The 57,671-nt window shown below is 46.0% G+C and carries 54 protein-coding genes and 3 pseudogenes (1 of these 57 running past the window's edge); 31 read left to right on the top strand and 26 right to left on the bottom strand.

The window, feature by feature from the left end; all coding sequences use genetic code 11:
* Positions 1–2,340 carry the 5' portion of a cyanophycin synthetase gene (gene cphA, locus QUB04_RS22720; RefSeq protein ID WP_333287821.1) on the bottom strand. It extends 381 nt beyond the left edge of the window, so 2,340 of the gene's 2,721 nt are visible here — the first part of the coding sequence; its start codon is at positions 2,338–2,340; its stop codon lies off the left edge, out of view.
* Between the two features lie 338 nt (positions 2,341–2,678).
* Positions 2,679–3,572 (bottom strand): cyanophycinase, encoded by an 894-nt coding sequence (locus QUB04_RS22715; RefSeq protein WP_333147213.1) that lies wholly within the window; start codon positions 3,570–3,572, stop codon positions 2,679–2,681.
* 332 nt (positions 3,573–3,904) lie between these two features.
* On the opposite strand from QUB04_RS22715, the gene trmD reads away from it, so the two are divergent.
* The 6 genes from trmD to larB all read left to right on the top strand — a co-directional run bounded on the left by trmD (position 3,905) and on the right by larB (position 9,612).
* A complete protein-coding gene (gene trmD, locus QUB04_RS22710) occupies positions 3,905–4,600 on the top strand; it encodes a tRNA (guanosine(37)-N1)-methyltransferase TrmD (protein WP_333287819.1) in 696 nt (231 codons plus the stop codon).
* 650 nt (positions 4,601–5,250) lie between these two features.
* Entirely contained in the window at positions 5,251–5,730 is a 480-nt protein-coding gene (gene ispF, locus QUB04_RS22705) for a 2-C-methyl-D-erythritol 2,4-cyclodiphosphate synthase (RefSeq protein ID WP_333147227.1), read from the top strand.
* Between the two features lie 67 nt (positions 5,731–5,797).
* The gene (locus QUB04_RS22700) at positions 5,798–6,346 is read left to right on the top strand and encodes a hypothetical protein (RefSeq protein WP_333287817.1); all 549 of its coding nucleotides are present in this window, start codon (positions 5,798–5,800) and stop codon (positions 6,344–6,346) included.
* A complete protein-coding gene (locus QUB04_RS22695) occupies positions 6,324–6,899 on the top strand; it encodes a PIN domain-containing protein (RefSeq protein ID WP_333287815.1) in 576 nt (191 codons plus the stop codon). Before QUB04_RS22700 ends, QUB04_RS22695 begins: the two co-directional genes overlap by 23 nt.
* A 40-nt stretch (positions 6,900–6,939) precedes the next feature.
* Entirely contained in the window at positions 6,940–8,700 is a 1,761-nt protein-coding gene (locus tag QUB04_RS22690) for an ABC transporter substrate-binding protein (RefSeq protein WP_333287813.1), read from the top strand.
* A 108-nt stretch (positions 8,701–8,808) separates the two neighbouring features.
* A complete protein-coding gene (larB, locus tag QUB04_RS22685) occupies positions 8,809–9,612 on the top strand; it encodes a nickel pincer cofactor biosynthesis protein LarB (protein WP_333287811.1) in 804 nt (267 codons plus the stop codon).
* 445 nt (positions 9,613–10,057) lie between these two features.
* Here larB and QUB04_RS22680 read toward each other — a convergent pair whose 3' ends face one another.
* Positions 10,058–10,669 carry a hypothetical protein gene (locus tag QUB04_RS22680; protein WP_333147547.1) on the bottom strand — a complete coding sequence of 204 codons (612 nt, stop codon included), beginning with the start codon at positions 10,667–10,669 and terminating at the stop codon, positions 10,058–10,060.
* A gap of 327 nt (positions 10,670–10,996) precedes the next feature.
* On the opposite strand from QUB04_RS22680, the gene QUB04_RS22675 reads away from it, so the two are divergent.
* From QUB04_RS22675 to QUB04_RS22665, 3 genes are all read left to right on the top strand, one after another.
* The gene (locus tag QUB04_RS22675; protein ID WP_190659021.1) at positions 10,997–11,209 is read left to right on the top strand and encodes a high light inducible protein; all 213 of its coding nucleotides are present in this window, start codon (positions 10,997–10,999) and stop codon (positions 11,207–11,209) included.
* Between the two features lie 143 nt (positions 11,210–11,352).
* Complete coding sequence (gene psbP, locus QUB04_RS22670) at positions 11,353–11,892, top strand: photosystem II reaction center PsbP (RefSeq protein ID WP_333071361.1); 540 nt, start codon at positions 11,353–11,355, stop codon at positions 11,890–11,892.
* Between the two features lie 132 nt (positions 11,893–12,024).
* The gene (locus QUB04_RS22665; RefSeq protein WP_333287808.1) at positions 12,025–12,675 is read left to right on the top strand and encodes a nucleoside triphosphate pyrophosphatase; all 651 of its coding nucleotides are present in this window, start codon (positions 12,025–12,027) and stop codon (positions 12,673–12,675) included.
* 152 nt (positions 12,676–12,827) lie between these two features.
* Here the strand turns inward: QUB04_RS22665 and QUB04_RS22660 are convergent, their stop codons facing one another.
* A complete protein-coding gene (locus QUB04_RS22660; RefSeq protein WP_333287806.1) occupies positions 12,828–13,742 on the bottom strand; it encodes a calcium-binding protein in 915 nt (304 codons plus the stop codon).
* A 302-nt stretch (positions 13,743–14,044) separates the two neighbouring features.
* Between QUB04_RS22660 and eno the strand changes: the two genes are divergently transcribed.
* Together eno and QUB04_RS22650 are read left to right on the top strand one after the other, a co-directional pair.
* Positions 14,045–15,325 (top strand): phosphopyruvate hydratase, encoded by a 1,281-nt coding sequence (eno, locus tag QUB04_RS22655; RefSeq protein ID WP_445301086.1) that lies wholly within the window; start codon positions 14,045–14,047, stop codon positions 15,323–15,325.
* 3 nt (positions 15,326–15,328) lie between these two features.
* Positions 15,329–15,487 (top strand): hypothetical protein, encoded by a 159-nt coding sequence (locus QUB04_RS22650; protein ID WP_333287805.1) that lies wholly within the window; start codon positions 15,329–15,331, stop codon positions 15,485–15,487.
* Between the two features lie 68 nt (positions 15,488–15,555).
* Here QUB04_RS22650 and argC read toward each other — a convergent pair whose 3' ends face one another.
* Positions 15,556–16,614 carry an N-acetyl-gamma-glutamyl-phosphate reductase gene (gene argC, locus QUB04_RS22645; protein WP_333287803.1) on the bottom strand — a complete coding sequence of 353 codons (1,059 nt, stop codon included), beginning with the start codon at positions 16,612–16,614 and terminating at the stop codon, positions 15,556–15,558.
* A gap of 390 nt (positions 16,615–17,004) precedes the next feature.
* On the opposite strand from argC, the gene QUB04_RS22640 reads away from it, so the two are divergent.
* Positions 17,005–18,018, top strand: a complete 1,014-nt coding sequence (locus tag QUB04_RS22640) for a TOBE-like domain-containing protein (RefSeq protein ID WP_333287801.1) — start codon at positions 17,005–17,007, stop codon at positions 18,016–18,018.
* A gap of 120 nt (positions 18,019–18,138) precedes the next feature.
* On the opposite strand, the gene QUB04_RS22635 is transcribed toward QUB04_RS22640, so the two are convergent.
* From QUB04_RS22635 to QUB04_RS22615, 5 genes are all read right to left on the bottom strand, one after another.
* The gene (locus QUB04_RS22635; RefSeq protein ID WP_333287799.1) at positions 18,139–18,480 is read right to left on the bottom strand and encodes a low temperature-induced protein; all 342 of its coding nucleotides are present in this window, start codon (positions 18,478–18,480) and stop codon (positions 18,139–18,141) included.
* Between the two features lie 448 nt (positions 18,481–18,928).
* A complete protein-coding gene (gene hisF, locus QUB04_RS22630; RefSeq protein WP_333144026.1) occupies positions 18,929–19,720 on the bottom strand; it encodes an imidazole glycerol phosphate synthase subunit HisF in 792 nt (263 codons plus the stop codon).
* Positions 19,721–20,448: 728 nt separating this feature from the next.
* Positions 20,449–21,681: a response regulator gene (locus QUB04_RS22625; protein WP_333144025.1), complete on the bottom strand. Its 1,233-nt coding sequence runs from the start codon at positions 21,679–21,681 to the stop codon at positions 20,449–20,451.
* A 48-nt stretch (positions 21,682–21,729) separates the two neighbouring features.
* Positions 21,730–24,546, bottom strand: coding sequence for an ATP-binding protein (locus tag QUB04_RS22620; protein ID WP_333287797.1), 2,817 nt, complete (start codon positions 24,544–24,546; stop codon positions 21,730–21,732).
* A 203-nt stretch (positions 24,547–24,749) separates the two neighbouring features.
* Complete coding sequence (locus tag QUB04_RS22615; RefSeq protein WP_333287795.1) at positions 24,750–27,737, bottom strand: amino acid adenylation domain-containing protein; 2,988 nt, start codon at positions 27,735–27,737, stop codon at positions 24,750–24,752.
* 946 nt (positions 27,738–28,683) lie between these two features.
* Between QUB04_RS22615 and QUB04_RS22610 the strand changes: the two genes are divergently transcribed.
* The 3 genes from QUB04_RS22610 (at position 28,684) to nadB (ending at position 32,306) form a co-directional block, all read left to right on the top strand.
* Positions 28,684–29,640 carry an adenylate/guanylate cyclase domain-containing protein gene (locus QUB04_RS22610; protein ID WP_333287793.1) on the top strand — a complete coding sequence of 319 codons (957 nt, stop codon included), beginning with the start codon at positions 28,684–28,686 and terminating at the stop codon, positions 29,638–29,640.
* Positions 29,641–29,895: 255 nt separating this feature from the next.
* Positions 29,896–30,330, top strand: a complete 435-nt coding sequence (psbU, locus tag QUB04_RS22605; protein ID WP_333144020.1) for a photosystem II complex extrinsic protein PsbU — start codon at positions 29,896–29,898, stop codon at positions 30,328–30,330.
* Between the two features lie 323 nt (positions 30,331–30,653).
* Complete coding sequence (nadB, locus tag QUB04_RS22600; RefSeq protein ID WP_333287791.1) at positions 30,654–32,306, top strand: L-aspartate oxidase; 1,653 nt, start codon at positions 30,654–30,656, stop codon at positions 32,304–32,306.
* Positions 32,307–32,327: 21 nt separating this feature from the next.
* Here the strand turns inward: nadB and QUB04_RS22595 are convergent, their stop codons facing one another.
* The 6 genes from QUB04_RS22595 to btpA form a co-directional block, all read right to left on the bottom strand.
* Positions 32,328–32,582 carry a hypothetical protein gene (locus QUB04_RS22595; RefSeq protein ID WP_333287790.1) on the bottom strand — a complete coding sequence of 85 codons (255 nt, stop codon included), beginning with the start codon at positions 32,580–32,582 and terminating at the stop codon, positions 32,328–32,330.
* A gap of 275 nt (positions 32,583–32,857) precedes the next feature.
* Entirely contained in the window at positions 32,858–33,013 is a 156-nt protein-coding gene (locus QUB04_RS22590) for a hypothetical protein (protein ID WP_333287788.1), read from the bottom strand.
* 541 nt (positions 33,014–33,554) lie between these two features.
* Complete coding sequence (locus QUB04_RS22585) at positions 33,555–33,746, bottom strand: hypothetical protein (protein ID WP_333287786.1); 192 nt, start codon at positions 33,744–33,746, stop codon at positions 33,555–33,557.
* A gap of 152 nt (positions 33,747–33,898) precedes the next feature.
* Positions 33,899–36,034 (bottom strand): CHASE2 domain-containing protein, encoded by a 2,136-nt coding sequence (locus QUB04_RS22580; RefSeq protein WP_445301085.1) that lies wholly within the window; start codon positions 36,032–36,034, stop codon positions 33,899–33,901.
* Positions 36,035–36,573: 539 nt separating this feature from the next.
* A complete protein-coding gene (locus QUB04_RS22575; protein ID WP_333287782.1) occupies positions 36,574–37,497 on the bottom strand; it encodes a vitamin K epoxide reductase family protein in 924 nt (307 codons plus the stop codon).
* A gap of 212 nt (positions 37,498–37,709) precedes the next feature.
* Positions 37,710–38,597 (bottom strand): photosystem I biogenesis protein BtpA, encoded by an 888-nt coding sequence (btpA, locus tag QUB04_RS22570; protein WP_333104508.1) that lies wholly within the window; start codon positions 38,595–38,597, stop codon positions 37,710–37,712.
* A 217-nt stretch (positions 38,598–38,814) separates the two neighbouring features.
* Here btpA and QUB04_RS22565 point away from each other — a divergent pair.
* Positions 38,815–38,958: pseudogene (locus tag QUB04_RS22565) on the top strand (helix-turn-helix domain-containing protein); the annotation flags it as partial.
* A gap of 4 nt (positions 38,959–38,962) precedes the next feature.
* On the opposite strand, the gene QUB04_RS22560 reads toward QUB04_RS22565, so the two are convergent.
* Complete coding sequence (locus tag QUB04_RS22560; protein ID WP_333287780.1) at positions 38,963–40,177, bottom strand: transposase; 1,215 nt, start codon at positions 40,175–40,177, stop codon at positions 38,963–38,965.
* Between the two features lie 114 nt (positions 40,178–40,291).
* Between QUB04_RS22560 and QUB04_RS22555 the strand changes: the two are divergent.
* Both QUB04_RS22555 and QUB04_RS22550 read left to right on the top strand, forming a co-directional pair.
* Positions 40,292–40,399: pseudogene (locus tag QUB04_RS22555) on the top strand (zinc ribbon domain-containing protein); the annotation flags it as partial.
* A 189-nt stretch (positions 40,400–40,588) separates the two neighbouring features.
* Positions 40,589–41,575: a GDSL-type esterase/lipase family protein gene (locus tag QUB04_RS22550; RefSeq protein WP_333287777.1), complete on the top strand. Its 987-nt coding sequence runs from the start codon at positions 40,589–40,591 to the stop codon at positions 41,573–41,575.
* 67 nt (positions 41,576–41,642) lie between these two features.
* On the opposite strand, the gene QUB04_RS22545 is transcribed toward QUB04_RS22550, so the two are convergent.
* Together QUB04_RS22545 and QUB04_RS22540 are read right to left on the bottom strand one after the other, a co-directional pair.
* On the bottom strand, positions 41,643–41,780 hold the full coding sequence (locus tag QUB04_RS22545) for a hypothetical protein (protein ID WP_333287775.1): 138 nt from the start codon (positions 41,778–41,780) through the stop codon (positions 41,643–41,645).
* 76 nt (positions 41,781–41,856) lie between these two features.
* Positions 41,857–42,909 (bottom strand): Gfo/Idh/MocA family oxidoreductase, encoded by a 1,053-nt coding sequence (locus QUB04_RS22540; RefSeq protein ID WP_333287774.1) that lies wholly within the window; start codon positions 42,907–42,909, stop codon positions 41,857–41,859.
* 211 nt (positions 42,910–43,120) lie between these two features.
* Between QUB04_RS22540 and QUB04_RS22535 the strand changes: the two genes are divergently transcribed.
* Positions 43,121–43,345, top strand: a complete 225-nt coding sequence (locus tag QUB04_RS22535) for a hypothetical protein (RefSeq protein WP_333287772.1) — start codon at positions 43,121–43,123, stop codon at positions 43,343–43,345.
* 69 nt (positions 43,346–43,414) lie between these two features.
* A complete protein-coding gene (locus QUB04_RS22530) occupies positions 43,415–44,065 on the top strand; it encodes a PEP-CTERM sorting domain-containing protein (protein ID WP_333287770.1) in 651 nt (216 codons plus the stop codon).
* A gap of 36 nt (positions 44,066–44,101) precedes the next feature.
* Here the strand turns inward: QUB04_RS22530 and QUB04_RS22525 are convergent, their stop codons facing one another.
* From QUB04_RS22525 to QUB04_RS22510, 4 genes are all read right to left on the bottom strand, one after another.
* The gene (locus QUB04_RS22525) at positions 44,102–45,439 is read right to left on the bottom strand and encodes a PrsW family glutamic-type intramembrane protease (RefSeq protein WP_333287768.1); all 1,338 of its coding nucleotides are present in this window, start codon (positions 45,437–45,439) and stop codon (positions 44,102–44,104) included.
* A gap of 177 nt (positions 45,440–45,616) precedes the next feature.
* Complete coding sequence (locus QUB04_RS22520) at positions 45,617–45,817, bottom strand: hypothetical protein (RefSeq protein ID WP_199292547.1); 201 nt, start codon at positions 45,815–45,817, stop codon at positions 45,617–45,619.
* Positions 45,817–46,377 (bottom strand): peptide deformylase, encoded by a 561-nt coding sequence (def, locus tag QUB04_RS22515; protein ID WP_333164427.1) that lies wholly within the window; start codon positions 46,375–46,377, stop codon positions 45,817–45,819. The genes QUB04_RS22520 and def overlap by 1 nt, the downstream gene beginning before the upstream one ends.
* Before the next feature lie 96 nt (positions 46,378–46,473).
* Positions 46,474–47,700, bottom strand: a complete 1,227-nt coding sequence (locus QUB04_RS22510) for an RNA-guided endonuclease TnpB family protein (RefSeq protein WP_333287766.1) — start codon at positions 47,698–47,700, stop codon at positions 46,474–46,476.
* 175 nt (positions 47,701–47,875) lie between these two features.
* Here QUB04_RS22510 and QUB04_RS22505 point away from each other — a divergent pair, with 175 nt between their 5' ends.
* Positions 47,876–48,388, top strand: a complete 513-nt coding sequence (locus QUB04_RS22505) for a DUF1648 domain-containing protein (protein ID WP_333287764.1) — start codon at positions 47,876–47,878, stop codon at positions 48,386–48,388.
* A gap of 377 nt (positions 48,389–48,765) precedes the next feature.
* Here the strand turns inward: QUB04_RS22505 and QUB04_RS22500 are convergent.
* Together QUB04_RS22500 and QUB04_RS22495 are read right to left on the bottom strand one after the other, a co-directional pair.
* Positions 48,766–49,221 (bottom strand): annotated as a pseudogene (locus QUB04_RS22500) (aspartyl protease).
* A gap of 64 nt (positions 49,222–49,285) precedes the next feature.
* Positions 49,286–49,741, bottom strand: a complete 456-nt coding sequence (locus QUB04_RS22495; RefSeq protein ID WP_333287762.1) for an aspartyl protease — start codon at positions 49,739–49,741, stop codon at positions 49,286–49,288.
* Between the two features lie 120 nt (positions 49,742–49,861).
* Between QUB04_RS22495 and QUB04_RS22490 the strand changes: the two genes are divergently transcribed.
* A complete protein-coding gene (locus tag QUB04_RS22490) occupies positions 49,862–51,154 on the top strand; it encodes a pentapeptide repeat-containing protein (protein ID WP_333287760.1) in 1,293 nt (430 codons plus the stop codon).
* Positions 51,155–51,251: 97 nt separating this feature from the next.
* Positions 51,252–52,397, top strand: coding sequence for a mannosyltransferase family protein (locus tag QUB04_RS22485; RefSeq protein WP_333287758.1), 1,146 nt, complete (start codon positions 51,252–51,254; stop codon positions 52,395–52,397).
* Positions 52,398–52,434: 37 nt separating this feature from the next.
* Here the strand turns inward: QUB04_RS22485 and QUB04_RS22480 are convergent, their stop codons facing one another.
* Positions 52,435–53,058 carry a TenA family protein gene (locus tag QUB04_RS22480; RefSeq protein ID WP_333287755.1) on the bottom strand — a complete coding sequence of 208 codons (624 nt, stop codon included), beginning with the start codon at positions 53,056–53,058 and terminating at the stop codon, positions 52,435–52,437.
* A gap of 145 nt (positions 53,059–53,203) precedes the next feature.
* Here QUB04_RS22480 and QUB04_RS22475 point away from each other — a divergent pair, with 145 nt between their 5' ends.
* The 8 genes from QUB04_RS22475 to QUB04_RS22440 all read left to right on the top strand — a co-directional run bounded on the left by QUB04_RS22475 (position 53,204) and on the right by QUB04_RS22440 (position 57,555).
* The gene (locus tag QUB04_RS22475; protein ID WP_333287753.1) at positions 53,204–53,344 is read left to right on the top strand and encodes a hypothetical protein; all 141 of its coding nucleotides are present in this window, start codon (positions 53,204–53,206) and stop codon (positions 53,342–53,344) included.
* Positions 53,341–54,306: a glycosyltransferase family 2 protein gene (locus QUB04_RS22470; RefSeq protein ID WP_333287751.1), complete on the top strand. Its 966-nt coding sequence runs from the start codon at positions 53,341–53,343 to the stop codon at positions 54,304–54,306. Before QUB04_RS22475 ends, QUB04_RS22470 begins: the two co-directional genes overlap by 4 nt.
* A 102-nt stretch (positions 54,307–54,408) precedes the next feature.
* On the top strand, positions 54,409–54,789 hold the full coding sequence (locus QUB04_RS22465) for a potassium channel family protein (protein ID WP_333287833.1): 381 nt from the start codon (positions 54,409–54,411) through the stop codon (positions 54,787–54,789).
* 475 nt (positions 54,790–55,264) lie between these two features.
* Entirely contained in the window at positions 55,265–55,537 is a 273-nt protein-coding gene (locus tag QUB04_RS22460) for a hypothetical protein (RefSeq protein WP_333287750.1), read from the top strand.
* 85 nt (positions 55,538–55,622) lie between these two features.
* Positions 55,623–55,835 carry a hypothetical protein gene (locus tag QUB04_RS22455; protein WP_333287748.1) on the top strand — a complete coding sequence of 71 codons (213 nt, stop codon included), beginning with the start codon at positions 55,623–55,625 and terminating at the stop codon, positions 55,833–55,835.
* A 15-nt stretch (positions 55,836–55,850) separates the two neighbouring features.
* Positions 55,851–56,111: a hypothetical protein gene (locus QUB04_RS22450; protein ID WP_333287746.1), complete on the top strand. Its 261-nt coding sequence runs from the start codon at positions 55,851–55,853 to the stop codon at positions 56,109–56,111.
* A gap of 148 nt (positions 56,112–56,259) precedes the next feature.
* Positions 56,260–56,679, top strand: a complete 420-nt coding sequence (locus QUB04_RS22445; RefSeq protein ID WP_333287744.1) for an AI-2E family transporter — start codon at positions 56,260–56,262, stop codon at positions 56,677–56,679.
* Between the two features lie 66 nt (positions 56,680–56,745).
* Positions 56,746–57,555: a glucose 1-dehydrogenase gene (locus tag QUB04_RS22440; RefSeq protein ID WP_333287742.1), complete on the top strand. Its 810-nt coding sequence runs from the start codon at positions 56,746–56,748 to the stop codon at positions 57,553–57,555.
* Positions 57,556–57,671: the final 116 nt, after the last annotated feature.

Raw genomic sequence — 57,671 nt, 5'->3', positions numbered from 1 at the left:
TTCATCTCGCCGGTCTCCGGGCGCGCCGACTACCCCGATCCGCAGTCCCGGCCAATTCAGCACGAAACTGCCCAAAGCTTTGTAGCTGTGGGGGTTGTGGGCGTAGTCGAGTAAAGCGTGGTAGCTGCCCAAATTAAACAAGTTCATCCTTCCGGGAGTTTGACCCACCGATGCTTGGAAGCTTGACAAAGCAGCGCGAATATCTTCTATTTTCAATCCTTGGGCAAAAGCCGCCAAACAAGCTGCTAAAGCATTGGCAATCATAAACGGCGCGCGCCCGCCCATCGTCAGCGGCACGTTCACAGCCTGCTCGATTCTCAGCGTCCAATCGCCTTTCAATATCGACAAATACCCATTTTCGTAAATCGCTGCCAGCCCGCCCGCAGCGGTATGTTTGGCAACCAGTTCGTTGTCCGGGTTCATGGAAAAATATGCAATTTGAGCCTTGACACGCTGCGCCATTTGTGATACCAGCGGGTCGTCTGCATTCAAAACAGCATAGCCTTTGGGCATTACGGACTCGACGAGGACACTCTTGAGTTTGGCAAGTTGTTCCACGGTGTCGATGTCGCCAATTCCCAAGTGATCTGCCGCGACGTTCAAGACGACGCCGACATCGCACTGATCGAAGCCGAGGCCCGATCGCAAAATTCCGCCTCTAGCCGTTTCCAACACGGCCACTTCCACCGTCGGGTCAGACAAAATCAATTGAGCACTCTGCGGCCCGGTATTGTCTCCGGTTTCTACCAAATAATCGCCGATGTAAGTGCCGTCGGTAGTCGTGTAGCCGGTAATCTGACCGGTCTGCTTGACAATGTGGGCTAGCAGGCGAGTGGTTGTCGTTTTGCCGTTGGTTCCCGTTACCGCTAAAATCGGCACCCGGCTGGGTTGAGGCGAGGGGAAAAGCATATCGAAGACGGCGCCGGCGACGTTGCGGGGTAAACCTTGACTGGGGGCGACGTGCATTCTGAAACCCGGTGCTGCGTTGACTTCGACGATGACGCCGTTGACATCGCGCAGGGGTTGGGAAATGTCGGGAGTTACTACGTCAATGCCGGCGATGTCCAAACCGATAATTTTGGCGACTCTGGAAAACAGCCAGACGTTTTCTGGGTGGATTTCGTCGGTGCGATCGACTGCAATTCCACCGGTACTCAAGTTTGCTGTCGCGCGCAAAAATACTCTTTCCCCGACCGGCACTACGGAGTCCATCGCGTATCCTTGTTTTTGCAGCAAATCCAGGGACAATTTGTCGATCGTGATCCGGGTGAGCACATTGTCGTGTCCGTCTCCTCGCTGCGGGTCGCGGTTTACTTCTTCAATAAGCTGTTCGACTGTAGACTTGCCGTTACCCACGACGTTAGCTGGGACTCGTTCTGCGACTGCTATGACTTGCCCGTTGACTACCAATACTCTGTGGTCACGGCCGACGTAATAGCGCTCGACAATGACGCTTTTTGTTTTTGATGCGGCGCTGGCTAAGTCGTAGGCTTCTTCTGCTGCTTCCCAGGAATTGATGTCGATCGTAATGCCGCGGCCGTGGTTGCCGTCTAGGGGTTTGAGGACGATCGGATAACCGCCGACATCTTCGATCGCCCCGCGCAGTTCATCCAAATAATGAATCACCGTTCCTCTGGGAACCGGTACACCGGCGCTGGCGAGGATATTTTTGGTACCTTCCTTGTCACAGGCAAGTTCTACTCCCAAAACTCCCGTCCGGTTGCTCAGAGTTGCCTGAATCCGCTTTTGGTGAACCCCGTAGCCGAGTTGAATCATAAACCGGGCGTTCAAAGGTATCCAAGGAATGCCGCGCGCTTCTGCTTCCTTGATCAGTGTTTCCGTGCTCGGCCCGAGTGCCGCCGACGCACCAAACTCTCTCAGGTCTCTCAAATCTTGGACTAATTCTGCTGCTGGATAAGTGCCTGTCTCGGCAATACTTTGGCACATCCGCACGCCCGCCCGGGCTGCATAGCGACCTGCTTGTTCGTTTTGATACTCGATTACTACTTGGTAAATGCCTGGGGTCGCAGTCTCGCGGGTGCGACCGAACCCGACCGGCATTCCTGCCATTTCCTGAAGTTCTAGGGCGACGTGTTCGATTACGTGTCCCATCATTGTGCCTTCTCTGACCCGTTGCAGGAATCCTCCCTGATGGCCTGGGGAACAGTGATGGTCGTTCAAACTCGGAAGTGCGGCGATCAACCCTTCATAGAAGCCAGGAATTTCCGCTGTGGTTTTATCTGCCCACTCCTCTAAATCCAGACGCATCAGGACGAGTTTCTGGCGTCGGATGCTCCAGTAGTTGGGGCCGCGTAAGGTCTGGATTTTAAGTATTTTCATGGCAGTTTGAGGGGTATGGGGCGCGAAATCTTATAGATAATTGGAGCATTTATTCAATTTCGATCTAGATTGCTCGATAAACTGTTCGCAGCGAACAGTTTGGGAGTGAATTTCCAGTTATGGGCTACCCAATTGAAAATTTCTGCTCCTGCGATCGGCTAAAAACAAGTACAGGTACATGGCTAGCAAAAACTCAAAGCCCGAAGCTAGAATTTTCTGTGGTTCGGCCTGCTGGGGTCAGACCGTGGCTGCTTCGGAATCTATTCTATTGTGGTATCCATGATTCGGCCGGAATGCCGCCTAATTTCTGCCGAATCAATGACAAGAGATGTTCTACGTTAGTTGGCTGTGCGGCATTCGGGGGGCCAGCCAGACTCGGAACAAGCTCCTGATGGCATTGGTTTGCCTAGGGGCATATTGTAGCAATCTCCGTGACACAGGACGTGCAAGCGCATATTGAACAGACTTAAGGGTTCTGTCGCTCCTACCATAGACTCATTGGTATAAAAATTTTCCCTAGAATCAACAATAGTCACAGTGCCTTTACCGAGAATTTTCATAGTATCGTCTCCCTCAAACAAGGCACAGGTGTCTTCGTCAATACCAATAGCGAGGCGATCGGGATGGCAAGCCACAGCCGACAGCAAGCGAGCCATGCGGTTGCGGTTGTGAAAATGCTGATCTACGATGATCTCAGGAATAATGTTAAGTCCGTTTGCCATGTCTACTAAAGAGCGGTTCGGTGACGCGCCACTTCCACCGCCTGCAATCATGTGATATCCCATCACCGCAGCACCGGCGCTGGTGCCAGCGAGGGTAATCTTGCCTTCGAGAGTTTCTTTGCGAATTTTCTCCATCAGCGGGGTGTCCGCCAGCAGTCCACAAAGCCGCAGTTGGTCGCCGCCTGTGATGAATACGCCCGTACAGTCTTCTAAGTAATCTTTCCAGACGGGGTTTTCGGCTTGTTCGCGTTCGCGGATGTCCACTACTTTGACTGCGCTAACGCCCATTTCGTCAAATATTGTGCGGTAGCGGTTGCTAATTCCTTCGGGATCTCGCGAAGCGCAGGGAACGATCGCCAGCCGAGCGTTTGCACCCCCAGCACGGCAAAAAAAGGTGTTCAGAATCTCTCGCCCGTGAACTTTGTCTTCGGCTCCCCCGATGACCATAATCGAGGTTTTTGTGCGCTGGGGAATATTGTGTTCAAGGGCTTGAGATGTCAACTGCTGCATGGTGTGTCTTCCTCTGTTGGATGTGAAATTCAATTTTGCCGTGGCTGTGCGTAGAATAGGGCTTTTTAAGAATAAATATTTGTTGGTGCGAGCGAGGTGCGATCGCCGATCGCGCTATCCCGCAGTTGTTTGGGGGCGAGTTTACTTGCAGTCGCTGTCATGAAAAACCGATTATTTTTGTACAAAACCGGCCCGCCGACACAGGAAGAGAATTTAACTTGCCAAAATTTTCAGAAATTATAAGAAATTATAAAGAATAAAGCAATTACTGAAAACTGAACTCCCTCTAAAGGTCAAACTAGAGGTGATGTATCAATGAAATTCCAATAATTGTGCGATTTGACGTTGTTACCCTATTTCCAGAATTTTTCCGGGCTCCCCTAGAGTCGGGACTGATGGGCAAAGCCTTAGCTAAAAAGATTGCTGAGGTGAATTTTGTCAATCCCCGCGATTTTACCACAGACAAACACCAGCGAGTCGATGATGAGCCTTACGGGGGCGGAGTGGGGATGCTGATGAAACCGGAACCGATTTTTGCTGCGGTGGAGTCGCTGCCGGTTTTGCCGAGGCGGGAGGTGATTTTGCTGACTCCCCAGGGGGAACCGATGCAGCAGGCGATGTTTCGGGAGTTGGCGGCCGATCGCGATCAGTTGGTGTTGATTTGCGGCCATTATGAAGGTGTGGACGATCGAGTGCTGCATTTGGTCACTCGCGAGGTGTCTTTGGGGGATTTTGTGCTCACGGGGGGCGAAATTCCGGCTTTGGCTTTGATTAATGGGGTTTTGCGATTGCTGCGGGGAACTGTGGCGAAGGAAGATTCGCTAAAGTTTGAGAGTTTTGAGGACGGACTTTTGGATTATCCGCAGTACACTCGACCGGCGGATTTTCGGGGATTGAAGGTGCCCGATGTGTTGCTGTCTGGTAATCACGCGGAAATTGCTCGCTGGCGCAGGGAACAGCAAATTGAAAGAACGCGCCAAAGGCGATCGGATTTGTACGATCGGTGGTTGCAGGAGAGGGAAGAATAGGAGAAAGGGCGATCGCAGGAGTGGTCAATCGATTTTAGATTTTAGATTTTCGATTTTCGATTGACTTGCGCGAGATAAATGCGGGGGCTTGAGGATTTTAGATTTTCGATTTTGGATTGATTCCACGGATAAATCACGTGGCGGGTACCACATGAAGAAATTCGTGGTCAGAAACCGGGTTTTTTGCGGTAATACTTCCTGGTAGTCCACAGATTCGGTAAAAAACCCGGTTTCTTTGGTCTTGATGCGTAAATCCCGTATATAGCAATCCTAAATCATTTGCATAATTATTGTAGGGGCAATCCCCCCGTGGTTGCCCGATAGATAAGGGGTAGGCACGGGGGCACTACCCCTACAAATTTATCTGAATCATTTAGGATTGCTATATTTAAGAGCCTAATAAATTTTGGATTCGCGTTTGTAAGTCTTTGAGTTCAGGAGAGCGATCGAGAAGTCCCATAATTTTCTAGCCTTTCCAGCATTAACCCTTCTCTCCCCCCTCCAGCAGCTTTAGGATTGCCATAGCTGCTAAGGAAATCAGCAAAAAAAAATATTTAACACTCGGCTCGGCATTAAAAAATAAATTCACTTATCTCCCTAAAAATATGAAATAATTGTCTTCTACTATACTTACCAAACCTTCCTTTTACATGAACATCCGCATCGGCAATGGCTACGACATTCACTGCTTAGTTCCCGATCGCCCTCTCATCCTAGGCGGTGTCAATATTCCTCACGAATTAGGATTACTCGGCCACAGCGACGCCGACGTACTTACTCACGCTATCATGGATGCTATGCTCGGAGCTCTCAGCTTAGGAGATATCGGTCTTTATTTCCCGCCAACTGACCCGAAATGGAAGGGTGCGGATAGTCTCGTATTGCTGGCACAAGTCAATCAGTTAATATTAGATAAAGGCTGGGAAATCGGCAATATTGATTCGGTGGTAGTGGCAGAACGTCCAAAGCTGAAACCGCATATTGAGCAAATGCGCGATCGGCTTTCTGCTGTCCTACAATTAAAACCTGACCAAATCGGCATCAAAGCTACTACCAACGAAAAGTTAGGCCCGGTGGGGAGAGAAGAAGGAATTGCAGCCTATGCTGTAGTTTTGTTGGGCAAAAAATAGAACTCTAGAATCTCTAATTGACTGTAAAGTTAATCTCAAATCCAACATCGCTAGGAAGCCTGAAATCATGGACACTGACACTTGGGAGTTACAATTACCCGTAGACGCGGATGTGATCGCGTTGGATAAGGACGATAACATAGTCGTGCTAATCGAGGTTAAAATTATTCAAGCTCAAGAAACAGCCGCGAAACAGAAAATTATCGCTCGCGCGATCGATTGGCTGAAAGCTGTGTTAGCTAAGCTATCTGAAAAAAACGCGATCGTTCCCTATGCTATGTTTGTTGACGCGGAACAAATTTTGATTTTTAAATGGGACGGAAAAAATTTATCGGAGCCTGTTTGCACTCTCAATACTGGTGAAATATGTCGCTATTATCTCCCTACATTTGGCAGTAAATGGATATTTGAAGATACCATTGAGACGCTCATCCAATCGTGGCTGCATGACTTAGATTATCATTGGAAATCAGAAATTCCGCCAGCATCGGAACAAATAGCAGCCATCGGTTTGCTGCCGTTACTAGCAGGTGGAACAACAAAATCAGGAGTGGAATTAGGTGGCAATCGTATATATCGAGACCAACTTTTTGATGAGTATTGCTACAGGGCGTGAGGCTGAAGCAATTATGTTGCTGCGGGATTTGTCCTCATCAGTTCAGTTGGTCATACCCAGCATTTGTTACATGGAGGCTTTGTCAGCTTTAGAGGATGAGTTGAAGCGACAAAACTCTTTTGGGCAACAGCTAAGCCGCCAAATTAGCGAAACAAAGCGAGATGTGACATCCGAACACGCCGCATCTCTATCTTTTCACTTAGAAGAGTCATTCATTTTCTCTCGCTATCGAGTAGGTGAAATTAAATCGCGCTTGCGAGAAGCGATAAGTCTGATGTCGCGAAATGCAGAAATGATTGTATTAAATACAGAGAGGATCGAAGCAAGCTTAAACGAAACTTTGATAGAAAAAGATCCAACCGACAATTTAATTTTACACTGTATCCTGAGTCATGCCCGCTTGCACCCCACAGAAACCAAAGCATTTCTAAGTGGCAACATCAAAGAATTTCGCCAACTTCCCGAAGTTCAAGATGCTTTGCAACAGGCTGGAGTGGAAAAGTATTTTTCGCGCACTGAAGACTTTCTTGGTTGGTTACAATCTCAGTCATAGTTGCACGCAGATGGTAAACTAAAAAATTATGAAAATTTCTATGATGCTACATTCAAGACTGCGCTGGCTGGCGATTTTACTGGCGGCAATTGCCACTATAACTCTGTCTGCGTGCACTCCAGCCCGATCGAACTTAGTAAACAGACTCATCGTTCCCACCCCCAGCGGCCCGGCCACCTTCAACTCCCCGTTAAATCAGTCGGCCTACGACATTTTTGGCTATATTTACGATGGACTAATTAACCAAAATGGGTTAACATCAGATTTAGAACCCGGTTTAGCCCAGTCCTGGGAAGTTTCTAAAGATGGCAAAAAGATTGTCTTCACCCTGCGAGAGGGTTTGAAATGGTCGGACGGCGAACCGATGACTACTGATGACATTATCTTCAGCTATGAAAAGATTTATTTCAATGACAAAATTCCTAGCGGTTTGAAAGATAATCTGAGGGTTGGCATGAGTCGCGAATTCCCAAAAGTTAAAAAAATTGACAGTCGCCGCGTTGAATTTTCCGTTGCAGAACCCTTTGCTCCATTTATTAGATATGCTGGGGGAATCCCAATTTTACCAGCTCATATTTTACAGGAAGCTGTCGAAAATACAGATGCCGACGGCAACCCTAAATACCTGACTACTTGGGGCACGGATACTGATCCTAAAAAAATTGTCGGCAACGGTCAATACCGAATGCTGAGTTATACTCCTAATCAGCGCGTTGTTTTGGAACGAAATCCGTATTTTTGGCGTAAAGATGCAGAGGGAAATCCTCAACCTTACATCCAGCAAATTGTTTGGCAAATTATCGAAAATACTGATAATCAACTGCTGAATTTTCGCTCTGGCGATTTGGATACTCTGAACGTGGAGCCGGAAGTGTTTCCGCTGCTGAAACGGGAGGAAAATCGCGGCAAATATACGGTCTTCAACGGCGGCCCGGATACTGGCAGCGTCTTTGTGTGTTTCAATCTGAATAAGGGGCGCAATGCTCAAAATCAGCCGTTTGTAGACCCAATTAAGTCTCGGTGGTTCGCGACTAAGGAATTTCGGCAGGCGATCGCCTACGGCATCAACCGATCCGCCATGACTAACAATATTTATCGCGGACTTGGCGCGCCGTTACATTCCCCAATTCCGGCGCAAAGCCCGTTCTACCTGTCCCCAGAACAGGGATTGAAAACTTACAGTTACGATCGGGAAAAAGCGAAAGAGTTACTGTTAAGTGCTGGTTTCAAGTATAATAGTAACGGCGAATTGTTGGATGCTGAAGGCAACAAGGTGCGATTTACTTTGTTGATGGCCGCAGGTAAAAAAGTTCGGGAACAAATGGCAACGCAAATTAAGCAAGACTTGGGCAAACTGGGGATGCAAATTGATACGCAGTTCCTGAGTTTTAACACTTATGTGGAAAAGCTGCGATTGACGCGGAATTGGGATACTTACCTCGGCGGTTTTACGGGAGGTACTGAACCGCACAGCGGCTACAATATTTGGTCTGTTAACGGCACGCTGCACAGTTTCAACCAGGGCCCGCAAGCCGGAGAACCGCCGATTAAGGGTTGGGAAGTGTACGACTGGGAGCAGAAAATCGATGACCTTTACGTCAAAGCTTCCCAGGAGCTTGATGAGGCGAAGCGCAAGGAAATTTATGGGGAGACGCAGCGGATTATAGCCGAAGAAGTGCCGTTTATCTATATGGTGAATCCGCTGACTTTTGAGGCGGTGCGCGATCGCGTTTCGGGAATTCGCTACAGTGCCCTCGGCGGTGCTTTCTGGAATTTGTACGAACTGAAAATTGCCCAATAGTCAGCAGTCAGCAGTCATTAGTCATTAGTCATTAGTCATTAGTCATTAGTCAGCAGTCATTAGTCATTAGTCATTAGTCATTAGTTAGCAGTCATTAGTTATTAGTTTATGGAACCTAAAATTTTACAGAAGTTACTCGAATCTGTCGCTGCCGGCGATGTTAGTCCGATCGCAGCTTTGGATAAATTAAAGCATTTTGACTTTGAACAAGTCGGCGATTTTGCCAAAATTGACCACCACCGCACTTTAAGAACGGGTTTTCCTGAAGTAATTTGGGGCCCAGGGAAAACGCCTGACCAAATTGTTGAAATTATCGAGGCGATGCGCGGGCGAAATTCTGCCGTGATGGCGACGCGAATCGAACCGGAAGTTTTCGAGCAATTGCAACAAAAAATACCCGATTTGTGCTACTACCAAAAGGCTCGAATTTGTGCAATTTCTCCTAATTCCCCAACTCCGCAGCATCCGGGTACTGTGACTATTATCAGTGCGGGAACGGCGGATTTGCCTGTAGCGGAAGAGGCGGCAATTACTGCGGAACTTTGCGGTTTTCAGGTGCGACGTTTGTGGGATGTCGGAGTTGCCGGCATTCACCGCTTGCTGAGCAACCGGCACGTGATTGCTGATGCTGATGTGTTGATTGCGGTTGCGGGTATGGAAGGTGCTTTGGCGAGTGTGGTTGCGGGGCTGGCAGATTGTCCGGTGATTGCTGTGCCGACGAGTGTAGGTTACGGCGCGAGTTTTGGCGGGATTGCTCCTCTTTTAACTATGCTCAATTCTTGTGCGGCTGGTGTGGGTGTGGTGAATATTGATAATGGATTTGGGGCGGCGATTTTGGCTTGTCAAATTCTCAGAAGTGCTGGCAGAGTGGGGAAAATGAAAGAGGAGGAGAATGGGAGAGAGGGGGGATAGTTCCAAGCCCCCTCTATCAGATAAGACTAAGGCCAACTGTCACAGGACGATCGATTTTTAGGGTGCATCTTGCACCATTCTCAAGAACAGGCAAGATGCCTGTTCCACAAAGAGTGAGTTTTCTTGTGGGGAGTAGGGGTTGGGCAGGAGAGCCCGCGCAAGATGCCTGTTCCACAAAGAGTGAGTTTTCTTGTGGGGAGTAGGGGTTGGGCAGGAGAGCCCGCCCGTAAAAAACCTAATTGAAAATGGTGCAACATCTCAGGTGCGTCAGACTCCGTTATTGAAATATTCTTGAAGATTTCGGGTAGTAGAGCACCTTACTATATATGCCACTGGCGTCCAGGACTGCCAGACTCGGCGGTTGAAACCATGTCTAAACTTGCCTCTCGTCCCAGCAGAGGGCGACTAAAAAATACAGGAGGTATTATTAAAGCCGGGTTTGATATTACTTGCTGCCCAGCCAAATGGGATAAGCAGAAGAATCCTCAGCTTTTAACTTTTGCGCCTGATAACTCTTGCTAGTCCAAGTAGCAACTGTTTGCAGGCTTTCTGTCAAAGAACTTTCGCTGCCAAACGTTTCAAATCCCAAAGTCCACCACGCGCTGCCGTTAATGTTCAACTGAGTAAGTTCCACGGTGCAGCCTTCAGGAATTGGGGCTTCTACTGGCACTGACCTTACCGCACCCGACTCCGAAACTTGATAAAGACGCTGCGCTCGCTTTTTCTTGACTGCCACCCACTTTCCTGTCGCTATAATATCCGCCGGTATCGGCGCCATCGTGTCCGCACAAACCCACTTCAGCCACTTTTCGGCTTTGCCTTCCCAGCGGTTGCCGAACTGCATCATCCCCAACTCTCCCTGACGCCACTTTACCTCCAAGGTTTTCCCGCGTAGCTTCACTCCCAAGTAGTCGCAGCTTGGTACTAGCAAATATATGTCTTCCCGCTCTTCAGGAGGCGAAAGATACCCGCCGAGACTCTCGCTTCCAAACCATTGATTGATTGATTTTGGCAGTGCACCGCTATAAAACCACCGCATTTCCAGACTGGCCCGCATAAATTTTTCCTCCGTTCCACAATTTTCGTCAAACCCAGACTGGATTTGCCATACACCATCGACTTTTGTGCCTCTCCACTCTATCCTCCCCCCTCTGGGGCCCAGAGTCTACCCACAGTCATACCATTGTTAGATTTTAGATTTTAGATTTTAGATTTGGGAAAGACTTACTATATAAGGGTTTAGAGCTTGCCTACAGTTGCATTTTTTTTATAAACTGGTGTCAGATCGGGGTATTTAAAAAAAATTTCTCACAATCCTTTACATATCTTCACAAGTCTGTTACATTTAGTTACAGTACACTAAAAACCATTTAGGAAAAAAAACATGAGTAACAGAGGCTTAATGCTGGACGACCAAGGCAAAATGAACAATTTTGCGATCGAGCCGCAAGTATACGTCGATGACGAACCCCGCACCGGCTTTACCCCCTACGCCGAACGCTTAAACGGCCGCCTTGCCATGATTGGCTTTGTTTCTCTCTTGGCTTTAGAAGTTTCGACCAAGCACGGGCTGATTAGCTGGCTGACTCACCTGTAATGATTTTGTTAACAATTAAACTATACGGCTATGGATCGCTGGCGTTACATAAACAGCGATTCATAGCTTAACTATTTTTAGGGCCAAGGTTTGGTGAGACAATTAAAATTAAATATTTTTGTTTTACTCTACCCGTAAAAAGAATGCTCAAACGAATTGCGGCAATACTTCTGGTGGTTCTAAGCCTCACCTTGACCGGTTGTGTGTCTAAAGTCACCGGGCTCAAAAGCTACGTTGATACTGGCGACGGCTATCAATTTCTCTATCCTAACGGCTGGCTGCCGATCGCGGTTTCTAACGGGCCCGATGTGGTGCTCCGCGATTTGATTCAGCAAACCGAGAACGTCAGCGTGGTAATCAGTCCAGTCGCGAAGGACAAAACTCTGGCGGATTTGGGAACGCCGACGGATGTGGGATACAAGCTCAGCAAAAGTGCGATCGCCCCGGCTGATTCGGGCCGCGAAGCTGAATTAGTCAATGCAGAAGCTCGTGAATCGCGATCGAAAAACTATTACATTTTAGAATACGCCGTTAAGTTGCCAAACCAAGAACGCCACAACTTAGCGAGTGTAGCAGTCAGCCGCGGCAAACTTTTTACGCTTAACGTTTCCACTACCGAAGAACGCTGGCCCAAGGTAAAAGAAGCTTTTGAGAAAGTTGTTAAATCTTTCTCTGTTTATTAGGGCATGGGGCATGGGGCATGGGGCATGGGTTAGTTGCCAACTGACAACTGACAACTGTCAACTGACAACTGACAACTGTCAACTGTCAACTGTCAACTGTCAACTGTCAACTGTCAACTGACTTCTTAACTTATGAAGATTCCCACTTTTGTATTAGCTTCAGCTTCTCCTGCACGCCGCCGCCTGCTAGAAAATGCCGGCATTCAAGCTGTGATTTGCCCCAGCGACTTTGATGAAGGGCAAATACAAATGAAAGATGCCACTAATTTAGTGCAGGTGTTAGCAGAGGGAAAAGCTGAGGCTGTAGCTAAGTTTTTACTGGCTAATTCTCACCCCCAAATCCCCAATCCCAAAGCGTGTTTGGTGTTGGGATGCGATTCAATTTTGCTCATAGATGGCGAAATTCACGGCAAACCCAAGGATGCGGAAGAAGCAATCTCGCGCTGGCAGAAAATGCGCGGTAAGGTGGGCGAATTGTATACGGGTCATGCTTTAATTGATACTAGATTCGATGACTTTGATGAGGCAAGGTCGCGATCGGTCATTCGCTATCAAGTTACAAAAGTTCATTTTGCGGAAGTTACCTCGCGCCAAATTGCGGCTTACGTCGCTACCGGAGAACCCTTGCAATGTGCAGGCTGTTTTGCACTGGAAGGTAAAGGTGGCTTATTTGTCGAAAAAATCGAAGGATGTCACACAAATGTGATCGGTTTGAGCTTACCTCTGCTGCGGCAAATGCTCACCGCAATGGGATATGATGTGGCGGATTTCTGGCAATCTTAAAGATTAGACACCTCCAACAAACAAATTACCCGGCTTATGCACATCGGGTTGGCGGGCGAGACGCCCACCCCACAAGAAAGTTTGTTTTGTGGGGTGGGCGTCTCGCCCGCCCTTGAGTTTATATTTTGGAGATGTCTATTGTAGGGTGCGGATTATCCAAGGCCGATCGTCCCCTCCGATACAGATATAAACTGAAGTTGATCCGGCGAAACATCCTTCACCAAACCCAAGATATTGCCGGTGCTAGCTTCCCGAATCACCGTCGCCTTAGTATTTAACACTCTAAAATCAGCAGTGCGAGGAATTCCCGGAGGAAAAGGCCCGCTGCTGTCATAATCTCTGGCATCACCAATTGTTAAAAACCTTTCGCTCAAAGCAATATCATTTCGCGTCAGTCCTCCCGCCAATCCAATTACATCACCTTCAGCCGGATTGTAATCGAGAATAAAATCGGCAGGCACTTCATCTACATCAAAATTGCCACTAGGAGGCGGTTGAAGCGAACCAATTTCCCCCGAAGCTGCTCCCACTTCTGTGCGGAGAACAAACAAATCTGCGCCTTCACTTCCCCAAAGTCTATCAATTCCAGCATCACCGATTAGAGTATCATTTCCACTATCTCCTACTAAAGCATCATTCCCTTTACCGCCCCGAATAAAGTCATTGGCCGTGCCTCCATATACGTAGTCATCACCTTGATCTCCGCTGACAAAATCGCTGCCACATTCTCCATAAAGAATGTCAAAATCTTGGCCGCCACGAATAGTATCGCTGCCACAACCCCCGATTAAAGTATCTGTGCCGCTGTTACCGTTCATCAGTTCCGCACCACCGGAACCTCTGACAAAATCGTTACCAGCTAAGGCCCGCAAACCTCCGGGAGTATTACGCAGAATTCCATTTGCTAATTGAACTGCGTCGTCATTGGGAGTTAAGTCAAAAAAGTTGGGGTCGCTGGCTGGATTTGGCAAGGGCCCTGTGAGTAATTTGGTGTTTGGGGGATCAGCAATAATAGGGTCGAAATTTTCAGCTAATGCTCTAATTTCTCCGAGATTTGTTTCTAACATCCTAAGTTTCTCCTTTTTTGATTGACTTTGTTGACATTATGATTTTAACAAAGGTTCCAATTAAGAAATCTGCGGGAATCTGGGGTTAAAACAATCAAATTACTGTCAAACTTGCCGGAAACCTTTATTCAACAAGCCTAGCTTATTGACACCCATATGCTCGTCCAAATCCGCAAATATTTTGAACTGTGCACCAATAATTCTGGGGATCGCGTACTCTATTACCCGTCAGCAGTCAGCGTGGGAAAACCCAGAGACTGCTAATTGTCATGAAACCTTGAATTAAGTCCGGAATAATTAATATGCTAGACACTGCGATCGAATCTATTCAAGCCAGAGAAATCCTCGACTCCCGTGGCCGCCCCACCATTGAAGCTGAAGTTTACCTAGCCAACGGTGTTGTCGGACTCGCCCAAGTCCCCAGCGGCGCGTCTACAGGCTCTTTTGAAGCCCACGAACTCCGCGACGACGACAAAAGCCGTTATGGTGGCAAAGGAGTCCTAAAAGCCGTCGCTAACGTCGAACACAAAATTGCCCCCGCTTTGGCTAATCTAGATGCGATCGACCAAGCCCTGGTAGACAAAACCATGATTGACTTGGACGGTTCCCCGAACAAATCCAACCTCGGCGCAAATGCCATTCTCGGAGTCTCCTTAGCCACAGCAAAGGCGGCCGCCGAGACTTTAGGACTCCCCCTTTACCGCTACTTGGGCGGGCCCTTGGCGAACGTTTTGCCCGTGCCTTTGATGAACGTGATCAACGGGGGTTCTCACGCTAACAATAATGTGGACATTCAAGAATTTATGATTGTCCCTGTGGGTGCGCCTTCTTTTAAAGAAGCTTTACGCTGGGGTGCAGAGGTATTTGAATCCTTGAGTAAAGTCTTAAAAGCTGAGGGTTTGCTGACTGGTGTGGGTGATGAAGGCGGTTTTGCGCCTAATCTTAAATCCAATCAAGCCGCTTTGGATTTGTTGATTGCAGCTATTGAAAAAGCTGGCTACAAACCGGGTGAACAAGTTGCTTTGGCTTTGGATGTTGCTGCTAGCGAATTTTACAAAGATGGGCAGTACACTTACGACGGTGTGGCTCATTCGCCTGCCGAATTAATTGATTATTTGGATGGTTTGGCCAGTCAATATCCGATTGTTTCCATTGAAGATGGTTTGCATGAAGACGATTGGGACAGTTGGGTAGCGCTGACGCAGAAAATGGGCAGCAAAGTTCAGTTGGTTGGTGACGATTTGTTTGTTACTAATCGCACGCGGCTGCAAAAAGGAATTGATTTGAAAGCTAGCAATTCGATTTTGATTAAGCTGAATCAAATTGGTTCTTTGACAGAGACTTTGGATACGATCGACCTGGGCAAACGGAACAGCTATCGATCGATCATCAGCCACCGTTCCGGTGAAACTGAAGATACCACCATTGCCGATTTAGCCGTAGCGACTCGCGCGGGCCAAATCAAGACTGGTTCTTTGTGTCGCAGCGAACGAGTTGCCAAATACAACCGTTTGTTACGGATTGAGGATGAATTGGGCGATCGGGCAATTTATGCTGGGTCGATCGGTTACGGGCCAAAATAACACTTGGTAATCGGGCATCGGGCATCGGGCATCGGGCATCGGGAATTGGGCATCGGGAATTGGGCATCGGGCATCGGGCATCGGGAATTGGGCATCGGCAATTTACATCCTGTAGAGGCGGGTTTTACCAGAAATAATTGCCTAAAACCAACAATCTCGTAAACCCGCCCCACCCATTACCGATTACCAATTACCTGTTTGCCCCATGCCCCATGCCCCATGCCCAATAATTAAGGATAGAAACCCAATTGTGGCAAACCCAAAGTTTCTTCCCAGCCCATCATCAAGTTCATGCACTGGATGCCTTGGCCGGCTTGTCCCTTAATTAAATTGTCGATCGCCGACAGCACAATTACCCTGTCAGTACGCGGATCGACTTCGATGCCGATAAAACAAAGATTCGTACCGCAAGCCCATTTTGTTTGCGGATAAACCCCAGCCGGTAACACTTTTACCCAAGGACAATTGCGGTAAAAAGCGCTGAAAATCGTGATTAAATCTTCCCGCACCAAACCCGGATCGCGCAAAGTTGCGTAAACAGTCGCCAGAATTCCCCGCACCATCGGAATTAGGTGGGGAGTAAACTGAACTTTAATATCGTGTCCCGCTAAATCGCTGCAAATTTGCTCGATTTCTGGCGTGTGGCGGTGGCGCCCAACGCCGTAAGCGCCCAGAGAACCCTCTGCTTCAGCCAACAAGAGATTAACTTCGGCTTTGCGGCCCCCTCCCGAAGCACCGGATTTGGCGTCGATAATTGCTGTTTCTGGCACAATGAGGCCTTGTTTGAGCAAAGGTGCCAGGGCTAACAAACTAGCAGTGACGTAGCAGCCCGCACAGCCTACTAACTGAGCGTCTTTAATTCGATCGCGATACAATTCTGGCAAACCGTAAACCGCCGTTGCAGCTAAAGCAGAGTCCGATCGATCGCCGCCGTACCAAGCTTTGTAAGTTTCCAGATTTTCAAATCTGTAGTCAGCCGACAAATCCAAGACTTTGCAGCCTTTTTCTATCAGCGTCGGTGCCATTTTGCAAGCTAAACCGTTCGGCAGCGACAGAAACACAACTTCGCATTTTGCCGCTATTTTGTCTAGGTCGATCGCCTCGACTGTCAAATCAATGCAGTTAGTCAGGTGCGGATAAAGGCTGGAATAAGGTTTTCCTGCACTGCTATCCCCGCCCAAATAAACTACTTCAGCCGCCGGGTGGTCCGCCAGCAGTCGCACAAGTTGCACGCCGCCGTACCCTGAAGCGCCGATAATTCCTACAGGCACACGTCCAACATCTCCCATTTTCCTTTATCCCCTCAGCCGTTGAAGTCAAAAACGCTTGAACTTTTGCTGCATTGTAGTACCAAACGCCAACTTTGGTGGCAAAGAATTGTGTTGTTTTTTTTTTGAGGTGCATTTTTGTTAATTTTCGGCTGTTTGACCGATCGCCAAAACCCTAAAATTAACAAACGGATGTGCGATCGTGCTATAAAAAAACTTACCTTAACCCCTCCACAAACCGGAGATTAACATTTTTCGCTCGAAGCTCGAATCTCGAAGCTCAACATCCATCCGTTAAATCTGTTAAATCTTGTACACGGCTTTGTTGCCGAACGAACAATGGGCATAGTTGTAGAGTGTTGATAGAAATTGCACAGCTAAAGGCTGAAAGTATTGATAAATGGTAAGTATATGATAGTTGTAGAAAACGTATCAAAACAGTTTGGCAGTTTCCAAGCACTCGATCGAGTCAGCTTAGAAATCGAATCCGGTTCCCTAGTCGCATTGCTGGGCCCGTCTGGTTCCGGCAAATCCACCCTGCTGCGACTGATTGCCGGTTTAGAAATGCCCGACTCTGGCAAAATCTGGCTGACAGGCCAAGATGCGACCAATACTAGCGTCCAAGACCGCAAAATTGGGTTCGTGTTTCAGCACTACGCGCTATTCAAGCACATGACAGTGCGAAAAAACATCGCTTTCGGGATGGAAATTCAGAAAACACCGCCCGCGAAAGTCAAATCGCGGGTAGAAGAATTGTTGAATTTAGTGCAATTGGCAGGATTGGGCGATAGATACCCGTCGCAACTTTCAGGAGGCCAGCGGCAGCGGGTGGCCCTCGCCAGAGCCCTGGCTGTGGAACCGAAAGTGTTATTGCTAGACGAACCTTTTGGAGCTCTCGATGCCAAAGTTCGCAAAGATTTGCGTGCTTGGTTGCGGCGACTGCACGACGAAGTTCACGTTACCACAGTCTTTGTGACGCACGATCAAGAAGAAGCGATGGAAGTTGCCGATCGAATTACAGTAATGAATAAAGGTAAAATCGAACAAGTAGGCACACCCGCAGAAATTTACGACAATCCCGCTAGTGCTTTCGTAATGAGTTTTATCGGTCCAGTCAATGTATTGCCCAGCAGTTCGAGGATGTTTCAAGACAACGGCTTTGACTCAGCCAACCCAGAGATTTTCTTGCGCCCTCACGACGTAGTAATTGAAACTACAGAAAATAGTGCAACAGTGCCTGCAAGAATCAGTCGCTTGATTCATTTGGGATGGGAAATTCAGGTAGAATTAACCTTAGATGATGGTCAAGTAGTAAACGCTAATTTGACGAGAGAAAGATTCGATAGCTTGCACTTGCAGCCCCAGCAAAGAGTGTTCGTAAAGCCGAAAGATGCCAAGTCCTTTCCACTTTTTTATTCAATCTGATACCAAGTCTGAAAACTAGAGATAAATTTAGATTGGATACGACATTTCAAGGGACACGGCGTCGTGCCGTGTCCCTAAGCTTTTATACTAACAACTGTCCGCTGACTACTGCGCGCTGAGTTAGTCTTTGATTTTGCTGACAGCTTTTTTGACTTGTTGCTCAAAGGATGTAGCTTGTGTATTGGAAGGATTTTTCATTTTTTCAATGTCAGCGTCTCCCTGAACTTCGTTGGGCCCTTTGCTGGCTTTTTCTTGAGTTTCTTCCAAGGACATCGGTTTTTTCAGGACAACTTCTTGAGATTCTTTTTCGATACCCAAAAGTTGGTCTTCACCTTTGGTGGGGCTGCTGGTAATGGCAAAAGCCGGGAAAGCATTAGACACAAACATCAAGGCACAAAAACAAACAGCTATTAAAGTGCGAACTAAACGCTTGGCAGGGAAGTTAAAGCTGATAAAAGACATACACAATTTCTCCGTTTTTACAAATTTTAATTGCTGAGATTGTTAACAGGCTGAAGCTCACTCAAATTCTGCACAATCTTTTACTCAAGTTTGATAAAAGCAACCGTTGCTTTTTTTCAAATTGAGCTAACATATAATATTTAGCTGAAAAAGCTGGTATTTGAAATCCTTCTCAGGGAATATTTCTAGATGACGGGCGTGGGTCGCCCCAAGACATTTATGTAGAAGGCACTTGGGGAGAATCAAAAAAATTCTCTATAAGTGCCTTCGGATGCGCCTCACATAGCGGTATAAATCTCAGTAACTGGTTTGATCGTGGCGTGGCGGCGGGTTTATTTAGCGTGTTTGCATTGTGAGAGGGCGCTTGAGTGAACCCGCAGATCGATTAGTTGAAAATGTTGCAAGATATTAAGACGCCCCCGACTCTCCACTGACTAATGACTAATGACTAATGACTAATGACTAATGGCTGCTGCTGTCGCACGGGAACTTGACATTTTGCTAGATAAGTTTTAATTTCTCCTACACTGAGTTGCCCGTAATGCAGCAGGGAAGCCAGCAGTGCAGCTTCTGCTTTGCCCTCAGTCACGGCTTCGTAGATGTGGTGACAGTTGCCGGCGCCGCCGGAAGCAATGACGGGAATTTCGACAATTTCGGCAATGCTTCGGGTTAATGCCAAATCGTAACCGGCTTGAGTGCCGTCCGAGTCCATGCTTGTCACCAGAATTTCGCCGGCGCCGCGCTGTTCGGCTTCTTTGGCCCAGGCGATCGCATCTTTGCCGGTATTTTCTCGCCCTCCGCGCACGTACACGTCCCAACCAGGATTATCTGCGTCTTGCCGTTTGCGAGCGTCGATCGCCACTACAATGCACTGATTACCAAATCGATCGCTCGCTTTGTCAATTAAACTCGGATCGCGCACCGCCGCCGAATTAATACTCACCTTATCCGCGCCCGCCCTCAACAAACTTTTAATGGTGTCTAAGGATTGGATGCCGCCGCCCACCGTCAAAGGGATAAATACTCGATCGGCCGTGCGGTACACCACATCGATCATAATATTCCGGTCTTCGTGAGTCGCCGTAATGTCCAGAAACACCAACTCATCAGCACCCGCATCATTGTAAACCTGAGCCATTTCTACTGGATCGCCAGCATCCTGAAGATTGACAAAATTGACACCTTTGACCACGCGACCGGCTTTCACATCCAGACAAGGTAAAATTCTTTTCGACAACATACAATTCTCTTCCAATTTAACTTACTCGGCGGGAAGTCCCCCGCTATAACTGTACTCATCTTAGCGGTGGAATGAAAGCCAGGGTTATTTTTTGCCGTCCTGTTTGCGGTCTTGACTCCTAGCTGGAAAACGAGTTAGACAGGCAAGAAATAACCAATCTCTCAGCTATCACAAGACGGTAACAATAAATAAAATTCGTTTTAAAAATTTGATAAATCATCATAAATGTCGCAACGATTGCCACAACCAAGCCGTCAATCGATTTTAGATTTTAGATTTTAGATTTTAGATTTTAGAATTGAAGCATTAACCCCACGGAGAAATTCGGGGGGCAAGTTTCATCGGATACAGATTTTTTATTTCTGGGTCCTGAGTCTGCTTTCGGAATGAATCCGGGGGCTTGTATCCTGGATGCTTTCGGTCAAAAGCGAGATATAGGCCATTTAGCAGCTTACTCTAGCATAGAGGATTTTTACTCTTAGTGGTTCCCTCGGCTCCTTACCACCACTTAATCTCAGAACAACAGAACTTAATCAGTCCGATTCGGGGTCTGCTAAAAAATTATTAATATTATTCAAAACGTTTCTGCTGGAATAAACTTTGACACGCCACAGCTTCTTGCTGTTTTGCCCGATTTCTTAAAAATCGCTGCTCGTCATAAGAATGGCGATGTAAAATAGGCACTTTTCTAAAAATTGTTTTTTACAGTGCAATTATGAACACTGGTTTTACTTTGGGAGTATCACTTCTGCAGGCAGTATAAGAGTAAAAGTAGAACCCTTACCCACCTCGCTTTCAACCAACGTATCTCCACCCATAATCCGAGACAAATTTCTAGTAATTGCTAACCCTAATCCAGTCCCCCCATACTCTCGTGTAGTTGAAGGATCAGCCTGGGTGAATGGTTGAAACAGTTTTTCCATTCGTTCTGGAGCTATGCCAACGCCAGTATCACTTATCTTAAATAAAATATAGGGAATGGCTGATTTCTGTTCTTCTCCATCGGCTATTCCAGATTTTCTATATCTTTTTTCTACCTTAATAGTAATTATGCCTTTTTTTGTAAATTTGCTAGCGTTACTAAGCAGATTAAATAAGCTCTGACGTACCTTAGTTAAGTCGGTTTTCATATCTCCCAAATTCGGTTCACAGTTAACTACCAATACATTAGCATTCTTCTCCACCAGTGGCTTAATCATGGTGATGACTTCCCTAATTAAATCTGAGATATCAACGGTTTCTAAGTAAATTTCAACCTTCCCCGATTCAATTTTCGACAAGTCAAGAATGTCGTTAATTAGTCCAAGTAAATGTGTGCCTGCACCGTTGATTTTTTTCAGGTCAGGGATAAAAAATTTTTGATCTAAATCTTCGGCTTCTTCTTGCAACATTTCGCTATAGCCAATAATCGCATTGAGAGGGGTGCGGAGCTCATGGCTCATGTTAGCGAGAAACTGGCTTTTGGCAATGTTGGCTGCTTCGGCTGCTTCTTTAGCTGCTAATAATTCTACAGTGCGTAATTCCACTTTTTCTTCTAGCAGTTGCTTCTGTTGTTCTAGTTTTTTAGTTAGATGATATAATTTTAAATGAATTCTAATCCTCGCTAAAACTTCTTCACTTTGGAAAGGCTTAGAAATATAATCTACGGCTCCTACAGATAATCCATTGACTTTATTATGTGAATCCGATAAAGCACTTAAAAAAATTATGGGAATTTCGCAGGTTAAGGGATTGGCTTTCAATCGCCGGCAAGTCTCAAAGCCATCAATACCGGGCGGCATCATTATATCTAATAAAATTAGTTCGGGCGGATGATATTCTACTTGTTCAATCGCAGTTTCACCATCAAGAGCAACGGAAACTTGATAACCCACGTCGGTCAATATGTGGGCTAGAACTTCTAGGTTATTGGGATTATCATCTACAATCAAAATAGATTGATTTTCTGAGTTTTCAGTCATACATAACTTACTGGGGATGGGATACATAAATTTACAACTTTTTTGGGGCTAGGGAGTATTTAGGTATTGCTCTATGTAAGTTCGCACCTGTTTTAGCTTGAAAGCTTTAGCAAATTCGCGCAGATGTTGAATAAAAGGGATAAACTGCTTGTCTATCAGTTCAATCCTCGTCAACTCTTGTAGTAAATCGTTAATCAATCCCTTACGACTAAGATTATACAATATTAGCAAGTCCTCATGCGAAGGTGGCACAATCTCAACCACTTCTTTGGTCAATTCTCTTGTGCTTGGCGGTTGTAATTTCTCTTCATAGATCCATTCTAATTTCAGGAGGGATTTGATCGTATTTAACAGGCTATGAGCTTCGATAGGTTTGGGCAAAAATTCATTAGCTCCAATCTCTATACTTTTTTGCAGATCGGACTCGAATACACTGGCTGAAGACACGATCACTGATAAATTAGCAAATGATGGTAATTTTCGCAAAGTTTTAACCATTTCATAGCCATCCATAATCGGCATAACAATATCAGTAATCACCAGATTTGGTTGAACCTCAGCAATTTTATCAAGTCCTTCCTGGCCATTTTCAGCCTCATAAAGTATAAATCCAATAGGGCTGAGTAAATTGACAATAACAGAACGGTTTTCCCAACGGTCATCTACTACTAGAACTTTGGGCTTATCGCCCTTAAAACCAATAATAACGCCCTGCTCAGAAGTTTTAGAATTTTTTGCCCATTCCTTAGCTTCGGGTAAATCTATCTCAAACCAGAAAACACTACCTTTGCCTAATTCACTTTCAACTTCCAAGGTACTGCCCATCATATCAACAATGTTTTTGCTGATAGCTAATCCTAGTCCAGTCCCTTCTGATTGCTTCTTCATATTACCAGACTGCTCAAAGGGCAAAAAGATATTTTTAACATGATCGCTCGCTATCCCAATTCCAGTATCTTCCACTTGAAACATAATTCGATATAAAGGTCGTTCCCTGACCTCATCTTCCAAGAGTTTTGATTTAATTATAAATTGCACGCTACCTTGAGCCGTAAACTTAATAGCATTGCCTAATAAGTTAATCAATACCTGTCGCAAGCGTTTTTCATCCGCAAAAATGCCAACTGGGAGTTGACCTTCGATGGTATAGATAAAATCAATTCCCTTTTGATTTGCCTTAATTCGACAAATTTCAACGACTGCTTGTAAAAAAGCGGGAAAATGAAAATCTGTAGCATATATTTCCATTTTTCGGGCCTCGATTTTAGAAAAATCAAGGATATCGTTAATCAGAGTCAGTAGGTGAGAGCCACATTGGTTAATAATATTAATTCCTTTTTGATCTGACTCAACTATGTGTTTCGATCGCTGGAGAATTTGGGCATATCCTAAGATACCATTGAGAGGTGTCCGCAGTTCGTGGCTCATATTAGCCAGAAACTCGCTCTTAGCACGGTTAGCTGTATCGGCAACTTCTTTCGCTTGTTTAAGCTCTACAGTTCTATCTTCAACTCGCAGTTCCAATTCCTCATTAGTTTTCGCAAGCGCGGCAAAAGATTCGCGGACTTGCTGAGCCATTTTGTTAAATACATATCCCAAACGACCCAATTCATTTTGGCGGTTGACATTAACTTGAATATCAAGATTTCCCGCAGCAATACTCTCAGTTGCAGCGATTAATTTATTGAGGGGAGTAGAAATTTCTCGCCGTAAAATTAAGAACACAATAATAATTTCAGTCAGTAATGCACTTAGCCCTAGCACTAGAATCATGCGAGCAGTAGCTAAGGCTTCTTGGGTTAGCAGAGATTTGGGGAAAACTGTGACCAAGTACCAATTTGGCTCATCAATTCTAGTAATACCCAAGTATTCATCATAGTCAGGATTGTCAATAATCATATTTTCCTGTTTATGAGTCGTGACTAATTCATAAATTCGCCGCAGATGAGCATCTCCTGATTGGGCGATGGAGAATTGTCCATTTCCTTTTTGAATACTTTGCATAAGTTCTGGGTGAGCTACTAGCCGCCCATCGGCTCGAAAAATCATGTTGTATGTGCCTTTGAGTCCTTCATTAATAGTCCGTTTCTGCAAATCCTCTATTAAAATATCATGCCCGATTGTAGCAATATGCTTGCCATCTACATCTAATGGTGTCACACAGGATGCCATCCAAGCTACAGCTACTTGGTCGTAATAAATGCCTGTCCAGACTGTTTTGCGTTCGGGAGCGTAGATAGGGCGGGTAATTTGGAATGACTCATCATCTGTGACGCGGAACGAGTCCCTAGAAGGTGCTTTAAGCGCCCAGGGATACTGGTGCATATACATGATCATACCATTCTCAGGAATTTGCGTATAGGTGTTAGCTAAGCGATTGCGCCATGCTGGGCCATAAGCATTTATTGTTTTATAGAAAGCAACTATTCGGCGCTGCATTTCAACATCAACATTGACATTTTTTCCTAGGAAGACGCCCGCAGTTTTTTCTATTTGAAATAGTTCCGGGCGATTGCGAATTGAGCCATCTGGATATCTGACAAAGTTTTCATCGAATTCAGCTTGAGGATCGCGATTTGCTTCTGCTTTTAGTTGCTCTAATAAAGCTTGTTTGAGTAACTCATGGTTCTCTTCAGCTAATATAAATATTGCTCTCTCGCGTGTGGCTCGTAATTTTATGTATTGCTCTAACTGCGTGAGTGAATTAGCAGTAATCCGTGAGATTATTTGGAAATAGCTAATAGCTGTGGAGGCGATAACAACCATCCCCATACCCAAAGCTATCTTCAAGAGTGTTTGTTTGGTCAGCGACTCTTTGGGTCTATTTATGTTGTTGCGAGTTGGGGAGATGAGAGAGTCAGACAATTTTAAGTTCGCGAGCCAATTTCTCTTCATTATTATCCTCTACATAACCAAAAATTAAACTAGGTAAAATAACTATTATATAGCATTTTTCAATGAATTCTGTAACTTTGGGTAGGGTAATTCCCCTGTGGTTAACCCGATCGATGGGGTACGCACGGATCACTACCCTACAAGAGTGGGACAAATCATTTAGTTTTACTATATCACAAAAAACCTTGACGATGGAAATAGGATAAATAAGCCTTTAATACGGAATCATTAATGGGAGGACAGAGAATATCAGTACCGAAAAGTCCATCCTGAGTGTTGCGGTCATCAAACTTTTGACAGACAAAAGATGTTGTCTCGATAAAAGTTTTTTGGCTATTAGATATTTTTTTGACAAATAGAGAAGCCATCGGAGTTAAAGCATTATCGGGAGACATATTGAGTAGTTTTGCCTGCCACTGCGGGTAAGGAAGAGAAGGGAGGGCATAACCAAGGGTGTTAAGATTCAAGATAAGTTGGTTCATCGATAATACATGGGGGCTTAATACATGAAATGTCTTGTTAAGAGACTCGGGTTGATGCGATAAATACCGAATCGCCTGAACTATATAATCTACAGGAGCGAGACTCATCTTGATATCTAATTCAGGGCCATACCCTAATTGAATCAAGCCCTTGATTATCAAACAAATCGTATTACTGAGTTGAAAAGCACCTGTTTTGCTATGACCTGTCACCATTCCCAAGCGATAGATGGAAACTGGTAAACCGCGATCGCGGGCAGCCATAACTAATTTTTCAGCCGCCCATTTACTTTGAGCATAACCATCTGAATATCCTTCAGCACTAAGTAAATCGTCTGTTTCGGCAATTAATTTCATACCCTCATAGTTCGACGATTGAAAGATATCCAGAGTAGAAATATAGTGGACAGGTGTAATTTTAGTCAGGGTGGCTAGACGCAATATCTCCTTTGTCCCGCCCACATTTGCATCCCGTAACGCACTGTAGGGATAAACCAAATTGACATAAGCACCACAGTGATAAATCACATCAATGACATCTGCTAATTCACTAAAATTGGGTGTTGACAGTCCCAAAGATGGCTGTGATAAATCTCCAACTATGGGGATAATTCTCCTACTAAATTCTTCTTCCCAAATTTCGTAATTTTGCAGAGTGCTACGCAGTCGAAAGGTCGCGGATTCCAAATTATCAGCACGAACTAAACAATAAATAGTCGCTTGGGGATTATGCAGCAACAATTCGTGCAATAGAAAAGCACCAACAAAACCCGTTGCCCCTGTCAAGAAAATGTGCTTCGGTCGAAATCTGTTAATTGTCAAGGGGTGAATAGTTTCATCTAAGACTGCATCAGCCGATAACTCAGCAATATTTGTTTCAAAAATCGCCGTAGATCCCGAAGACTGCACAGCCTCAATTACTTCAGCTAATCCAGCAATTGTCGGAGATTTGAACAGGCAATCTAAAGACAATTCGACTGGGAAAGCTTGCGATACTCGATTTAGTAATAAGGCGGCGCGTAATGAATTTCCGCCTGACTCAAAAAAGTTTTGATGGATGCCAATTTGCACTCCTAAAACATAAGTCCAAATTTCAACCAATTGTTTCTCTATTTCCGTGCGTGGAGCAACAAAATTTTCAACATTATCCAGAGTTGGTGCCGGTAGTGCCTGTCGATCTACTTTACAATTAGGTGTTAATGGCAAAGCATCCATAAAGACCACAAGCGCAGGAATCATGTACTCCGGCAATTTTTCTTTTAGCATGGCTCGGAAGCCTGCTGAACTCTGCTTTAATGCTTGTGAATTCAGCACAACATAAGCAACTAAGTAATCGTATCCCTGAGCATCATTACTAACAACCACTACCACATCCTTCACCGCAGGAATCTCGAAGCAGGCTGCTTCAATATCTTTTAATTCAATTCGGTGTCCCTGAATTTTGACTTGGTAGTCACTACGCCCAATAATGGCAATATTACCGTCTGGAAGATAACGAGCTAAGTCACCAGTTTTATAAAGACGACCGCCCGGTTCATTGTTAAAAGTATCATCAATAAACCTTTCCTCAGTTATCTCTGGACGGTTAAGATAACCTCTCGCTATTCCCATACCACCAATGTAAATCTCTCCCTCAGAGCCATCAGCAACAAGCTCAAGATTATCGTTGTGAGAATGGCGTGGATACTTGAACAGATAAATTTGAGTATTTAAAATTGGGCGACCAATTGGTATGGTTTCCTCACCAGCTTCTACCTGATGAATGGTTGACCAAATAGTTGTCTCAGTCGGCCCGTACATATTCCAAAGGGAGGAACTTCGCTCTAGTAATTGATTAGCTAAGTGTCGAGTGAGAGGTTCTCCTCCACAAAGAATTTTTAAATTGCGATCGCCTTGCCAATTAACGGCTAATAGCATTTTCCAGGTTGCAGGAGTTGCCTGCATGACTGTAGCGCCCGATTCAGTGATTGTTTTAGATAACTTGATTGGATCGATGGCGACTGCGCGACTAACAATCACAACGCGAGCACCAACTATTAATGGTAAGAAAAGTTCTAAAACAGCAATATCAAAGGATATCGTAGTTACTGCTAGTAGTACATCTCGCTCTGTCAATCCTGGTTCTTGTTTCATGGAGAGCAGAAGATTGACTACAGCACGGTGAATAATTTGCACGCCTTTTGGTTTACCCGTTGAGCCAGAGGTGTATATTGTATAGGCTAAATTATCAGGTGTGACTTCGCTTTCTAAATTATCTTGGCTGAATTGCTCAATTTCTTGCCAATCTGAATCTAAACATACCACTCGCATACCATCTCTTTTAGGTAGGGAGCTGAGAAGATGGGTTTGGGTAAGTAGTAGCGGAAGCTGGGAGTCTTCCAACATAAAAGCTAACCGATCTTCGGGATAAGTGGGGTCAAGAGGGACGTAAGCACTACCGGCTTTTAAGACTCCCAGAAGTCCGATTAACATATTCAGCGATCGATCAACGCATACTCCAATCAGCGTCTCTGAATTAACCCCTAAGCTTTTCAGATAATGTGCTAATTGATTGGCTTTATTATTTAATTCTTGATAAGTTAGTTGCTCGCTGCTAAAAAGAGCAGCAATAGCATTTGGTGTTTGCCTTACTTGGGATTCTACTAACTTATGAATGCAGAATTTTTCGAGGATTCTCATTACAAACCTTGACAAATAAGTTGTTACGAACCTAGCTCACGACGCTCTATAGGCTTTTAAGCATTGATTAGGTAGCCATTGCTCGTGCTTTACCGTCTTTATTGTGGTTGCAAAGGCAGTAATCAATCACACCAAAGTTTTGGTCGTGGTATAGGCTTACACACTTTACTAGACCTAACTATGTTCATCCGGAACAAAAGGTCAATTTAGGTGAATTTATGACTCCCATTCCGCAGCCTCAACAGTCACATGGCTTATTTCGAGTTGATGGCGGTGGCTCAATCTCGGATTATTAAGTAAAAATACTGAGAGAATCAGTTATTAAGGAGGTCTGCGGTACGATCGGCTGTTGCGGTTGAAATGGGAAGGCTACACCATAAGGAGTAGTTCACAGAACTCTGGATCTGCATAGCAGCCCACACCCCCTACCCCCGCCTAGCTCTACCCTGTACAGACAAGTGGCTCGCTGACCCATATTGGAGAAACGCTGTTTCCTAAAATCTTGATTTCTGGTTTTCCCGAATCAATAACTTAAAATTCAGGAAAATAAGCTTCCTTTCTGAGATTCATGCGAAACTTGGGTTTCAGGAATGGTGTTAAAAGATTTGGGACTTGTGTGTACACGCTAGCCGCCTAGCCAGAGAGCCATTTTCCCTCTTTTTTCGGGTCCATCAAAATAAATAAAAGTTGTCTTCGCTCCGGGGCAGGCAGTATTATCAGGTACAATCTTGGTAGACAGTCTGTTTTTACGGGCTGCTTTGGTAGATCGAATCATAAATACCTTCGCTCGCTCGATCGAATTTATGGTTGACCAATCCCGCAGGGGCTAGGTGCATCGATGATGGACTAAAAAATCTAAAATCTGAAGTCTCAAATCTCAAATCTCAAATCGGTTAATTTTGTGTCGTTTCTAGGACTGTTGTGACGAGTGCAACCCAATCCACATATGGTACTTCGCACAGAAGGCGGCAATCGCTACTTGCCGCTCTCCGGCAGCAATTGCTGGACAGTAGGGCGGAGCGATGACAATAATTTTGTACTGACAGATCGCTGGATTTCCCGTAATCACGCGATGTTACAGCAAATGGAGACAGGAGAGTTCTACCTGATCGACTTGGGCAGCCGCAATGGTTCCTTTGTCAACGGGCGGCGGGTCAGTATTCCTGTCACTCTCCGAAATGGCGATCGGATTATTTTCGGTCAAACCGAATTGGACTTCTACAACCCAAGCGCCGGCCACCGACACGCTCCAATACACGAGACAGACTCTGAAGATTTTACGGCGACTTTGACGGTGCGTAGCCTGATTAGCGTCATGGTAATGGACATCCGAGACTTTACAGTTTTGACTAGACAGCTAGACGAAACCCTCCTCTCGGAAGTCATCGGCAATTGGTTCCGCAAAGCAGGACAGATCATTCGCGAACACGGCAGTTGGGTGGACAAATACATCGGTGATGCCATCATGGCCGTCTGGTTCCACAAAACCAGCGGTGTCAGCAGCGAGGAAATGATGCGGATTTGCCAAGCTTTGAGCGAACTGCACAAGGCAACAGACGAACTCAGCAGCCGTTACCCCCTGCCTTTTCCATTGCGAGTCGGGGCCGGCATCAATACCGGTTATGCAATGGTGGGGAATTCTGGCAGCAGCGATCGATCGGACTATACCGCCTTGGGAGATACTGTAAACGCAGCATTTCGCCTTGAATCTTGCACTAAGCAAATCGGCAAGGATATCGCTGTGGGAGAAACTACCTACAAATACCTGACGCAATTGGGGGCCCAGGGTGCTTTCGAGCAGCACACCGTTGCTTTGAAGGGTTACGACCATCCCAGCGTGGCTTACGGCGGTACTTATGCTGACTTGAACGCTTTTCTCAAAACGAAAGGAAAGAGTTCTTGATAGCTAGAAAATTGGGTGCAGGGCAAAAATTAACCCTTTAAAATGGCAGTCCGAGTTTTTAATTTGGAGTGCCTTTGATAAACTTGCCTGCGATGCTTAAAAAGTAGATTATATCATATATCCTCAGAGTTGTCAATACCTAAAGGTAAATTTTATAACAGATATCTGCCTGCTGCGGATTTGTCTGAAAAACTGCATAAGCAAAATGGTAGTCTCTACATAAATGCTGTGTATGAAATTGGGAGACAAAACTTCATGAAACGATTGGGTCGTCTATTGGCAGTATTGGGCTTAGTGCTGGGCTGCTTTGCATGGGCTGGAGACCAAAGCGCGATCGCGGCGTCATTAAGCCGTATCGTCTTGCCATCATCCTCGCTCCTAGCTGTTGAAGCTCCGGCTAGAACCAATCGCGCCGATGAGAAGCTTGCCACAGAATACGGCAAAAAACTTGATTTGAACAACAGCGCCGTCCGGGACTTTCGCCAATATCGAGGGTTGTATCCCACTTTAGCTGGACTAATTATTAAGAACGCTCCTTACGAAAAAGTTGAGGACGTACTCAACATTTCAGGTTTGACGGAAGCTCAGAAAAAAGTGCTGCAAGCTAACTTGGACAAATTCACCGTAACTGATGTCGAATCAGTCTTTATTGAAGGAGACACCAGGTTGAATAACGGTCTCTACGACTAGGTAGCAGCGGGCCTCATTTGAAGGCAGAAGTCATTGGGCAGAAGGCAAACGGCCGAAAGAAAAGATTTTTTTTCTCTTAGGCTGATGACTTCTGCCTTTAATTTATCAAGACTTACTTTCAACCACCATTCGGCAAAAGCCGACCAAAATTCGCTAGATTGAAATCAGCGGGTTCCCCTGATTCATCTAAAATCTAAAATCTAAAATCTAAAATCTAAAATCCCTTGACAGACATTAGTTCAAGTCCCCAGATTCATCTGTAGACTCAATTCTAAAATCTAAAATCTAAAATCTAAAATCTAAAATCGACTGGCGGCAGACTTATGACTGACAAATTTGACGTATTGGTAATAGGTGCTGGCGCGGCCGGTTTGTACACGGCACTTTGCCTGCCAGAACATTTGCAGGTGGGCTTGATCAATAAAAATACCCTGCCTGTTTCTGCCAGCGATTGGGCTCAAGGAGGGATTGCCGCGGCGATCGCCCCTGAAGATTCCGCAGCGCTGCACGTTCAGGATACACTGGCTGCGGGAGCAGGTCTTTGCGATTTAGATGCGGTGAAATTTTTAGTCGAGGAAGCTGGTGCTTGCATTGACTCCCTGGTGAAAATGGGCGTTGCATTCGATCGCACCGGCCCAGATTTAGCCCTCACCCTAGAAGCCGCCCACTCCCGCCGCCGAGTGCTCCACGCCGCCGACACTACGGGCAAAGCCGTGATCAGTACGCTGACAGCAAAAGTATTGAGCCGCAAAAACATTCAACTGGTATCTCCTGCCTTTGCTTTGAGTCTGTGGCTAGACGAAACCGGGCGCTGTCAGGGCATTAGCTCGATTTGCGGTTCACAAGTCAAGTGGCTGCAGGCTAAAGCCGTGGTGCTGGCGACAGGCGGCGGCGGACAGGTTTTTGCTCAAACGACCAATCCGTCGGTAAGTACCGGGGACGGGGTGGCAATTGCGTGGCGCGCCGGGGCGCTGCTGCGAGATTTAGAATTTGTGCAGTTTCACCCGACGGCGCTGAGCACAGCGGGCGCGCCTCGGTTTCTGATTAGCGAAGCGGTGCGGGGAGAAGGAGCTCATTTGGTTGACAGTAAGGGATATCGCTTTGCTTTTGACTCTCACCCCAGCGGGGAACTCGCCCCTAGGGATGTTGTTAGTCGCGCTATTTTCCGCCACTTGCAGAAGACGGGGGAACCTCATGTTTGGCTGGATTTGCGCCCGATTGCGGTCGATCGACTGCGCTACAGGTTTCCAAATATTATTCAAGTTTGCGCTGACTGGGGAATTGATATTTTTTCCGAACCGGTGCCGGTGACGCCTGCGGCCCATTACTGGATGGGAGGAATTGTGGCTGACAAGTTTAACCAAACTTCGATTCCGGGTTTGTACGCGGTGGGAGAAACTGCGAGCACGGGGGTACACGGCGCTAATCGGTTGGCGAGCAATTCGCTGCTGGAATGTCTGGTTTTTGGGGCGCAGATGGGACTTTTGCAGCTAGAAGGTGGAAGACCCGAGGCATTCGCAGATCAGTTCGAGGCAGGGGAAATTTGGGAAAAATCGATTTCTGAAAAGGACATTGAGGCGATCGAAAGGTTGCGGGTCGAATTGCCGAATTTGGTGTGGCAGAGTGCGGGAATTTGCCGGGGACAGCGGGATTTGGAAAGTGCGATCGTCCAACTTGAGATTTGGCGGCAAGAATTTGCTTCCTTGCCTTTGAGTCAAACGCTTGATAATTTACAGCCCGGACAAATTATTGATTTTTCCCCTGCTGAGACGGAGAATAGCTCGATTTTGCGAAATTGGGGAGAAGTTGGGAATTTATTGGATATCGGCTATTTAATTGTCAAAAGTGCTGCGTTTCGCACCGAAAGCCGCGGCGGTCACTACCGGGTGGACTATCCTCTCACCGAGCCGAATTGGTGCCGCCATACTTTAATTAACCAATCCAATTGGTACAAATCTCCGCGAATAGAAGATTGAAAATTGATTGAAAATTTGGGGTCAGCGCGTTCCCGTACCGTCACTTTTGGGGCTCCCGTTCGGGTCTGGTTCGTATTGTTGGGGATTTCCCAACCTAGAGGTTGGTGTAACTGTCCCAACTCTGGGGATCTCGCCCGTGCTACGGGCTTTTGTGAAATTGCTAGTTGAGTTGCTGGCAAGTCGAGCCGCATTTGCGGTGCCGACTATATTCACTTGCAGGCAGGCCGCCAGGGTTGCCGTTTTTGTGAGCTGAATCAAAGTACGCATAGTATTCACAGCCTTATTCAAATCACCGCAATAGATCCACGTCTGTACCACCTATTATATCTATCAATTTCCGTATTTCCACTGATATCTTTACATTTACTTTAATTAATTTTAGTAAATTTACATAATTTTTTTTTACATTAAGGCTTTTTGGCGATTTTAATTTGGTTTCAGGTTGTGATTTATTTTAATATTTTGTAACATTTAGATAAGACGGCAAGTTGCTCTCATAAGTTTTATATTGAGCTAAATCTCTCTAATGACAGATGACAGATGAGAGAACTTTAAATTATGTGATTTGAGATTGGGAGCATCTCATATTTGTAAAAACACTTATTATGGCTCCTTCCTTCTTCCTCCTTCCTTCTTCCTTCTTCTTCTTTCCTCCTGACTCCTGACTCCTGACTCCTAATTCCAATTTCGAGCTTTGCTGCTTTCATTGAGATGCTCCCTTTGAGATTTCACTACTTTGGACATTTTTTTGAACGGTTTCAAAAAGCTTAGAGGGCTTACAGTTTAACTACCAGCCGGGAAGTCCCGGGCGTATATTTAGAGGGGATTAATCTGAGCGCTGCGCCCCGTACCCCGTTGGGAATTACGCCCGCGTGATGAAATGCTCGTCGGGTGTAAGTACCCAAAGCGACAATTATTCTTTTATACCCCAAGATGATCGGGAAATACTGTGATACTATATTAGCAAGTGGGGGTGGAACTACCTCACTATAAAAAGCATGAGAAAAAAAAGGAAAAAGAAGCCTGCAGTCTAACTGTACTCAGTTGACCGTCAGGTTTGTTCACGGGGCGAGCTATTTTTTTAAGTTAGCTGCACAGGGGAGGCCTGAAATAATATCTCCCTCACGGCCCAATTAGGGTTTGATGTCTAAAAATTGCTCAAATTTTGTCTGAAATAATTGAGATTTTAGATAAAAAAATTGAATAATTACAAATGACCGAAAGCATCCAGGATACAAGCCCCCGGATTCATTCCGAAAGCAGACTCAGGACCCAGAAATAAAAAAACTGTATCCGATGAAACTTGGGGAGCATCTCATATTTGTAAAAACACTTATTATGGCTCCTTCCTTCTTCCTCCTTCCTTCTTCCTTCTTCTTCTTTCCTCCTGACTCCTGACTCCTGACTCCTAATTCCAATTTCGAGCTTTGCTGCTTTCATTGAGATGCTCCCGAAACTTGCCCCCCGAATTTATCCGTGGGGTCAATGCTTGAATTCTTTAATCTAAAATCTAAAATCTAAAATCGATTGACTTATCAATATCGGGGTGGGGACTTTACCTACAGTTGCATTCTGTTTTTAACTAATCTTAATTAATAAAAGTGATATTGATTTTTCCCGCGTTCCTTAGCACGATACATCGCAACATCGGCATTCTTAACTAAAATATCTGGCTCTTGACCGTCAATGGGATATAAACCAATGCCAATACTTGTAGTTACAGAAACTGTATGTTCTTCTAAAATAAAAGGCTGCATGATGGCGTCGCAAATTTTTTCCGCTACTTTGGCAGCTTCCTCGCGACCTGGAATTGCGGGCAAAATGACTGTGAACTCGTCGCCGCCCAACCGCGAGATGGTATCGCTGCCCCGCAAGCATTTTTTGAGCCGACTGGCAACTGTTTTTAAGAGTAAATCGCCCACATTGTGTCCGAGAGTGTCGTTGATTGATTTAAATCCATCTAAATCTAAAAACAGTAAAGCTACCAATTCCTGATTGCTGGAGGCTATTTCTAGAGAGGAATGCAAGCATTCGTAGAACATTTGGCGGTTGGGCAAACCGGTAAGAGCATCGTGATAAGCTTGGTGGCTGAGCTCAGCATTTTTTTGTTCTAGGGCATTTTGCCGAAGTTGGCGCTCGGTAATATCTCTAATTGCTCCGACTAAAAATAGGTTGCCGGCAGCATCTTTATGCAGGGATCTTTTAGTCGCAATCAGATGCGTAATTCCGTGAGCGTCTGTAAAATATTCTTCATTTTCTCGCGGCTGGTGAGTTTGAAATACTAATTCGTTTTGCTGCCAAAATATCTCGGCTTCGGCTTGGGGAAATAAATCGTAATCTGTTCGGCAAGTTAAAATTTCTAAAGGATAGCCAATAAACCGACAATATGCCTGATTCAAAACTACGCAGCGGTGATTTCGATCTTTGACAAAAATGGGGTCGGGAATTGTATCGATTAGCGATTGTAAAAATTCTTTAGACCGTTTTAATTCTTCTTGCAAGTGAGCCAGATAACCCACAACAGCAGCACCAGAACCCACAAGACTGAGGATTGGAGGAATTAACGGTAGCCACCAACCTGCTAAAAATGCTAAGTATAAACTGGCACTCAGACCTAGACAGATACTTAATAAACAATAAGCCGATCGACCAAGCGATCGCAAATTCCAACTCACATTTGCTCCCGCCCAAGACCACAGTAAAATCCACAGCAACTCCGCAGCCTCTGGCCAGACATTGATACCCCCGCGCCCGTCGAGGGCTGCACTCAAAATTTGGCTCAAGAAATGAGCCTGAAGCTCGACTCCCGGTATTTGCTGGGGAGGACCAAACCAACCGGAACTGTAAGAATTTTGGTAAAAGTCTTTGAGGCTGGGGGCATTTGAGCCGATCAAGACAATGCGCGATCGTACAAAATCAGCAGGTACTTTGCCAGAAAGCACATCGCCCATCGATGCAGTGCGAAAACTGCCTCGCGGGCCGCGCAGGTTGGTCAAAATTTGATACCCACGGCTGTCCGATCGAACGTAAGCACCGTCATTCGGTTGAAAAGGCCGAAAAACCCCCTTGCCTAATTGCAAGTATTTAGGATTGACTCTGGCTCGTTGAGGGGAAATTCCTTCGCTTTTGAGGTAAAGCAAAGCCAGTCTGAGTGCGAAACTTTGATGAGTTTTGCCGTCTCCGGGCCAAGCGTAGAGCAAAGTTCGCCGCACTTTTGAGTCAGCGTCGATAACAACGTTGTTGAAACCGATTCGATCGAGCTTGTCAAGTACCGGAGGCGGGCGAACTCCTAACCTAGTTTCGTCTGGCATCAACTCAATGCCGATTAAGTTGGGAATAGTTTTAAAAGTTTTGAGCAATTCGGCGTTACCCGGTTGAGTTGGCAAATCTCGGTAAATGTCGAGGCCGATCGCCCGCGGCTTGCCAGCGTGCAATTTTTGCAGCAATTGGGCCAAGGCAGCATCCGAAATTGGGTAGCCGTATTTTTGCAAGTCAGCTTCCTTAATTTCTACAATGACGATGCGCGAGTCAATTGGTTCGGCCGGCCGCCAGCGCACAAAGTGGTCGAAAGCAGCCCATTCCCACACCTGCAAAAATCCGAACCAGCGCATTACAATCACCGTACTAGCAACGGCACTCGCAGTAATCAATACTCGGCGTTCTCGATCGACCCATTTTTTGATAGTTTTTAGCATATTTTGGGGATTTGGGCCTCGCCCTTTGAGCATCTAAACTACTACTACCTATAGGTTTTACATCTCCGGGGCGATCGGCTCAGTCGATTTTAGATTTTAGATTTTAGATTATCCAATTTTTTGGTTTTTCGGTGCGGGCGAGTCGATTTTAGATTTTAGATTTTAGATTATCCAATTTTTTGGTTTTTCGGTGGGGGCGAGTCGATTTTAGATGTTAGATTTTAGATTATCTAATTTTTTGGTTTTTCGGTGCGATCGGGCTGCAACAGCAGAAACCGGGTTTCGCCACCAAAATATGTCATTTCAACAATCATTCTGGAAGCAGAAACCCGGTTTATTGCATTTTTCTGTAAAAGTTTTAGTAGTTATTCGCCGATCTAAATACTAAAAACCCACAACTTGTTTTAAACTTTTTCGTTCTAACTAATTTTTACTATTTTTTTATTGATTATAATAGATGCAAGATTTTAGATTGATTTCGCAGCACGATGCCACGCTAAACTCAGTAAAAAACCAGGATATTTCCTGCCCATCAATCTAAAATCTGTCATCTATAATTTCCCACTTTCCTGTTAGTTTTGAAAGTTGCGGGGGCCGGTGTAACCCGATAAATCAGCGAGTTTATCCAAAGATTGTGTCCCTGCATAAAACTGACCATTAATCTCCCAAGTCGGGAAACCTTTAACATTCGCAGCAACAGCTTGGCACATTTGGGCGCGGGAATTTTGCCCCCTGGGATCGCATTCAAAATAATCAATTATTTTGGCTGCTTCTTTGCCGAACAGCATTTTTTGGTCGTGGCAGTGGGGACACCAGTAAGCGCCGTACTCTTTAGCGCCGATTTGTCGGAGGTGGCGGGCCAAAGCAATTTGTGCCGGGCCGGAGGTGGTAGTGACAGCAGGGGGTGCAATTCCGGGGGTAGAGACAATAGGAGGAGGTGACTTGACGCTGTTATAAAGTCCCAAGGCGCCGATCGAACTCACCATTGCCACCAAAATGCCTGTAAACACCAACTGCCCGATATCTTCCCACTCGCGCCCGACTAGCACCAGCACAAACAGCGACAGCGCAAATAAGGCAGAAGTGACGCAGTAAATGCACAGGTCCTGAATTTCAAAAGCCATCAAATACATCAAATAGCTGCTGAAAATTACCATCGCAGCGGTGATGATAAATAGCGCTTGCCAAGTGTTTTTTTCTAGTTGAGAGTGCAGTCCTTTATTGGTGGCGGGATTTACAGCTTTGGGAGCCAATGCCAGGATTGCTATGCTCAGGTAAGCCAGACAGCCTAACAAACTTAAAGGCACTGTGCCAAAGACTGTGGCGTAGGGACTGTTGAGAACTTTGTCGCAGCCGCTGGTGGGACAAATGACCGAGCCATTCGTGAATTTAGCGATCGTGAGATAGGCCGTTTCTACGACGCCTATGGCTGCGATCGCTGCCATCACAGTCCTAGACCAGCGATGAATCCAAGGGGTTGAACGTCGGCGAATCATTTTTTGATTTGGTAATTTGGGAATTGGGAATTGTTGACTGTTGACTGTTGACTGTTGACTGTTGACTGTTGACTGTTGACTGTTGACTGTTGACTGTTGACTGTTGACTGTTAATTGTTAACTAATGACTGATGACTGATAACTGATGACTACTGACTACTGCCAACTGCCAACTGACTACTGCCAAGAGTCAACAGTCAACAATTCCTATTTTACGTTTTACTTGTGACTTTGCCCGGTTCCGGTGTTGGCCCTCTTGAGCCATTAGCATCTCTATTTTCCTGTTCGGGATCTTTCTGTGACAAGCTGCGGCGGGCGGCTTCTACAAACTGACTGACGCGGATCGGATCTATAGGCTGCTCGATGCGGCCGTTTCGCTTCAGGGAACTCGATACGATTACGCCGTCAGCGGCCTGCATGAGGGTGGAAATGTTTTCCCACGAGGCGCCGCTGCCGATGAAAACTGGAATTCCTGCAGCAGCAGCACTCGCGAGTTCTAAGTCTTCGAGATTGGGAGGGCTACCAGTTGTCCAGCCGGAAAGGATTACGGCGTCGGCTAAAGCTCGCCCGATCGTCTCTTGGACGGCTGTGGTCAAGTTGGGGCTGCCTAGGGGTCGCCCGTGCTTGACTAACACGTCTGCTAATATTTTGACATCGCTGCCCAATTCCCGGCGGTAGCGCAGTAGCTGGTGAGCTTGGCCTTCAATTAAGCCTTGGTCTGTAGCCATGATGCCGTTGAGGACGTTGACGCGGATGAATTGAGCTCCTGTGCAGGAGGCGATGGCGATCGCGCTGTGGGCGTCGTTTCGCAGCACATTAACGCCGATCGGCAGCGTCACGAGATTTGTTAGCCTCTCAACTACCAGAGTCATGGCACTTACCACAGCCGGATCTACGCTGTCTTTGGCAAAAGGAGCGTCGAAAAAGTTCTCGACAATGATACCGTTTGCGCCACCAGAAGCCAGCGCTGTAGCCTCTTGCTCGGCTCTTCCGATAATAGCTTTGAGGTTTCCGCCCCAGCGGGGAGAAGTTGGCAAAGGCTGTAAATGTACGACACCGATTATGGGATTCGGCGTTTTGAATATTTGTTTTAAGTCCACGGATTTTCCTGAAACCACCAAGTTCACTGACTGCTGACGGCGGATGAGTCACGGTATATTCTAGAATTCTATAGCAAATATGCTGAGAACCCCGTGTCTTTAGACCGGGGATGAAAGCTAGAGGCAGGCTTTAGCCTGCAAGTTACCTTACATTGCTTTGCTTGTCGTTGACTCTACAAAAGGCTACTCTATTTTGTAGAGCCAGGGAAAACGAGCAATGTTAAACCTTAGTTACGAGTACAGATTGAAGCCAACTGCAGAGCAAGCTCAAGAAATTGAGCGGGTTCTAATGGTTTGTCGCAAGGTTTGGAACTACGCTTTGCGGGAACGCAAGGACTGGATCAACTCTCTTGACACTCCCCGCCCTATAAGGACGGGGATTCTTTCATCGCCGGGAGCGCAATCGCTTTACCCTCAGAAAGCATCTTGACCGTGTGTCCCACGGCTGCAAGTCCTCGAATGAGAACTACTTGAGCGGCTGCAACGTCTCTATCCGTCGTATAGCCGCAATGTTGGCACGAATGAATACGCTCGGATAGCGCTTTCTTGCCCGTCTCGACTAAGCAGTTAGGACATATCTGACTGGTTTTCTTGCTGTCAACATTAAGAAAGAACACTCCGCGTTTGCGACAGCACTGCTCTAATACTTGAAAAAATTGTCCCCATCCAGCGTCTAAGCAGTGCTTCCCTAAGAAGCCTTGCACTAGACCTTTAAGTTTCAAATCTTCCACAAATATCATCCCCGCCCAATCGCAGAGATTGTGAGCTACGAGCCAGTAGTAGTTTTTCCGAGTATTTGCAATTCGTTCGTGCAGTTTGCTGACTTTAACTTGCGCTTTCTTGCGGTTATTCGACCCCTTAACTTTTCTTGATACTCTCTGTTGCAGTAATCTAAGCTTGCGTTCGAGCGAATTGAAAGGTCTGGGATTGGGGAACAACTTACCGTTAGAAACCGCAGCAAAGTGACTGATTCCAACGTCTACTCCAAGCGCTTCGCCATGTGGCATGACATCTGGAACGGATACATCCCACTGCAATGTCAACATGGCAAACCATCCGCTAGCACGTCTCACTATCCGAACCTGTTTTAGCTTTGCGCTATCAGGAATAGAACGCGATTGGCGCAACTTGAGCCAGCCAATTACAGGTAGCTTGATAGCGCCATCTCTTACGGCATCTATCCCAACTTGAGGAAAAACGAAAGAGCGCATGGTTCCACTCTTCTTGAATCGAGGGAAACCATGTCCTTGCTCCCACATACTGACGAATGCTTGTTCTAACCGACGAAGCGTCTGTTGTAGAACTTGAGATTGCACTCGCTGTAGGTTGCCAGAAGTTTTCCTATAGGCTGTTAATGTCTTGCATTGACTGGCATAAGTAGGGCGTTTGGTTTCTGCTGGAATGATGTATTCGGACTGGAGAGAACAAGCATTTATCTGACAGCTACGAGATTTAAACCAATCTTTGCGTTCGGCTAATGCATAGTTGTAGACGCGCCGACATTGTTCGAGCCAGTCTTCAAATCGGGCAACTTGGGCTGATGTGGGTTTGAGTTTGTATTCGTATGTCAGACTAAACACTTGCATCACCTCCTCTATTTACTATAGCTTAAAAAACGTTGAATCGCTTCTTAAGCTATAGTATTTAAAGAGAAAGCCGTCGAGCGAAGGACGGGGCTTTAAACCCAATTTTTCGGTAAAAAGGAGCTTAAAGAAAGACTCCACCAATGCCCTGAGTGTGGTTACACGACGCATAGAGACGTAGCAGCAGCTCAAGTTATCCGCTTTTCAAGGATTGTCTGAGGAGGGACGCTTCTTGGACATTAAAGAAAATGCTTGTGGAGACGGTCTGACGGGGACTGGCAACGGTCTAGTTAAGAGTCGCGGAAGCAAGAAGAAGAAAGCTTGAGGGTGTGGCCCCGGCCCACCCTCAAGCAGCCTTTAAGAATCCCCGCGCTGATCTGCCGGGGAGTACGTCAACGAGGTTAAGTGGTGAAAGTTGTTCTCATAATTTTGGCTGTCACCGCAGGGTTGTGGGCAGCAATCGAAGTGCTGCTGCGGGCGCTGCTGGGTTTTGGCAATCCCTTGATTTACATTGCCGATGCCGAGTGCGGCTATTTGTTGGCGCCCAACCAGAAGGTGCGTCGCTTGGGCAACCGGATTGAGATTAACGAGTATTCGATGCGTACTGGAGCGATCGCCCCGATCGCCCCTCCTGAAACTCTGCGCGTCTTGCTGTTGGGAGATTCTGTCGCCAACGGCGGTTGGTGGACACATCAGACAGATACGATCTCGGAAATTATGGCTCGGAATTTGAGACTGCAAGTACAGAATCTGGCGAGCGATGCACAATTAGGTTCACAAGTCAACTATTTAAATTTTGAAGTTCTCAACGCCTCAGCCAATTCTTGGGGGCCGAGGAATCAACTTGCTTACGCCAAGCGGTTCGGTGTTTTTGGGGCAAAGGCTTTGGTTTTGCTGCTCAATACGGACGATTTGTTTGCATCGGCTCCTTGTGATCTGGTTGTGGGGCGCGATCGATCTTACCCGGATCACAAACCCCGATCGGCTACGCTAGAGTTATTGAGCCGCTACCTGCTACCTGCTGTGCCGACTCCTCAATTGGCAGCACCCGAAGCCACAAGCGGCGATGTAGTAGGCTGCAACTTAGAGGCTATTCGCCAAATCCATAAAATAGCTGTATCCGCCAACATCGAGTTTTTGCTAGCCGTCACGCCCAAGCGGGGCGAACTCGGCGGCCCAGGCCCTCGCGACTGGGAAGTCAAAGCTAGAGCGCGTCTCGCCGAACTCGTAGAAACAGAGAAAATTACTTACATAGATTTTCTTCCCATTTTCAATTGTGCGGCCGAATTTCCAACTTTGTATCGAGACAGCATTCACCTGAGTCCTCAAGGAAATCAGCTAGTTAGCAAAACCATCAGTCGTCAAATAGTCGCTCTTTTTTGGCATAAATCGTGACTTCACCTAAAGACGGATACTTGCCCACGACTCCTGTTGTCGAGAGCAAAAAAGTTAAAACCTTAGTTCAAGCCCCCAGATTCATCTGCTGAGTCAATCTAAAGTCTAAAATCGTTCGACCGATCGCAACTCGACGCACGCGCTCGCCGAACTTCTCACGCCAAATTGTCCAACTCAAATCGACTGACATCGAATCCGGTTGCATGGGAACAGTTACCGTCTTCAACGAACAACAAACCCAAACTGTAAAAGCACCCGGAAACGACACGATTTGTCTCGATTTAGCTAACTTGCAAAGTAGACTCTAGCTCTTTCGGATACCAAGCTTGACCGTCGAGAGCCATTTGCTCAATCAAACTCGCAAGCCGCAGAGCTTTGAGAGCTTGTTCTCCTCCCACAGAAGGCTGATTTCCACCTCGCACGCAATTAATAAAATGCTCCAATTCTGCGTGGAGCGGTTCAATATTGCTGGTGTAAACTTTCTCGATCAACCCATCTTGACGGTAAAGCACCTGACCGTAATCCGTCACGTAATTGGCGGTTGTTTGTCGGTGAATCAAGATTTCGTTGTTGAGAAAATCTGCCTCTGTCAGAGAATTCTTGCAGTGAGCCACGATTGAACGGAGTTTGCGGTGCGTCACCTTACTGGCAGTCAGGGTGGCGACAATGCCGTTAGCAAAGTTCAACGTCGCTGTCACGTAGTCTAAATAACCTGAATCTGAGGCCCTGCTGCCGCTGGCCGTCAGCTTCACCACTTGGGAATCTGCCAATTCCAAAAGCAAGTCGATGTCGTGGATCATTAAATCCAAAACTACCGATACGTCGTTAGCCCGCTGGGAATAGGGACTCATCCGGTGAGCTTCCAATGCCAGTAACTCTTCAGTTTTCAGCACTTTGCCGAGTTCCTGAAAAGCTGGATTGAAGCGCTCGATGTGACCCACTTGTAAAATCCGGTGGGCCTCAGCAGCCGCGTTGACCAAAGATTCGGCTTCGGCAATGCTAGCCGCGATCGGCTTTTCAATTAAAACGTGAACACCCGCTTGGAGACAAGACATCCCCACAGGGTGATGCAGGCGAGTTGGAACGGCGACGCAAACTGCATCTACGTGGGCGAGCAAATCTCGGTAGTCTTCAAAGAAGCGAACCCGGTATTTGCTTGCTACATCTATTCCCCGCTCTACATTTATGTCTGCAACACCCACGAGTTCGATATCTTTTAGCAAGCTCAGAACTCGCGTGTGATGCTGGCCCATATTGCCAACCCCAATCACCCCAATGCGGAGGGGTTCGGGTTGACTTCGGTGGGCGAAAACGTTTGCGTATCCCAATGACATCCTATCTAGCACTCCTGGATTCTCCTCCACCACCACAGGAATCAAGCCCCTTGGCTTCCCTCAGCTACTCACAGCCATCCAGATAGTACCACAGTCAAACTATTTGTGAAGAATTTCTAAGTTCAGTTGCGATTATCGCATCAGGCAATTAAGCACAAGCGAATCATACACAAGGAGAGAATACTGGGACAAAAGGTCTGGAAATTGCGTATTGACAAAAATTATTAAATATGTATTGGCATCGGGACGATCGCCTGCAGCATCCCAACAACACAAACCCGTCGGAATATTTGGCGGTTACGCTCAAACATTTTTCGGGTTTCTGTTCAAAAGTAATAGTGAAAGTCATAAATTATACAAATACAACAGAGGACGCATCCGTATTAGTTCGGTTATTTACATTCCGCAATCTTTGACTTCAAAAAATTTACTTTAAGAAGGGGGATAATTACGGGCGATCGCTCACTCAAATAAACTAGACTTACCTAAAGCTTAATAAAAAACAATGTGTCAAAAACTAAGGCCCAGATTAGGAAGTGCGATCGCTAGCACAATTTTAAGTTATGCAGCGGTGTCATTAGCAGGAGTTGACCAAGCACAAGCCGCCGTACTCACCTACAATTTCCAAGTAGAAAATAGTTCACGTAGCGGGTTTTTTAAGTTGAATAACTCCTCGCTTACAGGAATAGGATTTGAATCAATTGCCGTTTCCGACGGAAGATTGGAAGGAGGCGAAAAATATTACAATTTGGCAGGGGCTACAGCTTCTTTTGAGCAAGGAGATTTTCGCGGGCTGTTTGCAAGAGGCGGCTACAATGTGATTAGAGAATATATCAGTCCTCCAGACGAGCCAGGAGGGGCTTTTTACTGGGTGCATGAAATCTACGAATCTTGGTCTATAGGATTTACCTATTACTCCTCGACTAATGAGACTGTGCACAGAAAGATTAACTATCAATCCTATATAGAGGATGGATCGATCATCACCGATAGCTATGAGATATACAGTAGATATATCACCTCCGATGCCCATGTTTCCTACACTCTAGTGGATACCGAACCCGAACCAGTTCCCGAACCTCTCACTGCAGGGGGCACAGCTTTAGCATTGGCAGGTTTAAGCTGGTTAAAACACAAGAAAAAAATGGCAGTTTGAAGTGCGATCGCACCTCAACAATTAAGCACTCAGCAGTCACTTTTCAGAAAATATTCGAGTTGCAAAATTTTGCTCTCGATTCGGAGACAGAGCTCTGGCTTTCAAAATCGCAGCTACCAAAAACGCATAGGACAAAACTCCCACCAACGCCAGCAAAAGTACGCTGGCGGCTCCCGACGCATTCCACAAAGCGTGAAGTGCGGAAGCGCTGAAATAACCTACGCCCAAAATTTGCCAGCGCTTCCTGGGTTTGAGGGCGCTCAAACCGATAAAATATCCCAAATAGCCGCTGTAAGCCATATGTCCGGCGGCGGAACCCAAAATGCGGGGAATTAGCAACTGCAATCCTACTAATTGTCCGGCGTCTGGCCCTGCTTGCAGGGTGACATTTTGGATGACATTGGGAACGTACTGCCCCAGTGTTTCTAACAGTGTAAACCCGACTGCCGAGGCACTTCCTAACAGAATTCCGTCTAAAGGTTCCCAAACGCCGATTCGATCGCGCCAGGGATTTTTCAGCCAATTTCCCAGCAACATCGCTCCCAAAACGGGCAGGGCTTTCAGCAATTCTTCCATCAGACCCGCCCCGAAAAACATTCTGGTCAAAAAAGGCAAAAAACTGATTGTTTCGCCTTCGATTGGCAGGCGGCCGGGCAAAATTTCTCTAAATACGAATATAAATCCAATTAATAAGGGGCTGCTCAGAATCAGGACTGTAGCTAAAGCCGAACCAAGCAATACCCACCAAGGCTTGTGTTTGCCGCATAGTTGATAGATAAAGTAGTAAGCCGCACCGGCGAGGTAAGCTGACAGCAGCAAGTTGAATGCTGCAGAATTTCCAACGGCGACAAACATCGACACGACAACAATAACTGTGGCGATACCTGGATATAAGTAAGCTTTTTGGCTTAATTGTTTGCCAGTGGAGGCGATCGGGAATAATTGAGTTAAAGTGAGAGCATCTTTTTCGCTACCAGCAAAATTGCCCGTTTGTGGTGCTCTTAATCCGGGTTGATTTTGGTAAGGGATTACGGGAGATTCAAATATAAATTCAGGGCCGTCAAGACCGAGACTGATGCGATCGCCTGTTTCTAAAGTTTGGCAGCCAGAGAGCTTTTTTCCGTTGATATAAGTTCCGTTAGCGCTGTTGAGGTCGCAAATTTCCCATCTCGTCAAAGTACCTTGGGTTAGGGGACGGATCATGGCGTGGCGACGGGAAACCATGCCGTGGGCGATCGACTCTAAGGTTATTTGACAATTGCGATCGCGTCCGATGACCCATTCCCCTTCTTCAGAAAGTTGGTACTTGGATACTGGGGTTTCCAGAGCATCTTTGGCTGGCACTTGTCGCAGAAATCCGATTTCATTAGTCATGAGTTATGAGTCATTAGTCATTAGTCATTAGTCATTGGTCATGAGCTCACGAGCTGTTAGCTGATGTTATTTTTGAGCAATCTTTATTCCACAGTTATTGGTTGTTAGCTGCTGACTAATTACTAATTACTAATTACTAATAACTGCTGACTAATGACTAATGACTAATAACTCTGCTTATAGATTTGCCCTGGCATCCTGAACGGCAGCATAGAAAAATATGCCAGTTAGCGGTACGCTCAGGGCGAGGATGATGCCCGTGACTAAATTGCCAAGTTGAGCTTCTCCCGATGACAGCTCAAAGATGGAGCCGACTGCCGCGATCGCAGTGATGCACGAAAGAGCTAATAGTAAACCACTTTTCGGAGTTCCTGCCATCATACTGATTTTACTGCCTTTGGCGAAAATTTCTGCTTGACTAATGCTTCATTCAGTGCCAGCTTGTTTTCTACTCTGTCTACAAACAGCACTCCGTTGAGGTGATCCATTTCGTGCTGAATTGCCCTCGACAGTAAATCTGTTGCTATCAGGGTTTGTGGGCGGCCGTATTCGTCGCGGTAGGAGACTTCAATGACTTCTGGGCGTTTGACTTCTAAATAAACTCCCGGAATGCTCAAACACCCTTCTTGCAAGATGCAGATATCGCTGCTGCTACTTTTGATGGTGGGATTGATCAAAACCATTGGGGGTGTGGCGGGGTTTTCCGGGTCGCAGTCGAGCACGATTACTTGTTTGTTGACTCCGACTTGGGGGGCGGCCAAACCGATGCCATCCGCACTGTACATGGTTTGCAGCATTTCTCGGACTAGCTGCCGAATTTCTGCATCGACGCTTTTGACGCGCTTAGCTGGCTGCCGCAGGACGCGATCGCCTAATGTGTGTATTGTTAGGGGCGGTTTTTCTAACTTTTTCTTTTCAATCAAGACCTGAGCCGTCATAGAACCTCGCGGGATGTTTGGAAACCCCCAACGAAAGCTGTTGGGGGATGAAATTGGAATCAATACTATTATTTCCAATATTAATCTAATTGTGAACTACCCAGCGCTGATGCTATCGCATACAGCGTGGGCTTCTGTCTTCGTAGGGGAGTGCCTCAGATTGGACTTACGCCCCACCTTTGGACTTACCTCCCCTCCAACAGCAGAAACGGCCGTTCCATCCGTCTTTAGCATTCTGATACCTTCATTCCTGATATTTGTTGCAGCATTGCCATCTCTGTCGTGATGAGTGCCACAGTGAGAGCAAGTCCACTCGCGCACATCTAGAGACATTTCCGAGACTTGATGCAAACAAACTGAACAGGTTTTGGAGCTAGGGAACCATCGATCAATTTCTACTAACTTACCGCCTGTGCGGTCTAATTTGTAGCTCAGGAAATTGACAAACATTCCCCAGCCAGCATCAGATATAGCTTTAGCTAAGCAATGATTACGAACCATGCCTTTAACATGAAGATTTTCTACTATGACAACTTGGTTTTTGTTGACCAGATTTGCGCTGAGTTTATGCAGAAAATCCTGCCGACTATTGGCTACCCGTTCGTGTACCTTAGCCACTGATTTTTTAGCTTTTTTGCGAGAATTACTACCATCCTTTTTACGCGCTAATTTTTGCTGCTTACGCTTGAGATTTTGTTGATATTTTACAAAATGTTGAGGATTTTCAAACTTAGAAATCTTAGTGCCGTCGGCAACGATCGCAAAGTGTTTTAATCCTAAGTCAATCCCAACGATTTTCCCAGAGGTAGAAATTTCTGGATTTTCACCTTCAATCTCAAATAAAATTGCAGCAAAGTATTTACCCGAAGGGTTTTGGCTAACTGTGACAGTTTTGATTTTTCCGTCAATCGGTCTATGTAATTTTGCTTTGACTACTCCAAGTTTAGGGAACTTGAGTTCAGAGTCAGAAACGACTTGAACATTTTGGGGGTATTGAATCGACTGCTTATGCTTTTTTGACTTGAACTTAGGAAACTGAGCTCTTTTGTCAAAAAAGTTTTTATAGGCAGTCGTGAGATTAAGCGTAGCCGCCTGTAGCACTTGACTGTAGCAGTTACTTAACCATTCATATTCCTTTTTTAGTGCTGGCAGTAAAGCATTTAATGCAGATTGTCCAAGCCCTTTGCCAGTCTCTTGATAGACTTCAATGGACTTATTAAGCGCGTAATTCCACCACCAACGAGCGCAACCAAAACTCTGTGCCAGATGCTGGGACTGCCGATCGGTAGGGTATAAACGAACTTTGACAACTTTGCGTAGCATTTACTTACTGGTAATTGCTATTAATAGTAAATATTATATCAAAGGTTTTGCCGATCTGCAAAGATCGCAAAGCGAACAAGTGGGCATCGAACCCACTTTTTCTGTACGCTTTCATCCCGGCACTCAACGGACTACCATTAGAGTGCGGGACTTCCCGCTTGTTAGTTAAGTAGCCATGACTGGAAACACACCAAACCAACGGCCGGTTATTTCTCTGGGGCTTTCGCCTGTTTTAGTGGCGGTAGAGCTTTTAGGTGCGATCGCGATTTTGCTGGCTGTTTTGCTCATCGTCAAGTTTTGGGCGGTTTTGCCCGATCGAATTCCGATTCATTTCGGCTTGGGGGGGCTGGCTGATGCTTGGGGCGACAAGGTGACGATTTGGATCGTGCCGACGGTTGCTGCGATTATTTTTGCGGTTTTAACTGCGATATCGCGCTATCCGCATACTTTTAATTATCCGGTACGGATTACTTCTGAGAACGCTCACCGGCAATATGTGTTGGGGCGAGGCCTTTTGGTTTGGCTGAAGGCGGAGATTTGCTGGCTGTTGGCGTTTGTGGTGCGGCAGCAAATTCTTGTCGCTTTGGGCAATGCTCAAAGGTTGAGTATGGAGGTACTTTTAGGAATAATTGTTTTGATGTTTGCGACGGTTGGCGTGTATTTGCTCAAGGCTTATTCTGCTCGCTAGATGTAGGCCAAAAAACTTACATATACCTAAAAAATGGGTTTTTGGGTCTATTTATTTTTCCCGCCGTTAATAATATATAACATCTCATAAATAAATAAAATTACTTGGTAATGAGGAATTTATTCCTCAATTTTTTATCAGGATTTTAGTCCTCACTACAAACATTTTTGATTGCGGCTAATCGACCGAAAGCATCCAGGATACAAGCCCCCGAATTCAGCCGTGGAGAAATAAAAAATCTGTATCCGAGAAACTTGCCCCCCGAATTTATCCGTCGGGTCAATGCTTCAATTCTAAAATCTAAAATCTAAAATCGATTGACTGGACATGAGAGGAATCACAGGCCAGAGGTTTGTGGTGCGGTAAACGCCGATCGACTAACCCATCAGATATGTTTGCTGATTGTTCATGGGCAATACTCGCAGCCGTTGATTTTTCAAATCGGGTTCTCATCCTAGTTCTTCCATTGGAATCACGCCCAACAAAACAGCAGAAAAGCCTTCGGGCAATTCTAAACAATCAAATCTGCCTTCTCTCCCCTCTACAATAATTTGAGCGCCTGCAAAAATTCGACATTTTTTGATGCCACCCGATGTTTCTACATCTCTTTCTCCTACTTGTCTTAAACCGAGTTGGCTAATAATGGGAGCTGGCAAGGAAAGCAGAGTGGCTCCGGTATCGACAACAACGTTATCGAGGGTAACAGATCGAACTTCCTCCGCAGAAATAAATCCCCGTTCAGCCATAACTAGATCGAGGCGATTCGTGACGGTGATTGTTGTAACAACTTGACCCCTTTGTTTTTCTTGCAGATGGGGGAGTACGAGTGTCATAATTATGTTACCTATTTGAGTGGATTTTATGGTACATCTTTGGGCTGTTTCGTCCGCTCGAATATTAAACCATCAGATATGTTTGTTCTTCATTAATCGGCAATACTCGCAGCCGTTGATTTTTTAAATCTGGTTCTAAGCCTAGCCTTTCCATCGGAATCACGCCCAGCAAAATCACATCAACTCCTTCGGGCATTTCAAGGCAGTCAAACACTGCTTGTCGCCCTTCAACTTCCAGCATTATATCTTGAAAAATCCGCCCTTTTCTGATTCCCGCAGCAGTTTCTACATAGGTTTCTCCAAGCTGGCTTAAACCCAACTGGCTGATAATGAAAGCTGGTAAGGCAAGCAGAGTGTCTCCGGTATCTACTAAAACCTTATCGAGAGTTAATGAACGAATTTCACCCGCAGGAATGAACCCCCGCTCAGCTAGGACTTGATCGATGCGATTCGTTACGGTGATTGTTGTAAGAACTTGACCCATTTGTTTTTCTTGCAGATTGGGGAGTACGAGGGTCATAGTACGTTACCTCTTTTGAGTGTAATTAGTGGAGATTTCTATTGTAATATTATCTAGAATACTGCTAGGTTAGTTAAAATCGTTTTAGTGATCGGCTAAAATTAGAATTTGCCTCAACGCATGACACCAGAAAACAACTCTTCTCAACCCAATCGCCCTGAATCTAACGTGACTGTAGAAAGTCAGAACGGTGCGAACCCTACTGTGCCACCAGAATCAGGGACAATCGTCGCTACTGCTGAACCCGAAAAACCGGTGCCACCGCCTCCAACTCGCAAGGTTTTTCTGCCCCAGCAACCGGAACAAACGACTGCTGAGAAGTCGGGGGCGGTGCTGACGCTGGGGTTGATCGCAGCGATGATTTTTGGGCTCGCCAATGACAACATTTGGCTGGGCTTAATTGGCGCTGTCGGTGCGATCGGCGTATCGCTGCGGCTGATGTGGCCGAGTTGGGGCAAAATCTGGGCGCAGGTAATTCCGCCGACTTGGCGCACTCTGATCGTCGCCTGCTTCGGGCTTTTAGCTGGGATTGTTGGCTTGCTGATGCTCAGCGGTAGTAATACTGAACCGGGAAGCCGCAACATCCAAATCAACTGGGACGCTATCGGCGCTCTAGGCGAGTTGATCGGCGCTTTGGGCCAAATTTTGATCGCTATTTTGGGCGTTTACGTGGCTTGGCGGCAGTACGTGATCTCGAAAGATTTGACGATTCAGCAAAATCGAATTACGCAGCAGCAAACGATCGATGCTTATTTTCAAGGGGTTTCCGACTTAGCCCTTGACGAACAAGGGTTTTTGGAAGATTGGCCGCAGGAAAGGGCGATCGCAGAAGGGCGCACTGCTGCGATTATGAGCAGTGTAGATGCTGAAGGTAAGGCTAAAATTTTGCGGTTTTTGTCTCAGTCGAGATTGGTTACTCCTCTGAAGCGCGATCGGCTTTTAGGCCGCCCCATCTTTGACGGCGACGGCGGCTACGCTGAAGATAGAGAGCACGGTATCCGCGTTATCGATCTCAATGTCATGTTAGCGGGTGCTGACCTGGCTGGCACCGATTTGCGGTGGACGGATTTGAGCGAAGCCAACCTCGTCCGCGCCAATCTCAGCAAGTGCGATTTAGTGAAAGCCAACCTCTCGCGCGCTGTCTTGTACGACGCCAATCTCGCTCGCGCCGACATGAGAGCCGCCGCATTATTCTACGGCTCGGCACAAACTGCATCCCCCCGCAGTCGTACCGAATTTCCCAACTATCAAACGGGCGAACATACCGGCGCTGTGGTTGAACGCGCTGATTTCACCGCTGTCAAGCGGCTGTCGGAGGAGCAGCGCTATTACTGCTGCGCTTGGTGCGGCTCGAAGTCGAGAGAGACTATTCCCGGCGGCTGCGAAGGGATTCCCAATAAACTCGGACGTTAAAATTAGCAGTACGGCTGTACTTACGTATATATTTGGCGAGCGCTCGGCAGCGGACTATACTTTAATTTTAAATCTACAGTCTTTCGCTGTTTTAGCAATGACAAATAGTGATTTAGGGTTAGAAGTAATTCCGCACCGTCCGCGCTCGAAAAGCAGGGACGGGTTAATTTTTGTAATTGCTATGTGGTTTCTGAGCCGATCGATAATTGCGATCGGGATGCAGGTAATTGCCCCTTTAGTCTGCAAGGAGCCACCAGTGTACAATTGGCCGGTTCTGGGTTTAGTCAGTGGCTTCCTTCCCAAAAGCGGCTGGGAACTGTTTTCGCACTGGGACGGTAAATGGTACACCCAAATCGCTCATTTAGGCTACAGCTATGCAAATGACGGGCAGCAGCACTCCGTTGCCTTCTATCCGCTTTTTCCCTTACTAATTCGGGGGCTGATGACCCTCGGAATGCGAGCCGACGCAGCAGGGGTATTAATCAACTCTTTGGCGTTTTTGGCTGCCTTAGTGCTGGTGTACTTTTGGGTAGAGGAGCGATACGATGCTGGTGCAGCGAAGTGGACAACTGCTGTGTTAGCTTGGTGTCCGTTCTCACTATTTTGCACTGTCATGTATACAGAAGGATTGTTTTTGTTCCTGACAGCATCGGCTTTACGAGCTTTTGAGAGGGGCGAGTATATTTGGGCGGCTTTTTGGGGAGCTTTGACGACTGCTACTAGGGGGCCGGGAGTGGCGCTGATACCTACTTTTTTGCTGGCAGCTTGGAGGGAAAAAAGACCTCCCCTAGCTTATGCTGCGGGTTTTGCTAGCGCGATCGGGTTCTTTTCATTTATTTTATACTGTGCTATTAATTTGGAAGATCCTTTAGCATTTATTCACATCCAAAAAGCATGGGTTCAGCCTACTTGGTTGGAGATATTTAAGGAGTTTTTCAGTTTCAGTTTGTACGCTGCTACTAAAGTTGGGATGGTTTTTGGCGGTTGCTATTTGTTGTGGTATTTACGAAAAAGGTTGAGCATTACCATCCTTTGCTTCGGTTTTTGCTCTTTGGCCCTGCTGGTTACTTCGGGAGCTTTACAGTCTGTAGAGCGCTACGCTTACGGTATTGTGCCGCTGTCAATAGGTCTTGGCTTGTTATTGGCGGCTAGACCTCGTTGGGGTTACGGGTTGATGGGATTGTTTGGTATATTTCTGCTGCGCTTTTCCGTGAGGTTTGCTAGTTGGCTGTGGGTAGCTTAGGGGCGATCGCTCTTAATATCTTTTGCCCAAACTTAATTTACTCTATTTCCCAAGCTGCCTGAAAAAAGTCTCTTTCGCACAACATGGCGTAGTGATAGGTTGCTTCTACTTCCGGCGTAGCTTCTGCGTAGCGATCGACCAAACTTTCCAGCCGTTTTGCTAAAATCTCAAAATCAGGGCTGCTATAGGTGGAAATCCAGTCGCTAAAGGCGTGTTCCGGTATATTAGGTTTAGCTAGCTGCTGTCCCAAAAAAGCATACAACCGCAAGCAAGGAGTCATCGCGGCTACTGTCAAACCGACACCGCTTCCCCAGGCTGTCGCTAATAAAAAATCTGTGTAGCGGCGGGTAGCAATTCCCGGTTTTGCCTCTTGCAAATTTACACCCCATTTGTCTGCATATCCTTGATGCAACCGAAGTTCTTCTAAAACACCGCTGCCGAGATTGTGGAGAATTTCAAACCCCTCCCAGTCGGGTGCTTTTGCCGCAGCGATACTGTAAGCGCGCGCGAATGCTCCCAGAAAAAATGCGTCTTGTGCAACGTAATATGCAAAACTATTTTGGGGGAGGCTGCCGTCAGCAATGCCTCTGACAAAGGGATGTTGCAGACAAGCTTCGCTTAAGTCTTGATTTGCTTGCCAAAGATAATTGGAATTTGTCATGCAATTTTGAATCGATGGGTTATGATTGTTATTTTTATAGTCTGAACTAAACATCTATGATAACAGATGTTTTCGCTGTGCGTCAGTCTTATGGTATCTTTTATTTTTCGGATTTAAGAAAATAGATAAGTTTTGGTACGCGGCTATGTTGTGGGCTGCTGTTGTCTGGCTCAAAGAGGGAAATTACCTGTCGAACCTCTCTCGTGAAGCAGCCAGCGTGTTGGGGGAAAAAGAAACTTTTGATTTAACGGTTGAAAAGCCGATTTTTAAACAGAAACTGCAATGAACGATACACCTAAGTATTCCTTGGTAATTCCTATCTATAACGAAGAAGAAAATCTCGCTGAATTGTATCGGCGAATTAGTGCCGTGATGGATCGAATGGACGGCCCAGTAGAATTAATTTTAATCAATGATGGTAGCCGCGATCGCTCTCTCGAACTTTTGCGAGAATTGCACGAAAAAGACTCGCGAATTTGTTACCTCAGTTTGGCCCGCAATTTCGGTCATCAAATAGCTGTAACTGCAGGTTTAAACTTTTCTAGAGGTCAAGTTGTAGTAATCATGGACGGCGATTTGCAAGACCCGCCAGAGCTAATTATAGATATGGTAGAACAGTGGCGGCAGGGCTATCAAGTTGTTTACGCTCAACGCACTCAACGCCGTCAAGAAGGTTGGTTTAAGCGGTTGCCGGCTTATATGTATTATCGCATTTTGCGCCATCTTGCTGATGTTGATATTCCGATAGATACCGGAGATTTTTGTTTGATGGATAGGTGTGTGGTGGACGTACTCAATGCGATGCCTGAACGCAACCGCTACATTCGGGGACTGCGCGCTTGGATTGGTTTTAAACAAACGGCGGTTAAGTTTGAACGTGATCCGCGCTTTGCAGGCGAGGTTAAGTATACCTTCAGAAAATCTTTAAGTTTGGCGATGAATGGTTTAGTATCTTTTTCAAAAGTTCCCCTCCGACTTTCGATTTATATGGGGTTATTTGCTGCATTTATATCTGTGTTAATGGCTTTTTTGATTTTGTATTGGCGGCTTTTTTATCCAAGTTCTGCCTTAACAGGTTTGACAATTGTGATGATGGCGGTTTTCTTTTTGGGTGCTGTGCAGTTGGTGAGTATTGGGATTTTGGGCCAGTATATAGGCCGTATTTACGAGGAGGTGAAGGGCCGCCCGCTTTATACGCTGGCAGAAGTGGCTGGTTTCGATCCATTTCGTCAAAAAAATGGTAAATAAGTAGGACTTTTTTACTATTTTGACGGCTTAAATATAGCGGTTGTATGGTGCGTGTGCTGAATCACCTGAAGCCTGGACTAGCTTCAAAATGCGGGTTCTGAACTGATAGCGATCGTCACTCTAATTGGCGCGGCTGGCATTAATGCGTTTGAGCGCGAACTTCCTAATGGTACTGGTGGCATTAATGACTATGGCACTGCGCTGTGGTTGACGGGAATGTTGATGAGCACGATCGGCTCTGATGACTTTCGGAAAACAGCCCAAGGGCGGGTGCTTTGTTTTTTGCTGGCGTTGTGTGCGATCGCGCTATGCGGTTATTTGACAGCAACGCTGGCTACATTTTTTGTGAGTCAGGATGCTGAGAGCGATCGAGCAGGAATAGCGGGTACAAAATCAATTCAAGCTGTGAAAACAGAAATTACTGCACTGCCAACAGAGGTTCAAGCCTGCTTCACGAAAAGGTTGAGACCTGTGAATTGCTGACCTTTGATTTGAGCATGAGGTCGATCGCTCTCGATGCGATAGTAGAGAAACGGTGATGTCTGTCCAATTATAGATAACCTTTTACTCTAAACTATTCCAAGCGAGAGATGATGTTTAAATTTTTGAATTTTACTATACAAATACCCTCTAACCACTCAAACAAAAACTTTTTATAAGGATGGGGAAAACAAGCAGAATAAATTCAGGATAGGGAATCAAAAAAAACTTGCTCCAGGATAAATCCCATATTTCACTGTTCAATAGTGCCGACAGTTTGTCTATGACCCAATGGCTAATTTTCTAGGATTTTGAGCCACTGTGGATAATTAAATCAATGTCATCTCCACTCCTGACTTGCATTTAATTCGACTTTTTTATGCTCCTTGCCCTCTAAAGCTTGTAGTATCGTTCCCAAAAAGACCCGCAGTATTGAATGTTAACCTGGTTCTATTTATTACATTGACACGAGAAACTCATGGAAAACACATTGTTCGATCGCACATTCCGCGACAGCGAAGGCCAAATTGTTATAGCTCAGATGCCAAACCTACCCCTGAGTGTCGGGATTGTAGCTAGTTTATTAACGCTCATTGTTACAACAGGAAAAATTAATTCAGGGTTGGAGCTAGTAGCCTTTGGCTCTTTGTTTACTTGGGCTTGGGAAGAATTATTTCAAGGAGTTAATTACTTTCGTAGAGCATTAGGTCTGATTGTGCTTGTCGGTCTGATTGTAGGGAAACTTCAATAATTAGGTAAGCAGAAATCACATCAATAAGGTATAGCAAACCTTTAATCAGGCGGATGAGGAACGGTGGAGAGGTTGACAGGCTGTAATGGACAATCCAAAAATTAACACCAATCGGATGTGCCAACACCTAAACAATGCTCCACTCATTCGCTACCTGTTACTATGGACGCTTGGCTGGGCGATCGTGCAGGTGTTGGCATATTTTGAAACGGTTCTGATTGTTTCTATTTTTGCAGCCCTTCTCGCCTTTGTGCTGAACTCTCCAGTCAAATTTGTATCTCGTTTCATCCCTCGTTAGGTAGCGGTTGTGCTGGTGTTTTTACTTGCCTTGTTGATTCTAGGTGGGTTAAGGGCAACGGTAGGATTAGCTATCATTTCCCAAGCACAGCAGTTATGGGAACAGACTCCTCAATTTTTAGAGTGGGCGATCGCACTTTTGGAAACACTCCAATCGTTTCTGCAAAAGCGCAATATTATAGTCGATTTCAGCACCTTTGAGACACAACTGCGCGAACAAGCCCTCGGCATCAGTGGCAGGGTTTTTTCCAGCAAAATGTGTTATTTAACTTGCTAGATGTGATTGTGATTGCGGTGGTTGGCTTCTTTAGGCTGCTAGATTGTAAACGACTATCGAATCTGATTGTGAGGCTATTTCCACCCGGCTTACGCGATGATTTGACCAGGGCAATTCAAAAGAATTTTCTGGGTTTCTTTGGTGTCGGTTGCTGTTATCAATCTTCTTGGGCATCTCTACCTTTGTGGTGTTTATTTTGCTGGATATTCCCTATGGACGGCTCATGGCTGCAGTGGCAGGCGCATTTGACCTGATTCCCGGTATTGGCGCAACGATTGGGATTAGCCTCATCTGCCTGATTATTCTGTTTCAAGGAATTATGCTCAGCTTGAAAGTTTTAGTGGGTTGCATTGTCTTACAGCAGGTTGAAGAAAAGTTACTCATACCCCCTATTATGCAAGGCTCCATTAATATAAATCCAGTCATTATGTTCATTGCGCTATTAGTGGGGCCGCGAGTCGCTGGATTGGTCAGAGTTTTTCTGTCGAGCCCGATCGCAGGCGTAATAATCAGCCTCCTCGATATTGATGAAATGCGTGGGGAAAAGACAGAACAACCTTCTGGTTGATGTTGAAGCTAGTTGGCTTGAGGTTTCGATTACAACATTTTTTTTTGAATCTCTGGGAGAGAAATTATGAAAGGTTTAAAGGGAAAAAACGCACTCATTACTGGAGCGAGTTCAGGCATTGGGCAGGCGATCGCCATTCGTCTCGCTCAAGAAGGTTGCAACATTGCCGTTAACTATCGCAAAAGCTTAGAAGAGGCAGAAGATACTGAAGAAATAGCTCTGCAAAAAGCCTGTGGACAAGCATCTGAATGCGGGGTTGAAACGCTATTAGTTCAGGGAGATGTCTCCAAAGAAGACGACATCCTTCGTATGGTGAATACTGTCATTGATAAATTTGGTAGTCTGGATATCCTGATTAATAATGCTGGGATTCAAACAGAAAGCGCATCCCATGAAGTGCCAACCGATGAATTCGATCGCATAATTGCCGTCAATTTGCGAGGTGCATATCTCTGTGCGCGGGAAACCATTAAGCATCTGTTAGAGCAGCAGCGCCCTGGGGTGATTATCAATATTTCGAGTGTGCATGAAATCATTCCCCGCCCGATGTATATCAGCTATTCCATCAGCAAAGGCGGCATGGGAAATCTGACTAAAACCCTAGCGTTGGAATACGCAAACCGAGGCATCCGTGTCAATGCTATTGCGCCCGGTGCAACAATTACACCGATTAATGAAAGCTGGACTGACAATCCAGAACAAAAGGCAGTAGTGGAAAGCCATATCCCAATGGGACGGGCAGGGACATCGGAGGAAATGGCGGCATCTGTTGCCTTTCTCGCATCAGATGAAGCGGCTTACATTACGGGACAAACGCTCTATATTGATGGTGGATTGACCCTCTATGGTGACTTTCGCGAAGCTTGGTCTGCGTGACATAATCCTACATCAACACAAGCTGTCACCATTGGTGTAGGCATCTTTGCAGCCCGATGAAGGGTGTCGGGTAAGGTTCAAGCGTCGCCACTCTCCCCTCCCCTAAGAACCGTGCA

It is taken from the genome of Microcoleus sp. D2_18a_B4 (assembly GCF_036702475.1).
Classification (GTDB): domain Bacteria; phylum Cyanobacteriota; class Cyanobacteriia; order Cyanobacteriales; family Microcoleaceae; genus Microcoleus.
Note: the sequence above shows the minus strand (reverse complement) of the source record. Positions and strands in the feature narration are given on the sequence as shown.

What these genes read in the sequence shown, in the direction of transcription:
- QUB04_RS22635 (WP_333287799.1), bottom strand. Translation starts at nt 18,480, where the DNA reads ATGTCTTTTATCAGCTTTAACTTCCCTGCCAAGCGTTTAGTTCGCACT.
- def (WP_333164427.1), bottom strand. Translation starts at nt 46,377, where the DNA reads ATGACGGCTCAGGTCTTGATTGAAAAGAAAAAGTTAGAAAAACCGCCC.
- QUB04_RS22505 (WP_333287764.1), top strand. Translation starts at nt 47,876, where the DNA reads ATGACTGGAAACACACCAAACCAACGGCCGGTTATTTCTCTGGGGCTT.
- QUB04_RS22640 (WP_333287801.1), top strand. Translation starts at nt 17,005, where the DNA reads ATGATAGTTGTAGAAAACGTATCAAAACAGTTTGGCAGTTTCCAAGCA.
- QUB04_RS22580 (WP_445301085.1), bottom strand. Translation starts at nt 36,034, where the DNA reads ATGCTCAAAGGGCGAGGCCCAAATCCCCAAAATATGCTAAAAACTATC.
- QUB04_RS22675 (WP_190659021.1), top strand. Translation starts at nt 10,997, where the DNA reads ATGAGTAACAGAGGCTTAATGCTGGACGACCAAGGCAAAATGAACAAT.
- QUB04_RS22475 (WP_333287753.1), top strand. Translation starts at nt 53,204, where the DNA reads ATGTTGTGGGCTGCTGTTGTCTGGCTCAAAGAGGGAAATTACCTGTCG.
- QUB04_RS22460 (WP_333287750.1), top strand. Translation starts at nt 55,265, where the DNA reads ATGGAAAACACATTGTTCGATCGCACATTCCGCGACAGCGAAGGCCAA.
- QUB04_RS22625 (WP_333144025.1), bottom strand. Translation starts at nt 21,681, where the DNA reads ATGACTGAAAACTCAGAAAATCAATCTATTTTGATTGTAGATGATAAT.
- QUB04_RS22520 (WP_199292547.1), bottom strand. Translation starts at nt 45,817, where the DNA reads ATGGCAGGAACTCCGAAAAGTGGTTTACTATTAGCTCTTTCGTGCATC.
- QUB04_RS22480 (WP_333287755.1), bottom strand. Translation starts at nt 53,058, where the DNA reads ATGACAAATTCCAATTATCTTTGGCAAGCAAATCAAGACTTAAGCGAA.
- larB (WP_333287811.1), top strand. Translation starts at nt 8,809, where the DNA reads ATGGAACCTAAAATTTTACAGAAGTTACTCGAATCTGTCGCTGCCGGC.
- hisF (WP_333144026.1), bottom strand. Translation starts at nt 19,720, where the DNA reads ATGTTGTCGAAAAGAATTTTACCTTGTCTGGATGTGAAAGCCGGTCGC.
- QUB04_RS22700 (WP_333287817.1), top strand. Translation starts at nt 5,798, where the DNA reads ATGGACACTGACACTTGGGAGTTACAATTACCCGTAGACGCGGATGTG.
- QUB04_RS22510 (WP_333287766.1), bottom strand. Translation starts at nt 47,700, where the DNA reads ATGCTACGCAAAGTTGTCAAAGTTCGTTTATACCCTACCGATCGGCAG.
- QUB04_RS22615 (WP_333287795.1), bottom strand. Translation starts at nt 27,737, where the DNA reads ATGAGAATCCTCGAAAAATTCTGCATTCATAAGTTAGTAGAATCCCAA.
- QUB04_RS22590 (WP_333287788.1), bottom strand. Translation starts at nt 33,013, where the DNA reads ATGAAAGCAGCAAAGCTCGAAATTGGAATTAGGAGTCAGGAGTCAGGA.
- nadB (WP_333287791.1), top strand. Translation starts at nt 30,654, where the DNA reads ATGACTGACAAATTTGACGTATTGGTAATAGGTGCTGGCGCGGCCGGT.
- QUB04_RS22680 (WP_333147547.1), bottom strand. Translation starts at nt 10,669, where the DNA reads ATGCGGGCCAGTCTGGAAATGCGGTGGTTTTATAGCGGTGCACTGCCA.
- psbP (WP_333071361.1), top strand. Translation starts at nt 11,353, where the DNA reads ATGCTCAAACGAATTGCGGCAATACTTCTGGTGGTTCTAAGCCTCACC.
- QUB04_RS22490 (WP_333287760.1), top strand. Translation starts at nt 49,862, where the DNA reads ATGACACCAGAAAACAACTCTTCTCAACCCAATCGCCCTGAATCTAAC.
- QUB04_RS22525 (WP_333287768.1), bottom strand. Translation starts at nt 45,439, where the DNA reads ATGACTAATGAAATCGGATTTCTGCGACAAGTGCCAGCCAAAGATGCT.
- QUB04_RS22470 (WP_333287751.1), top strand. Translation starts at nt 53,341, where the DNA reads ATGAACGATACACCTAAGTATTCCTTGGTAATTCCTATCTATAACGAA.
- QUB04_RS22440 (WP_333287742.1), top strand. Translation starts at nt 56,746, where the DNA reads ATGAAAGGTTTAAAGGGAAAAAACGCACTCATTACTGGAGCGAGTTCA.
- QUB04_RS22695 (WP_333287815.1), top strand. Translation starts at nt 6,324, where the DNA reads ATGAGTATTGCTACAGGGCGTGAGGCTGAAGCAATTATGTTGCTGCGG.
- argC (WP_333287803.1), bottom strand. Translation starts at nt 16,614, where the DNA reads ATGGGAGATGTTGGACGTGTGCCTGTAGGAATTATCGGCGCTTCAGGG.
- QUB04_RS22610 (WP_333287793.1), top strand. Translation starts at nt 28,684, where the DNA reads ATGGTACTTCGCACAGAAGGCGGCAATCGCTACTTGCCGCTCTCCGGC.
- QUB04_RS22495 (WP_333287762.1), bottom strand. Translation starts at nt 49,741, where the DNA reads ATGACCCTCGTACTCCCCAATCTGCAAGAAAAACAAATGGGTCAAGTT.
- eno (WP_445301086.1), top strand. Translation starts at nt 14,045, where the DNA reads ATGCTAGACACTGCGATCGAATCTATTCAAGCCAGAGAAATCCTCGAC.
- QUB04_RS22575 (WP_333287782.1), bottom strand. Translation starts at nt 37,497, where the DNA reads ATGATTCGCCGACGTTCAACCCCTTGGATTCATCGCTGGTCTAGGACT.
- QUB04_RS22545 (WP_333287775.1), bottom strand. Translation starts at nt 41,780, where the DNA reads ATGCAACCGGATTCGATGTCAGTCGATTTGAGTTGGACAATTTGGCGT.
- QUB04_RS22530 (WP_333287770.1), top strand. Translation starts at nt 43,415, where the DNA reads ATGTGTCAAAAACTAAGGCCCAGATTAGGAAGTGCGATCGCTAGCACA.
- QUB04_RS22455 (WP_333287748.1), top strand. Translation starts at nt 55,623, where the DNA reads ATGGACAATCCAAAAATTAACACCAATCGGATGTGCCAACACCTAAAC.
- psbU (WP_333144020.1), top strand. Translation starts at nt 29,896, where the DNA reads ATGAAACGATTGGGTCGTCTATTGGCAGTATTGGGCTTAGTGCTGGGC.
- QUB04_RS22660 (WP_333287806.1), bottom strand. Translation starts at nt 13,742, where the DNA reads ATGTTAGAAACAAATCTCGGAGAAATTAGAGCATTAGCTGAAAATTTC.
- QUB04_RS22690 (WP_333287813.1), top strand. Translation starts at nt 6,940, where the DNA reads ATGATGCTACATTCAAGACTGCGCTGGCTGGCGATTTTACTGGCGGCA.
- QUB04_RS22715 (WP_333147213.1), bottom strand. Translation starts at nt 3,572, where the DNA reads ATGCAGCAGTTGACATCTCAAGCCCTTGAACACAATATTCCCCAGCGC.
- QUB04_RS22540 (WP_333287774.1), bottom strand. Translation starts at nt 42,909, where the DNA reads ATGTCATTGGGATACGCAAACGTTTTCGCCCACCGAAGTCAACCCGAA.
- QUB04_RS22665 (WP_333287808.1), top strand. Translation starts at nt 12,025, where the DNA reads ATGAAGATTCCCACTTTTGTATTAGCTTCAGCTTCTCCTGCACGCCGC.
- QUB04_RS22585 (WP_333287786.1), bottom strand. Translation starts at nt 33,746, where the DNA reads ATGAAAGCAGCAAAGCTCGAAATTGGAATTAGGAGTCAGGAGTCAGGA.
- QUB04_RS22485 (WP_333287758.1), top strand. Translation starts at nt 51,252, where the DNA reads ATGACAAATAGTGATTTAGGGTTAGAAGTAATTCCGCACCGTCCGCGC.
- ispF (WP_333147227.1), top strand. Translation starts at nt 5,251, where the DNA reads ATGAACATCCGCATCGGCAATGGCTACGACATTCACTGCTTAGTTCCC.